Genomic DNA, 57,198 nt, shown 5'->3' on the forward strand with positions numbered 1-57,198 from the left:
CCACCCAGCTCCGGAAGCGGGCGTACACGGTGCTCCAGGCCCCGTAGCGCTCGGGGACGTCCCGCCAGCCGCTGCCGGTACGAAAACGCCACAACGCCCCGTTGAACTGCTCCCGTACCCGCCGCGGCAAGGGCCCGGTGGCAGCCACCGGCACATGCGGTTCGATCAAGGCCCACTCGGCATCCGTCACGTCAAATCGCGCCACGACCCCGAGTTCTACCAGAGACACCAACCCGGAACTGAGTCACTGCAAGATCCGAACCTTGAACAGCTCCTAGGCGTCGCATTTGCGCGACACCTGCCGCCGAGATCCACTCGGCTTGGCTGTGGGTGCGCATTTCTCCACTGATCGGAGCCCGCCCCGCTGGGCGGCTTGCCAGGGGCCGAAGTGCTTGCACGCTGCGGATGAGCTGGGCGTGGGCGCTTCGCGGTAACCGTTTGACGACTCCCCGTCATGGGGAGGTCCTTGCCGGTCGGCAGTGAGCCGCCCAGCGAGGAGACAGTCAGGCCTGACACCACGCCCAACTCGAAGGGCCCGACCCCGGTCCAGTCGACGGGCGACGACGCCACAGTCCGCACGCCGATCAGTCTGGACATTCGTCCGCCCATCAGCATGGACGTCGAGAACATCCAGTTCACGGCCTCGGAGCACTCCCAGCGGCCCGTCGACCCACCGCGCGCAGTCGCCAAGATCTCCGGTGGGAGCGGCGTGATCACCGTGAGGGTCCTCAGCGAGGACGGAAAGCAGCCAGCACAGCTGCCCGAGGGTCTGCGGTTCAACGAGGTCACCAGGCAGTTGGAGGGGTACATCCCAACGATCAGGGACGTTGGCGAGAAGAGGTACCTGCTCAGGGCGACTGACCAGGGCGGTGGCTCTGTCGAGAGGATCATCCGCATCACGATCAACCCGCCGCTTTCGGTCCGCTAGGACCGTGCCCGCCCCGCCGTCCCTCCTCCATCACCACCCAAGTCCGGCGCAGTGCAGAGGGCCGTGGGGTTGGAGCCTTCGGTGGTCAGCCGGCCTTCGACGGTTCCCCGGCTCGCACCTGGTGTCGTGGTAGGGATAGCCACAGGACGGATACGCCCGCTGGCCGGGCTGTGGCACGAGGGTGACCGTACGTAGCGTCGGCGACATGAAATCCACCTACTCAGCAGGCAAACCACGGTCCGGGTGGCTGCGTAGGTGAGACCTGGCAGCGTATGTCGGCGGGTTTCAGCGTCAGTCGGAGCCCGAAGCCGGTGAAATGTCAGCGCGAAGTAGCAGCAGCGCGCGTCGGCCTCAGGTGTGAACGGCGCGGACGTGGTCGGCTGACAGGTGAAGTTCGTACGGCAGGCAGCAGTCGGAGCAAAGGGTCGCCACAAGGGTTCCACAGGCGCACCGCTGGTTCATGCCGCCGTTCGGGGTCGCTCCGCAGCAGGCGGCGGACGCGTGCCGCAATTCGAGGCCGCGGGCGTCGTCCGGGTTGATGACGAAGTTGCCTCGGGGGCCCTGCGACACCAGCGGCTTGCCGTCCGCGTTGTAGTGGACGCCGTGGCGCGGCATTACTGGGCCGGGCACCTCAGCGACGACCAGGGGCGCGCCGTACGGCTCGGTCTCGACCGCATAGTGGCCTGACGGCACGGTCGCCGGCGATGGACCGGGTTCGTCGGCGTCCCACCACGCGTAGAACGGTGCCTCGGGAACCGCCAGCAGCCGCGTGAGCGGCCCCGTCAGTGGGACACCACACGTTGCGCAGGCGAATACCACCGCTTCGGCCTTGGCGCTCGCGTCGGTGACATCGGCAGGCGTGGTGGTGTGCCCGCGGTTCTCCTCGCCGTCGACCTGCCCCTGGTCTCGCTGTTCGTGCATGAGCTGACCGTACGCGGCACGCACCCGGACGCGGCGTCCACCCCCGCGCGGGCAGTACCCGACAACCGTCCAGAGTCAAGCATCCAGGTGCTGCTGAAACTCGGCGACACCGTCTTCCCACGTAGCGGGGCGCTCTCGCCGCTGAGCAACAAGCGCTCTCGGTGCTCGCCTACAACGCCAGTCCGTGCTTCGCCGGCTGAACGTCGGAACAGTCCTGGCGGTCCTGGCCGCTGCGACCGTGACGACGGGAGCCGCCTCGGCGGACACGGTGCACCGAAGCGATCGCGGACGGTTGGTTTCCGTTCAGCAGATCACCACCCTGGCCGCGAAGGAGGATGTCGCGGCGGCATTGACCGCCGCCAGGTACGACGCGAGTACTGTCCGGTTCGGAGTGGACGCCTACCGGCTGGTGTACCGCACCGTGGACCCCAGCGGCCGACAGATCACCGCCAGCGGACTGCTGGTGCTGCCCCGCGGCGGCGAACACGAGTTGCGGACGGTGTCATTCACCCACGGCACGGTCAGTTACCGCTCCGACGCCCCGTCCTCCATGGTCAAGGCCGGGTTCGTGTCCTCACCTGCCATCACGTACGCGTCCGCCGGGTTCGCCGCTGCCGCCCCGGACTACATCGGTCTGGGCACCGGCCCGGGACTCCATCCCTGGATGGATGTGCCGTCGGAGACGACGGCCTCCCTGGACATGCTCCGGGCAGCCCGCGCTTTTGTTCCGCGTACGGGTCGGGCGCTGGGACACGACGTGCTGGTCACCGGGTTCTCCCAGGGCGCCTCGGCGGCGATGGGACTCGCACGGGCACTCCAGGCCGGCGACGACCGGTGGTTCCGGCTCGAAGCCGTCGCGCCGGTCAGCGGCGCCTACGACTTCCAGCACTCCGAGCTGCCGGCACTGCTCGACGGCTCTCTCGACCCGAAATCAAGTGTGCTGTACTCGGCGTACCTTCTCGTCGCCTGGAACCGGCTGCACCATTTGTACGACTCCCCGCACGAGGTCTTCCAGGAGCCGTACAGCAGCACGGTCGAGGCACTGTTCGACGGTTCGCACACCGGCCCGCAACTCTTCGCCAGCACGCCCGACACCATCGACGCACTGCTCACCCCACGCGGCTTCGAGATGCTGCGCCACCCGACCGGCCGCCTGGCCGGGGCACTCCGGGTGGCCGACAGCACCTGCGACTGGGCACCACGCGTCCCGGTCCGCTTGTACGTGGCCGACGCCGACGAGCAGGCGGCCAACGCCAACACCGACCGCTGCGAGGCCACGTTGCGATCGCACGGCGTGAAAGCGGCGGTCGTCGACCTCGCTGCCCCGGACTTCGCGGGCTCCAGGCACCTCGGCTCCAACGTCGCCGGCACGGCGGCCATCGTGCGCTGGTTCAGCCAACTGCGCTGAGAACCCGCTGGCCCGTCCCCGCTCGCGGGACGGGCCGGCGACCGGCGTGTCGGCCACGATGCGGGGGCGCGTCCACCGGGCGCACCTCGTCGTGGAGCCCAGGTCAGCCTGACTGCAGAACTCGTGAGCATCACCGACTGCGGTGCGGGACGCCTCCCGGACTCGTGCACAGCCGACGCCACGACTCGTGAACAAGGCCAGGGGCAGGCCTCCAGTTGCGAGGACGGACGGTCGTGGCCACCCGACCGGCCGAGGAACTCCTCATCACGTCGCCACGGAGCGTGGAGCGGCGGCTGCGTCCCCGTGGTGAGAGGCCTCTCGGCGCGTTGCCCTCCAGGGGAGGCAACCACGTCTCGGCGACGGCCGAACGCTTTTCACGCGCCGCCGACACCACGCCCGCCCTCCGACGGAGGCGTCCCGGGCCGTAGCACCGGGTTCACCGCGCCTCGGACGTCCGCTCCGTTGACGGCCTGTCACTCGAAGCGGCGATTTCCGCGCGGCGACGCCACGCCTGTGCCCGACCGATGGCCGGGCCGACGGGCGGCCGACCGGCACGGCCAGAACGACGTAGGAGCTCCCCGGACCGGTCGGGGACGGTTCACCCGATGGGATGACGGCGGACCGGCCCGGGCGGCTGCGACCGGTATACGTGACGTGATCCACCGTTCGGAGAATCCACCTGCGAGGGGCCCATGACCGATAAGGCCGACACGTCGCCGAGGACGGCCGGCGAGACGCTGCCGACCGCCTACGCCCCCCGGGTGGCCCTGATCCGGGGCGCCATGGAAGCCGGGGACACGGTCCTCGCGGCCCGCCTGGCCGAGGAGCTCCACCAGCACGTCGCCCTGGAACGCGGTGCCCTGCATCCCGAGGCGCTGCGCGCGCAGGAGGTGCGGGCGTACGTCGCGGCGGTCGGCGGCGACCCCCGGCGGGCGGCCGAACTGTTCAGCGTGGCCGCCACCGCGTGGGCCGGCCTGGGCGCGTCGGAGCAGTGGGCGGCGTCGCGCAACGCGGAGGTGTGCCGGCGTCGGGCGGAGTCGGCGGCGTCCGCCCCCTCGGCGGTCCCCGTCGCCCGGCGCCCGCCCGGCTGCCCGTCCCCGGCCCGGGCGTTCGGACGCGGCACCGTCGTGGCGGTCGTCCTGGCGACGGCACTGCTCTCGGGGGCGGCGGACGCCGGCCCGCGGGCCTACCTCGGGACGGGCCCGCGACCGGTACCCGACGACCAGCCGGTCGCCCCCGCCGTCCTGGGAGCCCTGGAGCGCTCCGCCCCGTCGGCCTCCCTGGCACCGGGCCCCGTGCCGCCCCCGCCGGATCCCGCGGGCGCGGAGCCCGTCCCCGCGCCGGACGCCGGGCCCGCGGGCGAACAGGAGGACCCGGCCGCAGACCCGGACGGAGGCGGGCCCCGGGCGGGGCGCACACCGCTGCCGGGCCCCGGACGGCGACCGGGCCTCCCGGCCGGCGGTCCCCGACCGCGGCCCGCTCCCGACGCCGGGCGGCCGTCCGGCGGCCAGGCCGGCGGCACCGGCTCGGACCCCTGTGCCGCCGCCCGCGTGTACGGCGGCCGACTCCTCGGTTCCCTCGTCGAGCTGTGCCACCGAGCCGCCGAAGCATCGGGCAAGCGGCCACCCGCACCCTGACCCGTGCTCGGGAGGGAAACGACCTGCGGATGCCCGGTGCGGTCCGGACTCCCGGCATGGCCGGCTGACCGCCTCATTCTCCGGCCAACGGCCCTGACGCTTTTACGAACAGCCCCGGCGAGAGCCCTCTTGCGACAGCTGGAATCCCGCTCGGCGGCCGGCCGCGAGGCTCGGCTGCGGATGCTTCACCATGCGGGCCGCGCGGAGCAGTTCGTGAGGTGGGCGTAGGACGTCGACCGGGCCGCGGCCGACAAGCTCGCACGGGACCTGGCCGACCTCGCCTCCGGCGAACCCGGCGAACCCGGCGCAGGCCCGCGCCCGCCCGGCGATCGTCACCGGGCCACGGACTGCCGGCCACCGAAGCGACCCGCCCACAGTCCCACGCCCGCTACCGCCGAACCCGTGGCCCGCCACCACGGCGGCCGCCACCGAGAAGGAGGCCCTGATGGCCACCCGGCCCGGCCACCGGGACACGGCCGCGCCGAGGCCGGCCACCTTCCACGAGTTGCGTACTGCCCCCGGCAGGTACGGTCTGCCCGGCGACCGGGAAGCCTTCGAGCAGGCCCCGACGGCCGCCCGCTGGCGCCTCCTCGCCGGCCGGCGTCGGCACTCGCCTGCCCTGCCGGCGGTCGCGGGACACCTGGGACGACCTGGCCCTGCGCCTGAGGTCGACCGCCGCGTCTTTGTTCAGCTGCTACGTCGTCGCGCCGGGACCGGCGGCCGCCCGGGGTGCGGTGGCTTCCCCGCAGGCTGCCCCGTGATCGTTGTGCAGGCACGTGAGGACGGTTCCGTTGCCGCGATCGCCGCAGTGACAGCGAGATCCTTCCGGGGCGGATCACGCTCCGTCCGATCGCCCGGCCAGCGAGGTGCTGACCCGGGCCAAGCGGTCGCCCGGTAGGGCGAAGTCATTGGTGGGGTTGCGGAACGAGTACCTGCCGTCGTTGACCCGTGCGCCGTCCTCCGTTGTTGTCCAGCGCACCGGACCAGCAAGCCCTTGCCCTTCGAGCAGGGCGGCAGCGAGTGGTTCCGCTGCCTGCATCCTCAGGCGGGCGCGCAACGCCGCAGCCAGGCGGTCGACGGCCTGCGGCGGTGTGGCCGCGTCCCCGAAAGCGGGCAGCAGGAGCAGCAGACGGGCGTGGGGGTCCGCAACGGTCCCGCCGGCGGGCGGCCCGTGGTCCGCGGCGGCGATCAGCTCCGGCCAGGACAGACCGGGGCTCATGAAGTGTCCGTCGATGCGCGCGAGTACCTCGGCTCGTTCCCAATCGGGATGGTGGACCAGGTAGTCGATCCCTGCCTCGTCGGGAACGGTGCGGTGGACGACATGGAGGCGGTGGCCGGCAGGGAGCGCAATCGTGAATGCGGGCCAGTCGGCCCGCTGCCACAGGCGCTGTCGGTAGGACCGGTGCTTCGCCCAGTCGTAGCCGTGCCCGAACAGCAGCCCCCCGGCTCCTCCCGTGGCACAGGAGTAGAGGTGCCCCATCCAGAACAGCTCTTCTTCCAGCAACTCGGGGCGCAGGCCGAAGGGGCCGTCGTGGTAGCCGGGTATCCGTACGGGATGCATATCCGCGTCGTTGGTCACTCGGTCCATCATGCCGCGTTGCCGGATGGAGTCCACGTGGTGACCGGTGCCGCGCGACCAGCGCAGTGAGGGAGTCGCGGGGCCACCCGCAGAACGATTTCCAGCCCAGCCCAGCCCAACGGAAGCGGCACGGACAGTCCGTCCGTCGACGGCCCCATGAGTCTTGGGCAGGTGTTCTGGGTTCAGGCACAGATTCCGTGAAGGTGATCAGCAGGGCTGTCACGGTCTGGGTGCGACTGGGAGCGGGAGTCCTGCAGACCCTCCCGGTTCCCGCTCGAACGGGGGCGCTACCTTGCCACCATGTGCATCTCGACCAGTGAGGCCGCGTTCTCCGGCACGATCGTGTATTGCGGTCGGCAGCACCACCCCGTGCACGGCCTCATTCATGTCCTGGGCTACCAGAACACCGCCGTCAACCTCGCCGGTGGTCCGAACGCGCTGCTGCTGCACCTGCCCACCAAGCAGCTCACCCCGGGGCACTTCCTCTCCGTCGGACACAGTGGCGACGTCCTGGAGCGCATGGTTGCCGCCGTTCGACCCGTCTCCGTCGCAGCCGACGAGATCGCGTGGATGAGCGCGGAGCCGGAGGCCGTCCAGGTCTTCGAGCACGACGTCTACACGGTGCTCCTGGCCGCTGACCCCACCGCGATCCCAGCCGCACTGCAGCAGGTGCCCGCACACCGGCGTCCGTCCCTCGACCCGGACCTCCTGCGCTTCTACACCGATCACTTCCCCGACCACACCATCGCCCTCTGCTGCTTCGACAACGCAGACGCACAGCGCGCCAAACCCGTGCTGCTGTGGTACTCGCCCCTCGACCCCGACCGGCTGACCGTGCCCGCGCTGGACAGCCACACCGGAGCAGTACCCGACCTCGACGCTGTCGTCTCTGTCGATCACTGGGTCCTGCTGTCCACCGACCAGGCTCCCTCCGACTGGGGCGATACCGTTGACTACCCCGAGGGCATGCGCCACAGCCTGCGCTCCTTCCTCCCCGCCGCTGTCGTGGGCCAGTACTACGGCGGAGCAGACGCCCTGCTCAACGGAGACTTCACCATCAGCCACCGCGACCTACTCGCCGGCGACCTCGACCGCATCGAGCGCTGCCGGCCGACCCGCCGCTGATCTCGGGCACGGCAGCGCTCTCGGTCCGCACATCAGCGCGTGCTGAGCAGCCGCCGCAGGACGGGCGTCCGGCGGCCGTAGCGGCAGGTCAGCCCGTCGACTTCACGAAATCCGTGCCTGAACCCGATCAAGCTGTCGAAAACACCCCATGCATCGATTCTGCCTTCCCACCACGACACGGCGATGTCGGTGATGCCTGCTACGAAGGCCCCGTGATGGATGACGAGATCATCGAGAGGCTCCGGGAGCACACGCCGGAGAGCTGCCACCGCCCGCGCCTCCCGAGGCCGTGTCCGAACTCGAGGCGGTCGTGGGGCATCCGATGCCGTCCTTGCTCAAGCGGGCCTATCTCGAAGTCGGCAATGGCGGGTTCGGCCGATGGGGCGGTGCCCTGTCCCTGACCGAGGAGACCGACGACCCGCCGGTTCTGGAGGCGTATTCGGAGTGGGCCAAGGGCTATGGAGTCGGATATCCGACATCGGTCGTCCCCCTGCTCACCTGGGGCTGTGCAATCTGGTCCCTCGTCGACTTCAGCACCGCGGAAGGCCGCATGTGGGGCTGGGACCCGAACGTACGGTGTCTACGACATGCGCTGTTCCCGGAGGACTTCACCCTGGCCGATCGTCTCACCCACTGGCTCGACGGTCGGGAGGACTTCCCTCAGGCGCCGGCCCGCACCGACTGCCCGGACTGCTGACGGGACGCGGTGATGGCGGGTGCCACGCCGCGTCACGTCGATGACAGCGAGGCTCGCCACAGCGGCACCCGGAGGACCTGAGGACGGTGTGCTTCCCTACGCGGGGCCTGGATCGAGGGTGGCCACAAGGCGTTCCCGGAGTTCCGGAGGGCAGATCGGGTTGGTGGCGACCCTGTAGCGGATGCCGTGCGACGGGTCCGTGGCGAGCGCCGTGAGCACGTCGAGCGGGAGGTTCGGGTTGCCGGCCAGCCAGCTCCGGTTCTCCGTGTCGGCGGACGCCGCCGCGCCTCTCATCAGCTTCTGGCTGGTCGTCCGCTGCAGGGCCCACCAGCGGACGTGGTCCAGCTTGCTGCCGACCGCGGCGTCGACCAGCCGGCGAGGCGTGGAGGGGTTGAGGACGACTGCGACCCGTACGTGCTGGTCCCGGTCGCGGGAGAGCGCTTCCAGGAGGTCGGCCGGGGTGTTCGGGTTCGAGGCCACGGCATGGCGGATCGTCCACTCGTCGCGTGCCGCCGACCTCAACGCCACGACGTCGGTGGTCCGGCCGACAGCGCTTCGCCGGACATCCGAGGCCCGATCGTCGAGCATCCGGTCGACCAGGTCGACGGGTGTATCGGGGTGGGCGAGCACCGCGACGCGGATGTCGGAGGCGGGGCTGGCCGCCAGGGTGCGCAGGAAGTGTTCCGGCAGGTCCTTCCGGAGGCTCGGCCCGGTTCGCCGACCGTAGTCGACGATCCACTCGTCCGGGTGGCACCACGTGGGTGCCCGGAGCATCCGTTCGCAGCCCGGCGCGAAGACGCTGCTGCAGATCCGCTGCTCGTCCATGCTTTCCTCCTGGAAGTCGGCACCCCACAGGCTTAATGTCAGTTGGACGATAACAGTTTTTCGTCCATCGGACGATAAGGTCCGCCGATGCCACCCGAAGGCATCACCCGCCCCGGACTGCACGCCCTCGCCCCGCTGCCGCACCGGCCCGCCGAGTGTCGGAGCCGGCTGGAACACTGCGGGCGTGGCCGGCGTCCTTCGTCGTGGGCCCGGCCGTACCCGACGTGTACTACCGGCGCAGCGACGGCGGCCGTATGACGACCCTGTGGCTGTTCGACACGGGCGTCTCCTCCTGGGCGACGGTGGACTTCGTGGACGGCGCGAGCCGGTTCGAGGTCCGCCAGTCGGGGCCCCGCCGGATGTGGTCGGAGGTCGAGGAGTCCTTCCAGTGGTGGGTGGGGGAAGGTCGTCCGGGGTTCGAGAGCTTCGGGCTGACCGTGGACGGGGGCGAGCACCGGGCGTGGCTGCACGAGCCGGCCAACCCGCTGCCGTCCCCACGGGGGCGGGGCTGAACCGCGCAGACCGCGTGCGGCATCGGCGGAACCGGTTGCGGCGACCCGTGGAAGTACCACGAGAACGCGTAGGAGTCGGGCACGGCGAGGCCGTGACCACGGTGGTCATGTCGGTCCACCAGGCTGTCCCTTGTCCGCTCGGCGAACCTGTCAACCGATCTGCTACGGCAGTCGGCGGTCCTCGAAGGGGTCGTCGGAGACGTGGGGCTCGTACGGCTCGAAGTCGGGGCGGGCGATGAGCTCGGCGACCGAGAAGGGATGCCGGTGGTCGGTGAGGAGCCGGTGGACGAACTCGGCGGTGGAACCGTCGAACCGCGCACAGCTGTCGCCGTCCTCGTTGCGGGCGATGACCGGCCACCGGTTCGGGTCCGTGCCCTCCGTCAGCCAGTAGAACTGGTCGGCCTGGACTGAGTCGGCCCACTGCAGGAGCCCGCCCGGGGCGGGGTGGAGCCGGTGGGGGTGGTAGAGGTCGGCGATACCGGGGTCGGCGGCGAGTTCGGCAAGGCGGAGGGCCTGCTCGACGAGGCACAGGAACTGTGGGAACGGGTCGTCGCGGCCGGGTGGGGGACCGGGCAGGGAGAGGCCGAGGAAGCCGGCGAACGTGCCGGGGCCGAAGTGCTCCGCCAGACGCCGGTAGTCGGCGGGCAGGGCGGTGCCGAGCCGGGCTTCGGCCGACGACCAGTCGACGGGCCACTGCCGCGAGTGCGGCCGGCCCGTCGCAGCGGCGAGCCGCCGCACCCAGCGGTCGTCCGGCACGTCGGCCGCTTCCTCCGTGTCCCCGGCGGGCAGGAAGGCCGCCGCCGGGTCGGCCCGGTGGGCCGTCACCGCGACCAGGTGCGACGCGCCGTCGTCGCTGTCCCGGACGATCCCGCAGCCGATCCAGCGTTCGCCCACCGCCCACCCGCACAGCTCGGCCAGGCGCCCGGAGAACGGGGCGGCCAGCGGCAGCCCGCTGTCGTCGTCGAGGGTGGGGTCGACGAAACCGCCGGTCGCGAGGATGCGCGACGACCCCCAGCGCGGGCGCAGCGCCTCGACGAGGCGGTGGTGGGCGGTGGTGAGGTCGCCGTCGGCCGGCAGGCGGGCGATGTCCGGGGCCGGGCGGGCCAGCAGGGCGTCGATGCGGTGCAGGTGGTCGGTGGTGCTGTCCATGACGTCAGCCAACCGCGGGCCGCTGACAGGGCTTCCGATAGTTCTCGCCATCCTCACGGGGATCGTGTTCGCGTTCTGCATCGGCATGTGGATCTGCATCGGTCCTGCCGGCTGAACAGCGCAGTGCGCGGTTCGGGTGGTCGACGGCGTACGGCGGCGGATCCGCTCGGTCAGGTCCGGCTTGCGCCGGCTGCGGCTCTCCGTACGCCGTTGCGAATCCAGTGCCGGTTGCCGGCGCATGCCAGGGCCGGACCGGCGAGCATGGACAGCATCCACAGGGCGACGCTGGCGGGCGAGTAGATGTAGTACTGCCATCGATTCGGCAGGCGACTTCCGTGCGAGCCTGCTCGTCGGAGATGTGTTCAACGTGATCCGGACGCCGCCGGGGCGTGAAGCCGCAGGCACTTTCGCGGGGCCCGGACGCCGTGCTCCGCGCTACCGGGCCCCGCGGTCGGGGGTCGGGGTGCGCGGTCGCAGGCGCTCTCCCTGCGGCCCGAACATGATCAGGTATTCGACCGGTCCGCCGGGTCCGGCGTTCGCGACTCCGTGGGCGGTGCGGGTGTCGAACTCGGCCACGTCGCCGGCGCTCAGCACGAGGTCCTGCTCGCCGAGCGCCAGCCACAGCCGCCCGTACAGGACGCACAGCCATTCGTACCCGTCGTGGGAGACCTGCCGCGGCCGCGCCGGCGGCGCGTCGACGGCGGGCAGGACGTGCTTGTGGGCGTGCAGGCCCCCGACGTACCGGGTCAGCGGTAGCACCGTCTTGTCGGTGCCGGAACGCTGCGGCACCGGGGTGCGCGGTCCGGCCGCCGCGGCGGGTGCGGTGCCGGCCAGCTCGTCCAGGGAGACGTCGTACGCCTTCGCGAGCTGCAGCAGCACCTCCAGGGTCGGCTTGCGCCGGCCGGTCTCGATCCGCGACAGCGTGCTCAGCGAGATGCCGGTCGCGCGGCTGACGCCGGTGAGTGTGGCGCCGTGCCGCTCGCGCGCGGTCCGCAGCCGGGGGCCCATGGCCGCCAGCGTGTCGGCTGTGCTGTCGTCCGTCACCGTCACCGTCACCGTTGCCCCGCTCCCTCCGGCCGTGCTGCCGCCTCCATCGTTCTGTCCTGCCAGTTTGCCACGATGGCAAGGGTGTTCGCGTCGCGCGGACGCCGCGCCGCATGATCGGTGGGTAACCGCGCCCGCCCGTGAACCGAGGAGAAGCGATGCACCAGCTCGCACCGTCCGCCGACCTGCGCCACCGCACCATCGAGGCACCCGCCGGGCGCCTGCACCTGGTCGAGCAGGGCACCGGACCACTGGTCCTGCTCGTCCACGGCTTCCCAGAGTCCTGGTACTCCTGGCGCCGCCAGCTCCCGGCCCTCGCGGCGGCGGGGTACCGGGCCGTGGCGCTCGACGTGCGCGGCTACGGCCGCTCCTCCAAACCGGCCGCGACGGACGCCTACCGGATGCTCGACCTGGTGGAGGACAACGTCGCCCTGGTGCGCGCCCTGGGCGAGGAGACGGCGGTGGTCGTCGGGCACGACTGGGGCTCCAGCATCGCGGCGGCCTCCGCCCTGCTCCACCCCGAGGTCTTCCGCGCCGTCGGGCTGCTGAGCGTCCCCTACGAGCCGCCCGGCGGCCCCCGGCCCACCGACGTCTTCGCGCAGATGGGCGGCGACCAGGAGTTCTACGTCTCGTACTTCCAGGAGCCCGGCCGGGCCGAAGCAGAGATGGAGCCCGACCTCCGGGGCTGGCTCGCGGGCTTCTACGCGGCCATGTCCGCCGACACCATGCCCGCCCGGGGTGAGCCCGACCCGCACTTCGTGACCCGCACCGGCGGCCGGCTGCGCGACCGCTTCCCCAACGGCAAGCTGCCCGCCTGGCTGACCGAGGACGACCTCGACGTGTACGCCGGGGAGTTCGAGCGCACCGGCATGACCGGGGCCCTCAACCGCTACCGCAACATGGACCGCGACTGGGAGGACCTCGCCCAGTACGGCGGAGCTCCGATCGAGCAGCCGTCCCTGTTCATCGGCGGCGCCCTGGACGCCTCCACGACCTGGATGGCCGACGCGATCGACGCCTACCCGACCACCCTCCCCGCCCTGGCCTCCGCCCATATCCTGGACGGCTGCGGGCACTGGATCCAGCAGGAGCGTCCCGAGGACGTCAACCGCCTGCTGACCGCCTGGCTCGCCTCCCTCAGGGGCTGAACCGGCGGGCGCATGCCTGGGTGATGCACGCCCGCCGGCACGCCCGCGACTACGAACGTCTTGTCCAGCACTCCGCGCTGATCACCCGGGGCGCGATCACACTGATGACCAGGTGCATCGCCCGGCGGCAGTCCAAACGCTCCGGACAGCCGGCCTCCCGCGAAGCCCAGCGGGACTGATCCATCTCACGGTTACCGTCACCACCCGGGCCCGAGCCCGCCCGCGGCGACGTCCGGCCACCACTCTGCCGTTGCCGTCGCCGCCGCCCTGACAGGCCTGAGTACCGGCCCGGTGCACAGCGGGTCGGGCCGGGCCGGCGACGAGGGGAGCACCTCGGCGACCTCGGTGAACAACGGCAGTCCACCCCGGACGGGGGCTCGCCACCCGCTCGGCCTGGATCGACCACGACGGTGAACTCCCCATCAATGAGGGGATAATGATGTGCCTTCAGGTCGACCGTCTGCCCGGCGACGGCGATCCACTACCGCTGTGGCTGTGGTCCTCCGCCACCGGCCTGAGGCGGCGGTTCAGGAACATCCGCACGACCTTGCCTTGCCCGGCCCGAGCTCCCAAACCCGCCCGTCCCGGCCCCGGCAGACCGATCGGCTCGAAGAACCGGCAGCCCGCCACCCGCTACGAGGTGGGCAAAACCGTCCGGCGCCCCGAGTCCATCGCCGAACGGGATTGGATCGGGCCATGCGGGACAAGCTCAGACAACTCTCACGACATCCGACAAGGGGACGTCGATCCTGGTCGCGTCACCGAAGATGTCCACCGTCAACTCGACACGGCCCCGGGCATGGTCAACGGCCACGACAGGGCTCGTGAAGTCTGTGAACGGTCCCCCGGTAATCCGCACGTCAGTCCCGATCTGGATGTCCATCTCGTGCGTCACACCAGCCCCCTTTGCCTGCTGCTTCGGTCGGCCATCGCTGACGGAAGCGAACCTACCCGATGGCGGAACGGGGCCGAACGGCCCGAGCCGGGCTGGGGGTGCGACCGTTGGTTGAACCACAAGCTGAGGGCCTGGGCGAGAGGGCGCCGACCACCTGCCCGGCCCGGCCACCGGCATCGCAGAGGACGAACTCCGTACGGTGATCCGGGGGTCGCTGCCTCTGCGCCCCGGCAGGCGGCGAGGCCGGGCCGCGGACACGGACTCGAGGGCCGGAACTGGACCACCCGGTACACCTATGGGTGGATCACTCGGCTCGGGGTCTACCGCCTGACCGGGACCGTACGCGGGGCGACGGACGCATGCCAGCTGGTGAACGATGTCGGAAAGTCGGGTGCGGGAGAACGGCGTGCACGGTGTGAAGCGGCGGGGACTGGAAACGGTGCATCGGCCACCGCGCCAGCCCCCGGCCCTGCTCAGGCGTCCCGGACGGCGAAGTTCCCGAGGGGGCTCTCCAGGCGGTCGTAGGCCCGGAGGGCCGAGGGGCGGACCGCGGCGGCGATCGCCGCCCGCTCCTCGCCGGCCAGGGTGCGGCGGAACACCTCGGCGAACACCGCACGCTCCACGGCGGCGAGCAGGGCGGCGGCGACCCGGCACTCGAAGCCGACGGGTCTCTCGTGCACCGCCTCGGCCAGCGTCTCGGCGAGTGCCGTCTCGCTCTGCTCGTGCAGCTCGCGCAGCCGGGCGCCCAGGGCGGGGCTGTCGAACACGGTGCGGGCGAACTCCGGGCCGGAGAAGCCGAGCCGGGCGTCGTGCCGGTCGAGCCCGGCGAGGCAGTCGCGGCGCAGCGCGGCGAGCGCCGACTCGCCCGGTGCGCGCTCGGAGACCGTTGCGGCGAGCCGGACGACGAGCTCCTCGTGCAGGTCGAAGAAGAGGTCCTCCTTGCGCGGGAAGTGGTTGGTGACGGTCATCTTGGCGACGCCCGCGGCGGCCGCGACCTCGGCGATGGTCGTGCGGTCGAAGCCCCGCTCGATGAAGAGCCTGGTCGCGGCGTGCGAGATCGCCTCACGGGTGCGGCGCTTGTTGAGCTCGCGCAGGTTCGGAGTCGTCCCGGTCTCGGTCATGCCGGGAGCCTAGCGCAGGAAGCTGGGTCGAGTACAGAAATTAGATTTGACCTCATCGATGGGTCCGTCCTAAGTTCTTTCCGGGGCGGCCGGAGCGGCTGCCCGGGTGGGCGTCCGAGAGTGTGCCGGGTGAGCGTCGAAGCGGCGGCACGCGGTCTCGGGGGCGACTCGCCCAAGGGCGACCAGGGGAGGGCGCATGACCGCATCCGTTGCTGCGAAGGGCCGGCCGGGAGGAGTTCGGGAGGGGGAGCCGGAGCCGATTCCGCCGGGCCTGTGGAAGATGGGCGGGGTGCTCGCGCTGGGGCCGGTGCTCGCGCTGCTGGACAGCACGATCGTCAACGTCGGCATCGACTCCGTCGGGCGCGATCTGCACGGCTCGATCGCGGAGATGCAGTGGGTGGCCACGGGGTACCTGCTGGCGATCTCGCTGACCATGCCGCTCTCGGGTTGGGCCGCCGGCCGCTTCGGGGGGCGGCGGGCGTGGCTCGCCTCGGTCGTCCTGTTCGTGCTCGGGTCGGCGTTGTGCGGCCTGGCCTGGTCGACGGGGAGTCTGATCGCCTTCCGGGTGCTGCAGGGGATCGGCGGCGGGATGATTCAACCGCTCGGCCAGGCGATCATCATACAAGCGGCCGGGCCGTCCAGGGTCGGGCGGGTGATGGGCACGCTGATGCTTCCGATCAGCCTTGCCCCGGTCCTGGGGCCGATCCTCGGCGGGCTGGTGCTGGAGCACTTCGACTGGCGCTGGATGTTCCTGCTGAACGTGCCGGTCGGGCTGGTGATCCTGCTGCTCGCCGCCCGCTGGCTGCCGTCCGACGAGACGTCGGACGCACCGAAGCCCCGGCTGGACGTGACCGGTCTGGTGCTGCTCTCGCCCGGCCTGACCGGGCTGGTCTACGGGCTCGCGACGATCGGTGACGGCGCAACGGCCGGCTGGGTCGCTCTCGTGGCGGGCGCGGTGCTGGTGGCGGCCTACGGCTGGTACGCGCTGAGGGTGGGGCGCGGGGGCGTCCGGACACCGCTGATCGACCTGCGGCTGTTCGCCCGGCGCGGCTTCAGCGTGGCGACGGCGAACAGCTTCCTGCAGGGCGCCGCGCTCTACAGCTCGATGTTCCTGGTGCCGCTCTACTACCAGCAGGTGAAGCACGTCGGTGCGGTGGAGGCCGGTCTGCTGCTGGCGCCGCAGGCCCTCGGCACGGCGGTCACCGCCATGCTGGCCGCCCGGATGACCGACCGCATCGCGCCGCGTCCGCTGATCATGATCGGCATCGGCTGCTCCCTGGTCGGCACGATCGCGTTCACCCAGCTGGGCAGTGGCTCCGAACCGGCCGCCTGGCTGATCGCCGGCTCGCTGGCACTGCGCGGCGCGGGCATGGGGATGATCGCGATCCCCGGCCTGGCAGTGGTGTACGGGAGCGTCGAGAAGGACCAGGTGCCGGCGGCGGCGGGTGCGGTCAACGTGCTGAACCGGGTGGGCGGGGCGCTCGGCACGGCGGTGCTGACGCTGGCGCTCCAGCAGGCGCAGGACGGGCACCCGGGCCGGCCGGGTGCGGCCTTCGGCGAGACCTTCTGGTGGGTGCTGGCCCTGTCCGCGCTCGCCATCGCTCCGGCGCTGCTCTACCCGAACACCCGCCGGTCCGGCTGACCACCGGCCGGTTCCCGACCACCCAGACCTGGAGGCACCCGTGTCCATCCGTCACCCCGACGGCCTTCGCCTGCTCAGCGTCCACGCGCACCCCGACGACGAGTCCAGCAAGGGCGCGGCCACCCTCGCCCGGTACGCGGCCGAGGGCGTGGACGTCCTGGTCGCCACCTGCACCGGCGGCGAGCGCGGGTCGGTGCTCAACCCGGCCATGGACCGGCCCGAGGTCCGGGCCGACATCGCCCGCGTCCGGCGCGAGGAGATGGTGGCTGCCCGGGAGATCCTCGGTGTGCGCCAGCAATTCCTCGGCTTCGTCGACTCGGGGATGCCCGGCCCGGACGAACCCCTTCCCGAGGGCTGCTTCGCCGCCCGGCCGGTGGAGCTCGCGGCGGCGCCGCTGGTCGCACTGATCCGGGAGTTCCGCCCGCAGGTGGTGATCACCTACGACGAGACCGGCGGCTACCCGCACCCGGACCACGTGATGACCCACCGGGTCACGGTGGCGGCCGTCGAAGCCGCCGCCGACCCGAGGCACGATCCCGGGTCGGGCGAGCCCTGGCAGGTGCCCAAGCTCTACTACCACCTGGCGCTCTCCCGGGCCTGGTTCCGGGCCCTGCACGAGGCCATGACGGAACGGGGCGTCCCCTCGGGGATGGGCGAGCTGCTTGCCGGCTGGCCCGACACCCCGCCGGCCCTGGCCACCACCACCCGGGTGGCGTGCGCCGAGCAGTTCGCCGTACGGGACGCGGCGATGCTGGCGCACGCCACCCAGGTCCAGCCGGGCGTGGCCTTCATGGCCCACCCGCGGGACATCGAGCACGAGGTCTGGCCGACCGAGGACTACCACCTGGCCCGGAGCCTGGTGCCGGTGGTGGGTTCGGCGGCCGGGGAGGGCGTGATCGAGACCGACCTGTTCGCCGGGCTACGGGCGGAGGCAGGGGTGGAGGTGGAGGCGGGATGAACCGGACGACGGGCGCGGCGGACACGGCGGACACGGCGGATTCGACGGGCGCGGCGGCGCGGGCGTTCGCGGCGTCACCCGGTGGCGCGGTGGCCGCCGTCCGCTCAGCACTGGCCGTCGGCGAGCACGTAGTAGCCCGGGCCGGTCTGCTTCAGGGTGTGGGTGACAAAGGTGTTCCAGAGCCCCATGCTCTGGCCCGAGCCGAGCGCATAGGTCTGGCCGCCGGTCTGGGTCGCACGGCCGGCCGAGACGTGCGCGTAGTTGCTGGCGGTGAAGCACTGGGGGGTGCCCCCGCCCGGAGTGGTCGCCGTCACCGCCGCCGACCGGGGGCCGGCGGCGCCCGACCCGTCGACCGCCGCCACGGTGTAGCGGTACGTGGTGCCGGCCGCGAGTCCGGTGTCGGTGAAGGCCGTGCCGGTCGTGCTGCCCACCTGGGTGTCATCGCGGAAGACCTGGTACGAGGAGGCGCCGCTGACGGACTGCCAGCCGAGGGCGATCGACCCGGCGGCCGCGGTCGCGGTCAGCCCGGTCGGGGCGGGCAACCCGGGGTCGGTGGGGCCGGAGCCGCCGTCCAGCCCCCAGAACTGCGCGGTGTAGTAGCCGGAGCAGATCGTGTCGAGGAAGTAGGCGCCGGTCGCCCCGCACTGGTCGGCCCCGGAGCCCGGGTCGACGGCCAGGCCGTGGCCCATCCCGCTGATCGTGAACACGGCCACCGCGGGCCTTCCGTTCGCATCGGCGTAGAGCTCCTGGGTGGTGCCGCCGGGCAGGCTCCGGGTGCCGGTCGGCTGACGGCCAAGACCCTGGACGTTCGTCCACTGGTCCCGCAGCTCGGCCGCGTTCACCGGCCTGACCACGGTGTCGGCGGTGCCCTGCCAGACCGCCACCCTGGGCCACGGCCCGGTGTAACCCGGGTACGCGGCCCGGACCTTGTCGCCCCACTGGGCCGGAGTGAGCCCCTGATCGGAGTTCTGGCAGCCGGAAGCGGCGGCCTGGGTGGTGGCGCAGTGCGCGGGCAGCCCGGAGTCGATCGCCCCGCCGGCGAACACGTCGGGGTAGTCCGCCAACAGGTCGGCGGCCATCCCGCCGCCCGCCGAGAGACCGGTGACGAACACCCGGTGGGTGTCCGAGCCGTACAGGGACTCGGCCTTGGCGACCATCTCGACCACCGACCTGGCCTCGCCGACGCCCCGGGCGGCCCTGCTCGCGTCGAACCAGCTGAAGCAGGAGAGGCTGTTGTTGACACTGCTGGTCTGCGGGAACACCACCGCGAAGCCGTACTGGTCGGCGAACTTGGTCCAGCCCGAGTTGCGGTAGTAGTCGGTGGCGCTCTGGACGCAGCCGTGCAGCGCGACTACCAGGGGAGCGTTGCCGGGCAAGCCGGCGGGGGTGTAGGTGTACATCGCGAGGTTGCCCGGGTTGGTGCCGAACCCGGTGACCTGCTGGAAGCTGCCGCTGGCGGCCGCCGCCACGGAGGATGCGGCGGAGGCTGTGACGGGGGAAACCGTGGTGGGTGGGGTGGGTGCGGTGGGGGAGGCGACGGCTGCGGAGGGCGCGGCGGTGCCGAGCGCGAGGGCGACGGCGGTGAGCAGCGCCGCGGCGGTGGGGCGCAGTGGCATGGGGACTCCAACGTGAGGGAGGAGTGGGGGCCGGTCCCGTGCAGCGTGGCGCGCCCGCAGGCCCGGTGCCATGTGACGGTCATCCGGGGTCCACTGCCCGGGCATGGCGCAGGCCGCCATGGTCCTGCGGTTCGCGGTTCGCGGTTCGCGGTTCGCGGCTCGCGCCCTGCGCCCCGCGCCCCGCGCCGTGGTCCTGCGACCCGGCCGCGCGTCCTGCGGAGCGCTGAAGGCCGTACCTGCCCGCACCGGAACGCACTTGAGGCGAGGTGACGTCGGGGACGGCGGTGTGCCAGGGCGAACCCGGGGACCACCTCCACAACCCGATGGCGGATGGGAAAGGACCGGCCCCGGCCGCCCGAGCGACCGGGGCCCGCCCGGGTGGGAGTCCCGGGGCGGCTCACAGGGCCGCGAGCACTCCGCAGAGGGCGATGAAGCCGCAGATCCCGAAGTTGACCAGCTTGTGGGACAGGAAGATCGCGGCGAACTCGCGGATGGTGGCGCTCGGCCAGTAGTACCGGGCGGTGGGAGAGCCGAAGACGTGGCCGTTGACGCCGGTCTGGCGGGCGAGCAGTGCCGCCCGGAAGGCGTGGAAGTTGTTGGTGACCACGACGCAGCGGTAGTCGGGCTTGGCCTGCTCCATGATGGCCCTGCTGAACAGCAGGTTCTCCTCGGTGGTGCGCGAGCGGTCCTCCCGCTCGATGTGCTCCTCGGGGAAGCCGCGTTCGACCAGGTAGTCGGCCATCGCGTGGGACTCCGGCAGCTTCTCGTCCGGTCCCTGGCCGCCCGAGGTGATGAGCACCGGCGGGTTGCCGCGGGCGGCCTGCTTCTCGTACACCTCGCGGCCCCGGTTCAGCCGGCTGGCGAGCAGCGGCGGGACGCGCTCGCCGCCGATCAGCCCGGAGCCGAGCACGATCACGAAGTCCACGTCCCGGCGCGGCCGGTGGCGGCTGTACAGGAAGGCGTAGCCGACGAAGCAGGTGAACAGGAAGGAGACGTAGCCGACCACGAGCACCGCGGTGCCCGCGAGCGCGGCCAGCGGCCGCGAGTGGACGATGAGGGCGGCGATCAGCAGTCCGATGACGCCGAGGATGCCCAGCCCGGCGAGCAGCGACAGCAGGTTGGCCGGCCGTCTGCCCTCCTTGCGGATCATGGTCAGGCCGTTGGCGAGCAGGAACCAGACCAGGGCCGCTGTGCCGAGGGCCGGGAGGAGGACGATGACCGCCGCCGCGAGTGTGATCACCATGCTGGGTGCCTTGCGGAGCTCGGCGAGCAGGGCGAGGGACAGGAGGGAGACGGCGATGCCGAGCAGGACGGCGTTGCTGAACTGGCGACGGTCGCGTACTACCCCGATTCCGAACAACAGGAAGAACAGGGCGGCTGGGGCATAGGCGAGCATGCGTCGTATCGTAGGGGAATCCCACCTGCACGAACCGGCCGGGCGTTCGGAGGAACCGAGGGCCCCGGTGAGCGCCCGGCGGGTGCCCCGGACGCCCGGCCGGGGTTCAGGCGAAGCGCTCGATCGCGGCCAGGATCGCGTCCCGCATCCGCGGGCTGCCGGTGTGCCCGGAGTCGTCGATGACCGTCAGCCGGGCGTCCGGCCAGGCCTTGACCAGCTGCCAGGCCGTGTCGACCGGTCCGCCGAGGTCCAGTCGGCCGTGGATCAGTTCGCCGGGGATTCCGGACAGCCGCCCGGCGTCGCGCAGCAGTTGGCCGTCCGGCAGGAAGGCCCGGTTCGAGAAGTAGTGCGCGGTGATCCGGGCGAAGGCCATCAGCGCGTCGGAGGGCCGGTCGGTGTACGCGTTCGGCTTGCCCAGCGTCTCGTGCGAGATGACCGCATCCTCCCAGGTGGCCCAGGCGTTGGCGGCGGCCCGCCGGACCGGCTCGTCGGTGCTGTTGAGCAGCTGGCTGTAGGCGGCGAGCAGTTCGAAGGTGTCCCCGTCGCGGTCGGCGGGCGGAAGGAAGTCCCGGAACGCCTCCCAAGCCGCGGGCAGGAAGCGGCTCACGCCGCGGTACAGCCAGTCGGTCTCCTCGGGACGGGTCATGGTGACCCCGCAGATCACGATCGCGGAGACCCGTTCCGGGTGGGCCTGCGCGTAGGCGAGGATCAGCGTGGAGCCCCAGGAGCCGCCGTAGAGCAGCCACTTGTCGATGCCGAGGTGCTCGCGCAGCCGCTCCATGTCGGCGATCAGGTGCGCGGTGGTGTTGTGCTCCAGGCTGGTCGAGGGGTCGGCGGCGGCCGGGCGGCTGAGCCCGCAGCCGCGCTGGTCGAACTGGACGAGGTGGTAGCGCTCCGGGTCGAAGTACCGCCGGGTGCCCGGGCTGTGGCCGGAGCCGGGCCCGCCGTGCACCACCACGGCCGGCCTGCCCGCCGGGTCACCGGAGGCGTTCCAGTGGATCAGCTGCCCGTCGCCGACGTCCAACAGGCCTTGTGCGTACGGTTCGTAGAGGGGGTACGGCTCGGGCATCGGTGACTCCTCCGTGGTCGTACGGGGTGGGCCCGGCGAGCCTACCCCGGTGTCGAATCCCGAGGAGGGGCTCAGCGGCGCTCCGGCGGGAGCAGGGCGGCCAGGCCGTCGAGGACCCGCTGGAGGCCGAACTCGAAGCGGGCGTCCATGTCCGGCGCGGTGAGGTCGTCGGCGAGGGCGACCAGGTTGGGGAAGGTCTCGGCGGGCAGGGCGCGGAACAGGTCGCCGGCGGCGTCGGCGATGTCCCGGCGGCTGGTGCCGAGCACCTCGGCGGCCGAGATCGGCGACTGTTCCTGGAGCACGAAGCCCTGGACGAAGGCGCCCAGCAGGTAGCTGGCCATGGCGGCGTCGGCGTCGGAGAAGCCGGCCGCGCGGAGCCGGTCCAGCTGGTCCTCCATCAGCCCGAGCAGGTGGGGCCCGGGGGCGAGCCGGCCGGCGACGACCTTGGCCGCGTCCCGGGTGTCGAGCAGCAGGCGGCGGTAGCGCCAGCAGTACGCGTGGAACTGCTCGCGCCAGCCGCCGGTGCGCGGCGGGGGCTCGGCGGAGCCCAACAGCGCGTCGGTGAGCAGGTCGAGGAGCTCCTGCTTGTTGCGGACGTGCCAGTACAGCGAGGCCGCCTTGACGCCGACCTCGGCGGCGACCTTGCGCATGGACAGCCCGCCCAGTCCGTCCCGTTGCAGGACGTGCAGGGCGGCCTGGGCGAGGGCGTCCCTGGTCAGGGCGGGTGTCGTGTCGTCGGTCCCGGGCGTGTCGGGGTGGTTCTGCGGCATGGGTGTGCGGACGCCTCCGGCCGTGTGGTGGATTCCCGCTTGCAATCTAACACCGTTAGGTGCAATCTGTGGCTGTCGCGCCGACCCCTAACGGTGTTAGGGGCTCATGACCGGGAGGGAACCCCATGGAGGAATCGAGCGCCCGCCGCCGACGGCTCGCGCTGCTCACGCTCTGCGTCACCATGTTCATGTCCATGCTGGACAACGTCATCGTCAACAACGCCCTGCCCCGCATCGGCCAGGAACTGGACGCCGGAATCAGCGGCCTGCAATGGGTCGCCGAGGGGTACAGCCTGGTCTACGCGGCCTTCGTGCTGACCGGTGGCGCACTCGGCGACCGCTACGGCCGCACCCGGGTGTTCCGGCTCGGCCTCGCTCTCTTCACGGTCGGATCGGCCCTGGCCGCGCTCGCCGACACGATCGGCGTGCTGGTCGGCGCCCGGATGCTCCAGGGCGTCGGCGCCGCGCTGCTCACCCCCGGCAGCCTCGCCCTGCTGCGGCACGTCTTCACCGACGAGCAGGAGCGGGCCAAGGCCATCGCCACCTGGTCCGGGGTCTCCGCGCTCGGCCTCTCGGTCGGACCGGTGGTCGGCGGCCCGATGGTCGAACACCTCGGCTGGGCCAGCGTGTTCTGGATCAACGTGCCGATCGGCGTCGCCGGACTGCTGCTCGCCGCCCGGGTGCTCCCGGACATCCCGCCGCGCGCCCGCCGGATCGACCTCGGCGGCCTCGCCCTGTCCACCACCGGACTCGGCCTGCTGGTCTACGCGCTGATCGAGGGCCCGTCCCGGGGCTGGACCGACGCCCGGGTGCTCGGCTGCGGCGCCGCGGCCGCCGTGCTGCTGATCGCCTTCCTGCTGCTCGAACTGCGGCTCGCCGAACCGATGCTGGAGCTGCGGCTGTTCCGCGACGGCATGCTGGGCGGCGCGCTGCTCAGCGGGTTCATGGTCAGCTTCGGGATGTTCGGCGCGCTGTTCTTCCTGCCGCTGATGATGCAGGGCACCCTCGGCTGGTCCCCGGCCGCCGCGGGCTACGCGGGGCTGCCGATGACCGCGATGCTGGTGCTCGCCGCGCCGCTCTCCGGCCGGCTGACCGCCCGCCACGGGCCCCGGCCGCCGCTGGTGCTCGGCCTCGTCCTCTGCGCGGCGGGCCTCGGCGGCCTGTCACTGTACGGAGACCACGCGCACTACCTCGAATACCTGTGGACGCTGTTCGCGATGGGCCTCGGGATGGGGCTCACCTTCACCCCGGTGTCGATCGGGGTGATGCAGCGGGTCGCCCCGGCCCAGACCGGGATGGCCTCGGCGGCCATCAACACCCTGCGCGAGCTCGGCGGGGTGCTCGGGATCGCCGTGCTGGGCGCCGTCCTGACCGGACGGCTGACCGACTCCCTGACGGGCGCGCTGCACCGGCTCGGCGTCCCGCCGGACGCCGTCGGTCCGATCGCGGACGCGCCCACCGGCGCGGTGCACGGCGGTGGCGCAGCCGCGGCGGCACTGCCCGGTCCGCTCCAGGAGGCGGTGGACGGCGCCTTCATCGACGGAATCCACCTCGCCGTGCGCTGCGGGGCGGTCGCGCTCGCGGTCACCGCCGTCCTGGTCGCCGTCCTGCTCGGCCGGGCCCGTCCGATCGCCCCGCCGGAGGCCGTCCGTCCGCTGCCGGCGGAGCCGGCCGAGGCCCGCTCCGCCTGATCGGCGATCCGGTCGGCGATCCGGGTCGGCGGCCCGGCCGGGCGCACGGTACGCCCGGACGCGCCCGCCGAACGGGCGCCGCACCGGCGGCCCGTCAGTGGATGCCCTCGATCGCCGCCTGCGCCCTGCGGGCCAGCTCGCGCCGGGCGCCCGCCCGGGCGGGCTGCGGGCCGGGCGGCGCGATCGGCGGCAGGAAGGTCACGTCGGCGACCAGCCCGCGGGCCGCGACCACCCGGGCGAGCGAGGTGAGCAGCCCGTCGTCCCCGATGAAGGCGGGCACGCTGGTCGGCCGTCCGTCCGCCAGCCGGTAGCGGATCGTCACCGGCTGGACGTCGGCGCCCGCCTCCACCGCCGCCTGGAACAGGGCGGGCCGGAACCGGCCGCTCTCCCGCCCGCACCAGGTCGACCCCTCCGGGAAGACGATCACCGGTTGCCCGGAGCGCAGCACCCCGGCCACCGCGGCGACGGTGTCCGGCAGCGTCCGCAGCCGGTCGCGGTCCAGGAAGACGGTGCCGCAGCAGGCGATCAGCGGGCCGAGCACCGGCCACTGCCGGACCTCCGTCTTGGCCAGTGACCGGCCCGGCCGACCGGCGGCGAGCAGTGGTATGTCCAGCCAGGAAACGTGGTTGGCCACCACCAGCACCCCGCCGTCAGCGCCGGGACCCGGTCCGTCGGGCCCGGCGAGGTGGACGGTCACCCCGAGGGCGCGCAGCACCGTCCGCGCCCAGAGCCGGACCAGCGGGATCCGGGCGCGGTACGGGAACAGCCGGACCGGCAGGCCGAGCAAGACCCCCGCCAGTACGGCGGCCAGACAGGCCGCCAGCCGCAGCGCCCGCCGGGGGTGGGAGACCTCCGGCGAGGCCTCGGCCAGGCAGGTCTCGGGCCGGCAGGTCGCCGTGGGCAGCCAGACGCTCATGACGAGGCGCCCGAGGCGGGTACGCCGGACAGGAAGTGCCGCAGGTAGCGCGGGTCGGTGCGCTCCAGCGACAGCAGCACGTACAGGTCGGCGCAGTCGAAGTCCGGGTCGTACGCGGGCTCGCCGCAGACCCAGGCGCCCAGCCGCAGGTAGCCGCGGAGCAGGGCCGGCAGCGCGCCCCGCTCGGCGCGCGCCACCCCGGTGGCGTCCCAGCGGCGGTGCGGGGTGACCCGGTACTCCTCGGGCGCCAGGTGCTTGGCACTGACGGTGTCCCAGACCCGGGCCGCGGTGGCGCCACCGTCCGCCAGCTCGATCGAGCAGCAGCCGCCGACCCAGGTGTTGCCGGTGTCGGCCAGGTAGCGCGCGATGCCGCCCCACATCAGGTTGATGACGGCGCCGTTGCCCCGGTGGTCCGGGCGGATGCAGGAGCGCCCGAGCTCGACCAGGCCGGGGCGCACCGGCGCGAGCGCGGAGAGGTCGAACTCCCCGTCGGAGTACAGCCGGCCGGCCCGGCGGGCGGCCTCGGGGCGCAGCAGCCGGTAGGTGCCGACGACGGCGCCCTGCTCGCCCTCGCGGACCAGCAGGTGGTCGCAGTACTCGTCGAACGGGTCGACGTCCAGGCCCTCGACCGGGCTGTGCAGCACCGCGCCCAGCTCGGCGCCGAAGACCTGGTGACGCAGCCGCTGGGCGGCGCGCACGTCGTCCTCGTCGCGGGCGAGGGAGACGGTGTACGCGGCCGGGGCGGCGGGCCGGGGGCGGGGCGCGGGGACCGCCCGGGCGTCGTGGGTGGGGGCGACTGCGGACGGAGCGTACGTGGGGACGGTGGTCATGGCGGACCCTCCAGGGCAGCACGATCGGCGGTGCCGTGGATCACCAGGGCACCGTCCCGGTCCGCAGGCGGTTGGGCATGGACGCGAACCGGTCCCCGTATGTCTCTCCGAGCCGGTTGGCATTTATGTTGCGGCCCGGCGGAGCGCAGATGTGCACCTGTTGAATGGGAACACCCGTGGCCCGGCGGTCACTTGTCCGGCACCCGGCGCTCGCCCGCCGGGGGTGGACAACTCCCGCCGCAGGGGCGTACGGCCGCACCGCACGCCCCTGCGGCCCGATCGCTACGCGCGGCTCAGAACGTCCGCCAGCCTTCCGGGTCGACCCCGCCCGGGACGGCGCCGGCCGGGCCGTACGGCTCGCGGGTGTACACGAAGGAGCCGATGTCGAGGTGGCTGACCGTGCCGTCGGGGTGGCGGACCACCCGCAGGGTCTCGCCCGCGAAGTAGTTCTCCATGCCGGTCCAGGTGCCGTCCGGTTCGGGCCGGAAGCGCGAGCCCCGGCCGGTGCCGGTGAGCGGGGTGAGCTCCAGCACCCGCCCGGGCCGCAGCCGCAGGGCGGCCGGCGCGGCGCCCCAGTACCAGGGGCCGGTGAGCTCCACCAGCTCCGCGTCCACCGCGGGCAGCGGGCGCCACGGTTCGGGCAGCCGGGGCTCCAGTTCGGCGGTGAGCGCGATCAGCTGCGCCGCCAGGGTCGAGGCGCTGGCGGCTCCGCTGGTGGCGTTGGAGAGGGCGTAGGCGGCCAGGCCGTCGGCCTCGCTGATCCACAGGCCCGCCGTGAAGCCGGGCATCGAGCCGGTGTGTCCGTACAGCAACCGGCCCTCGTGGCGGCGCAGTTGCAGGCCGAGGCCGTAGCCGCTGGTCCACTCGGCGTCGTCCGGGGCGACGGCCGGGCAGCGCATCTCGGCGAGGGATTCGGCGGACAGCACCTTGTCGTCGCCGGCCGTCAGGAAGGCCGCCCAGCGGGCCAGGTCGGCGACGGTGGACCAGAGTTGACCGGCCGGGCCCATCAGGCCGGTGTCGGTGAGCGGCTCGGGCAGCAGGACGTCGGCCCAGGGATGGACGGCGAAGCCCCCGGCGTGCGGGTGCTCGGGCAGCAGCGTGGTGCGGTCCATGCCGAGCGGGGCCAGCACCTCGCGGCGCAGCACCTCGCCCCAGGGCTCGCCGCGCAGCTTCGTCACCAGCGCGCCGAGCAGCGCGTAGCCGGGGTTGGAGTAGTGGTGCACCCGCCCGGCCGGGTGCTTCAGCGGCCGTTCGGCCTCCAGGAGGTTGTCGAGGCCCGGCCGCAGCGAGCCCTCGGTCCGCTCCCACCAGGGGCCGGGGGTCTCGGCGGTCAGGCCGGAGGAGTGCGCGAGCAACTGGACGACGGTCGCCTCGTCGGCGGGGGTGCCGGGCAGGTGGCGGGAGAGCGGGTCGGCGAGGTCGAGCAGGCCCTCGTCGCGCAGCCGCAGCACCAGCACGGCGACGAAGGTCTTGGTGAGCGAACCGATGCGGTACTGGACGTCCGGGGTGGGGGCGTGCCCGTCGACCATGCTGCGGGCTCCGCTCCACACCGGCTGCCCGTCGCGCAGCACCCCGGCGACCATGGAGGGCGTGCGACCCTCGGCCTGGGCGACGGCGAGCCGGTGCAGCAGCGCGCGGCGGGTGGCGGGCAGCAGCTCGGCGGGCAGGTCGGTCATGTGGGCTTCTGGACTCATCGACATATGCACGGACAGTAGCCCAGCCCGGGCCCGGGGCCGACCGATTAACCAGGCCCACACCCAGGCCCCGGCCCAGGCCCACGCCCCGGCTGCGGGCGAACCGCGCGGCGCCGGGCCGGGTGGAGCGCTCAGTCCGGCAGCGGCGGCAGTTCCGGCCGCTCCAGCCAGGCCTCGAAGAGCGGGCCGAGCGGAGCGGTGGTGTACCGGGCGGCGTGGGCGCGCAGGTCGGAGGTGGCGACCACGCCGTGCCGGTTGGCGCCCGTCCAGTCCCGCAGCATCGCGAAGAACGCGTCCTCGCCGAGCGTCCGCCGCAGCGCGTGCACCACCAGTCCGCCGCGCTGGTAGAGCCGGTCGTCGAACATCAGCTTCCGGCCCGGGTCGTCGAGCCGGAGGTCCTGCGGCAGCCCGGCCAGCAGCCGGTGCGCGGCGGCGGCGTGCACGGCCGCGCCCGGGCCGCCGGCGTGCTCGGACCAGAGCCACTCCGCGTACTTGGCGAAGCCCTCGTTGAGCCAGATGTGCCGCCAGTCGGCGATCGTGACGCTGTTGCCGAACCACTGGTGGGCCAGCTCGTGCGCGATCAGCCGTTCGTGCTCCCAGCCGGCGCCGAGGTGGTTGGTGCCGAAGGTGGCGACGCCCTGCGCCTCCACCGGGACGTCCAGTTCCTCGTCCGCGATCACCACCGCGTACTCGCCGAACGGGTACGGGCCGAAGACCTCGCCGAAGTACGCCGTCATCTCCGGCTGCCGGGCGAAGTCCCGGGCGAACGCGGCGGCCAGCCGCTCCGGGACGTAGCCGGTCTGCGGAACCGCCGGTCGCACCGCCAGCGGCACCGGCCGGTAGTGCCCGATCGACACCGTCACCAGGTACGTCGGGGTGGGCGCGCTCTGCTCGTACACCCAGGTGGTGCTGGACGCCCTGGTGGTGCGGGTCAGCAGCCGGCCGCTCGCCACCACCGTGAACGGGGACGGCGTGGTGACGGCCAGCTGGTAGGTGGCCTTGTCGGCGGGCCGGTCGTTGCACGGGAACCAGGACGGTGCGCCGACCGGCTGGCTCGCCACCAGCGCGCCCTCGGTCAGCTCCTCCCAGCCCAGGCCGCCCCACGGGCTGCGCACCGGGCGCGGGTTGCCGGTGTAGTGCACCTCGACGGTGAACGCGGCGCCCGGTGCGAGCGCCCTGGCCGGGCGGATCCGCAGCTTGCCGCCGCGGTGGGTGTAGCGGGCGGCCCGGCCGTCGACCAGCACCCGGCCGATCCGGAACTCGGCGAGGTCGAGTGCGAACTCCGCCAGCGCCGCGTCCGCCACCGCGCTCAGCCGGGCCGAGCCGGCCAGCCGGTTGGGGCCGGGCCGGTAGTCCAGCGCCAGCTCGTAGCGGTGCACCCGGTAGCGGTGGTCGCCGCTGTTCGGGAAGTACGGGTCCGGGGCACCGGCGGCCGCGGGGACGTGCTTGGGCTTCACGGGGGCGTGCGCTTCCTGCGGGCCGGGACGGGGGGACGGGGAGGTGGTCACGACGTGGTCTGCCACGCCTCGATCGGGTTGCCCAGCCACCGCGTGTCGGCGGGGACGGACTCGGCGCGCATCACCAGCGAGGCCGGGCCCAGCGTGCTGCGCGCGCCCACCGTGCTGCCGGGCAGCACGATGCCGCCCGGGCCCAGGGTGGCGCCCTCGCGGAGGACCACAGTATCCATCCGCATGATCCGGTCGTGGAAGAGGTGCGTCTGCACCACGCAGCCGCGGTTGATGGTGACCCCGTCGCCGAGGGTGACCAGGTCCGCCTCCGGCAGCCAGTAGCTCTCGCACCAGACGCCGTGCCCGACGTGCGCGCCGAGCGAGCGCAGCCACAGGTTCAGCACCGGGGTGCCGGGCACCGCGCCGACCAGCCACGGCACGGCCAGCATCTCCACGAAGGTGTCCGCCAGCTCGTTGCGCCACACGAAACCGCTCCACAGCGGGTGCTCCACCGCGCGGAACCGCCCGACCAGCAGCCACTTGGCCGCCACCGCGACCGCGCAGGCCACCGCGCCGGCCGCCAGCAGGACCAAGCCGGACAGCAGCGCGGCGGTCAGCGGCGAGCCGGCCGCCAGCCAGGACAGTGCCGCCACGGTCAGCAGACCCAGCGCCGCCGAGGCCAGCACCGGCACCAGCCGGCCCACCTCGACCAGCCCGCGGGCCCACAGCAGCCGGGCCGGCGGCTCGTAGGTCAGGCTCTGGTCGGCCTGGTCCGCCGAGCGCGGCAGCCGCATCGGCGGCATGCCCAGGTACGACCCGCCCTTCTTCGCCTTCGCCGGCGTCGCCGACAGCACGCCCACCAGGCCGCGCTTGGGCACCGAGCGGCCCGGCGCGGTCATCCCCGAGTTGCCGAGGAACGCCCGCTCGCCGACCTTCGCCTCGCCGAGCCGCACCCAGCCGCCGCCCAGCTCGTACGGGGCCATCAGGGTGTCGTCGGCCAGGAACGCGCCGTCGCCGACCGTGGTCAGGCTGGGCAGCGCCAGCACCGTGGACACCTCCGCGCCCCGGCCGACCCGCATCCCGAGGGCGCGCAGCCACAGCGGCGTGACCAGTCCGGCGTAGAGCGGGAACAGCACCTCACGGGCCCGGTCCATCAGCTGGGTGACGGTCCACGCCTGCCAGCCCACCCGGCCGTGCAGCGGGTGCGTCCCGGGCACCAGGCCGGTGCTCAGCAGCCGGACCAGCACCACCAGCTGCGCCGCGTACACCGCGCCGAACGCGAGTGTGGCGGGCAGCAGCCCGAGCAGTGCGCCACCGAGCGCCGGACCGAGGGCCGCGCCCTGGTCGACGAAGCGGGAGAGCACGGCCAGCGCGGCGAGCGCGGGCAGCACCGGGAGCAGGCCGAGCACGGCACCGCTGGCGCCGTACAGCGAGGCCCAGCGGGCCCGGCGGACCGGGCGGTCCTTGGGCCAGGTGCGCTCGGCCCGGCCCAGCTTGACGGCGGGCGCGCCGCCCCAGCGCTGGCCGGTCGGCACCTGGCCGGTGACGCTGGAGCCGGCCGCCACCTGGGCGCGCTTGCCGACCCGGGCGCCGGGCAGCAGGGTCGAGCGGGTGCCGACCACGGCACCGGAACCGATCTTGACCTGGCCGATCAGCAGCCGGTCGCCGTCCAGCCAGTAGCCGCACAGGTCCACCTCGGCCTCGACCGCGCAGCCGCGGCCCAGCTTCAGCATCCCGGTGACCGGCGGCAGCGAGTGCAGGTCCACCTCGGGTGCCACCTTGGCGCCCAGCACCCGGGCGTAGCGCACCAGCCAGGCGCCGGACAGCGAGTCCGCGCCGCTCAGCTCGGTGAGCCGCTCGGCGGTCCACAGCCGCAGGTGGACCGAGCCGCCGCGCGGGTGGCTGCCCGGGCGCACGCCGCGCAGCAGCAGCCGTGCGCCGCCCGCCGCGAGGGCCAGCCGCCCCGGCGGGGTGTACAGCGCGAGCGCGCCCGCGCCGACCCACCACCAGGAGGCGGTGGGGGCCCACGGGAAGTCGCCGAGGTGGGTGAGGAGGTTCCCGGCGGCCAGCAGGGCGACCGTCCAGCGCAGGCCGACCACGGTGAACAGCGGGACCAGCAGGAACAGCTGGAGCAGCTTGGCCCTGGTCGGCACCAGGGCGACGGTGCGGGCCTCGGTGCTCTCGCCGGCGGTGCGCTCCAGGTGCCGGGCGAGCTTGCGCAGCGTCGGGTGCTGGTAGATGTCCAGTACGGCCGCGCTCGGGTAGCGGGTGCGCAGCAGGGTGGTCAGCCGGGCGGCGGCCAGGCTGCCGCCGCCGATCGCGAAGAAGTCGTCGCGCGGGCCGCCGACCCGGACGCCGAGGATCTCCGACCACTGCTCGGCCAGCCAGGCCTCGGTGCCGTACAGCTCCTCGCCCGGGCCGGCGCTCTCCAGCTCGGGCAGCGGCCAGGGCAGGGCGTTGCGGTCGACCTTGCCGGAGGTCCGGGTGGGCAGGGTTTCGACGGTCGCCAGCAGCGGCACGAGGGCGGCCGGCAGCTCGGCGCGCAGCCGCTCGACGGCCTGCTCGCGGTCGAAGCCGTCCTGGACCACCAGGTAGCCGACCAGCAGCTGGTTGCCGCCGCGCGCGGTCCGCACGGCGGCCGCCGCGCCTGCCACACCGGGCAGGGCCTGCAGGGCCGCGTCGACCTCGCCGAGCTCGATCCGGCGGCCGCCCAGCTTGATCTGCTCGTCGGTGCGGCCGAGGAAGAGCAGGCCGGCCGGGTCGGCCTGGACCAGGTCACCGCTGCGGTAGGCGCGCTCCCAGCCCAGCGAGGGCAGCGGCGCGTACTTCTCGGCGTCCTTCTCCGGGTCGAGGTAGCGGGCCAGGCCCACGCCGCCGATCACCAGCTGCCCGGTGCCGCCGGGGGCGACCGGCACACCGGCCTCGTCCACCACGGCGAGGTCCCAGCCGTCCAGCGGCAGGCCGATCCGCACCGGGCCCTCGCCGGTCAGCAGGGCGGCGCAGGCGACCACGGTGGCCTCGGTGGGGCCGTAGGTGTTCCACACCTCGCGGCCCTCGGTGACCAGGCGCTGCACCAGCTCGGGCGGGCAGGCCTCGCCGCCGAAGATCAGCAGTCGCACCTCGTTGAGTGCCTCGGCCGGCCACAGTGCGGCCAGGGTCGGGACGGTGGAGACCACGGTGATCTCCTGCTCGGCCAGCCAGGGGCCGAGATCGGCGCCGCTGCGCACCTGGGAGCGGGGGACCGGCACCAGGCAGGCGCCGTGCCGCCAGGCCAGCCACATCTCCTCGCAGGAGGCGTCGAAGGCGACCGAGAGGCCGGCCATCACCCGGTCTCCGGGGCCGATCGGCTCCTCCTGGAGGAAGAGCGCGGCCTCGGCGTCCACGAAGGCGGCGGCGTTGTGGTGGGTGACGGCCACGCCCTTGGGCTTGCCGGTCGACCCGGAGGTGAAGATGATCCAGGCGTCGTCGGCCGGGGTGGGGCGGCGTTCCAGGGCGGGAGCGCGCTCGCCGGTGGTCGCCAGGCCGCGCTCGGCGCCGAGCACGGCGGCGACGGCGGCCTCGCCGAAGACCAGCTCGGCGCGCTCGTCCGGGTCCTCGGCGTCCACCGGGACGTAGGCGGCGCCGGCGGCGAGCACCGCGAGGATCGAGACGTAGAGGTCGTTGGTGCCGGAGGGCACGCGCACGCCCACCCGGTCGCCCGGGCCGATCCCGGCGGCGCCCAGCCGGCGGCGCAGCTGCTCGACCTCGGCGGCCAGCGCGCGGTAGCTGAGCACGGTGTGCCCGTCGTCCAGGGCGGGCTCGTCGGGGTGGGCGCGCACGGTGGCGTCCAGCACGTCGACCAGGGTGCGCGGGGCGGCGGCCGGGCGGCCGGGGAACAGGGCGCGTGCCTGCTGCGGCTGCGGCTCTGGTTCCGGCTGCGGCTCTGGTTCCGGGTCCGGCTGCGGTGGCGCGGGCGGTGCGGCCTGGGTGGGCTGCTGCGGTGGCGTGGCGTACTGCTCAGGGTGGCTCGGTTCAGCTGTCATGGCAGCCGTGCGCTCCTCGTCCTCGCCCCGTTCCGACCGATGCCCGGCCCCTGGGGCGGTGGGAGCACCGCCTGATCGGGTGACCCCACTCCGGGGCCGGAGCGGACAACCTGACCGATGGTAGCCCCGGGGCGGCGAGCGGAAAGGAGCGGACACTCGGCCCAACTGGCGCCCAAATAGCCGAATCTGACAGAACGTCAGTCAAGAACTGACGCTTCTTGATGTAGAAGTGATGGGGCGTCAGGGGAATTGACGGATCGTCAGGTCGATTTTCCGACCGTGATCCATGCCACAGCGATTCCTGCTCCCTTCGGGTGGCGGGAGGTGGCGGGCCGGGTTTCCCGGGCCGATTTCTCCGGTCCGGGCCCGGCCCGCCGTCCTGCCCGGTGGTCAGCGGAACCGGTGCAGGTTCTCACCGAGGAAGGCCTCCAGGGTACGCGGGGCGCGTCCGGTGAGGCCGAGGAAGGAGCCGTCCGGGGTCTCCTTGCGGACCACCGCGAGCTGCTGGATCTCCACCACGTGGGTGGCGAGCCAGGGCGGCATCCCGGCCCGGCCGACCAGGTGGGCGTGCAGGTCGGACGGGCTCAGGTCGAGGTAGCGGACCGGCCGGCCGAGCAGCTCGCCCAGCAGTGCGGTGAGCTCCGGGTAGCTGTAGGCCCGCCCGCCGGTGAGCGGGTAGGTGCCGCCGGCCAGCTCGGGACGGGTGAGCACCTCGGCCGCGGCGTCCCCGATGTCCCGGGCGTCCACGTAGTTGCACCGTGCCTGGCCCATCGCGCCGTGCACCACCCCGGCGGCGGCGATGCCGGGCGCCAGGAGCAGCAGCTTCTGCATGAACGCGTACGGCCGCAGGACGGTGGTGGTGATGCCGCAGGAGCGCAGCCGCTCCTCGATCAGGTGGTGGCCGCGCGAGACGGCGACGGGGGAGTCCGGCTCGGCGGCGGGCGCGGAGACCTTGACGATGTGCTCCACGCCGCAGTCCACCGCGGCCTCGATCGCGTTCAGCTCGTACCGGACCTGCTGCGGGCCGTTGGCCATGGTGAGGAAGAGCTGGTGCGCACCGCGGAACGCCGTACGCAGGGAGGCCGGGTCGGCGGCGTCGGCCGGGAGGGTGGCGGTCCGGGCGAGCGTGTGCTCGTCGAGGGCGGCGGCCAACCGGGCGGGGTCGCGGCTGAGGGCGCGGCTCGGTGCGCCGAGGGCGGCGAGGCTGCGCAGGGTGGCGCCGCCGGTGGCGCCACCGGCGCCCATGATGACGATCATGACGTCTGCCTTTCGGGATGGGGTGCGATTCCGGGGTGGAGCGCGGTTTCGGGGTGGAGCGCGGTTTCGGGCTGGGACGCGACTCCGGGCTGGGACACGGCTCCGGGTCGGGGCGCGTTTCCGGCTTGGGGTACGGCGGGGAGCCGGTGCTGCGCCGTGCGGGCCGGGCGGCTGCCGCGCCAGTGCCAGGTGGTGATGGTGGCGGCGATCGCCGAGGAGACCGGCAGGTCGATCGGCAGCCGGCGCGGCCAGGGGCTGTCGGCGAGGGCCGGGACGTGCGGCAGCCAGCGGGCGGCGGCGAGGCCGACCGCGAGGCCGAGGGCGGCGGCGACCAGGCCGAGGGCGGCGGCCGCGAGCGGGCGAGGGGTCCGGGCGGGCCGGGTGCGGACGGGGCGGCGGCGCAGAACGGCGCCGAGTGCGGCGGCCACCAGGGCGGAGGTGCCGCCGATGGTGGTGAGCGCGGCGGTCACCAGCTGCGGCTGGCCGGTCACGGCTCCGCCTGTCCCGGCCATGGCGGCGGGCATGACGTAGGCGACCAGGACCTCGCGCCACAGGACGAAGGGCGGGGGAGCGCCCGGGGCCTTCTTGCTCATGGGGTCGGTTCTTCCTCTCGCTTATGGTTAGGTGCCTAAGTATTTGTGCTTAGGTGCCTAACTATTGGGGCTGAAGGGAGGCGGGCCGTCATTCGGCGGCCCGCCGGGGGGTGGATCAGTCCTCGGTGAGTGCGTCCATGCCCGCGACCACCCGGGCCAGCAGGTCCAGGAAGGTGGCGCGCTCCTCGACGGAGAGGCCCCCGACCAGTGCCTGCATCCGGGCGAAGTGCGCGGGGGCCAGCTCCCGCAGCTTGTCGGCGCCCCGCGCGGTGAGGATCACCACGTTGCCGCGGCCGTCCTCGGTGGACGGCCGGCGGGCCACCAGGCCCTCCCGCTCCAGGCCGTCGACCAGGCCGGTCACGGTCGCCCGGGAGACGCCGAGACTCGCCGCGAGCTGGGAGGGCGACTTCTCGCCGCCGTGGTCCTCCAGGTCCGCCAGCAGCCGGTAGCGGCCGGTGGAGAGGCCGAATCGGCCGAAGTGCACCTCGCCGGCCTGGCCGATCCTGGCGCCCGCCGCCATCAGCCGGGCCGCGACCAGGATCGCCTGCGGGTCGGCCGCGAGGCCGTAGCGGGCGATCTGGCGGCGGGCCTGATCGAGGCTGGGGGCCGTGGGGCCACCCTCGGGTTGCTGGGTCACAAGAAGTAATATGGTGCCTAACCTGATTCCCGGTCAAGTCGAACCATGGACTGATGCCTAGGCGGCACGGGGAGCGATCCTGGGCGGCGTCCAGTCGGCGTGCCGCAGGACGGTCCGGACCATCGCGCCGGGCGGGGTGAGCCGGATCGCGGCGTTGCGCAGGCCGACCGCCAGCGGGTGGGCGAGCTGCTGGCCCAGCCGGCCGGCCCGGCGGGCATCGCGGGCCACGGCCTGGCTGCGCGGGCGGCGGGCCGCGTCGTAACGCGCGAGCGCGCCCTCGACCGTCCGGGTCCCGGTGAGCAACGCCGCCAGGGTCACCGCGTCCTCCAGTGCCTGGCAGGCGCCCTGGCCGAGGTGGGGCGTCATGGCGTGCGCCGCGTCGCCGAGCAGTGCGATCCGGCCCGACACGTAGGACGGCAGCGGCGCGGCCAGCTCGTTGACGTCATGGTGCAGCACCGCCTCCGGCCGGGTCGCGGCCAGCAGCGAGGGGATCGGCTCGTGCCAGCGCGCGAAGCGGCGGCGGACCTCGGTCAGCGGGTCCCGGTAGCGGACCCCGGCCGGGGCGTTCAGGACCGCGTGCCACTCGGCGGTGCCGTCCGGGAACGCGATGTGGCCGAACTCGGCGCCGTGGCCCCAGGTCAGCTCGAAGTCGGCCTTCAGGCCGTCGACCGGACGCTCGGTGATCGCCCGCAGCACCGTCGAACCGCTGTGGGTGGCGCCGGGGTGGCCGGGGAAGAGGCGGCGCCGGAGACGGCTGTTGACGCCGTCGGCCGCCACCAGGAGGTCGGCCTCCAGTGTCGTGCCGCCGAAGCCGGCCCGGACCCGGAACGGCCGGGTCGTGTCCACCTCCGTCACCTCGGAGCCGACGACCAGTGAGGCGGCGGGCAGCGCCTCGCGCAGGACGCGGTGCAGGGCCGCGCGACGGATCCCGACGATCGGGGCGCCCAGTTCGCGCTCCAGCGCCGCGCCGTCCATCGCGGCGAGCCGGCGGCCGTCCGGGGTCCGGGTGCCGCCGGTGTACTGGCGGCGGGCGGCCGCCTCGACCGCCTCGCCGACCCCCAGGGCCGCGAGCGCGCGCATCCCGTTGGCGGCCAGGGAGATGCCGGCACCCGCATCCTCCAGGACATCCGCCCGCTCGACCACGATCACGTCCCACCCCGCCAGTCGGAGCCCGATGGCGGCCGCCAATCCGCCGATGCCGCCCCCGACCACCACCGCGCTGTTGCCGCTCATGCCCGGTCCCTCCCGTGTCGCCGTGCTCCTTCTACAGCTGTAGAAGGAGCGTACTACGGGGCTGTCGGTCGACGGAGGCGGGCCGGAGTGGCGGGGGCTGTGGGTGGCGAGGGGCCGGAGGCCGGTGGGTGACGGCCGGCCCGGACCGAGGCGGTGCGCGGCGGGTGACCCGGCCCCGGTAGAAAGGAGGGATGCGGCGAAACGAGGACCAGAAGCGGGACGATGCGGGGCGGCCGGACCGGCGCACGGTACTGGCGGACGCCGCGATCGGCGTGCTGGCGGACCTCGGCGTGCGCGGACTGACCCACCGGGCGGTGGACGCGGCGGCCGGGCTGCCGCTCGGGACCACCTCGGCCTACCTGCGGACCCGGCAGGCCCTGCTCACCGCGCTGGTGCGACGGCTGGTGGAGCTGGATCAGGGCGAACTGCACGCCATGGGGGAGCAGGTGCCGGTCCGTTCGGCGGCGGAGCTGTCCAACGGGATCGCGGAGTTGGCGCGGCGCCGCCTGTCCGGGGACGGGCGGCGGCGTTCGCTCGCCCGGTACGCCTGCGCGGTGGAGAGCGTCCGCGATCCCGAGCTGCGCGAGATCCTCGTCCCGCGGGAGAACGCCGGGCGCGCCGCCGTCCGTGACTTCCTCGCCGCTCAGGGCGTGGCCGACCCCGATGGGCGGACGGCCGTGCTGCTGGCCTGCATCGACGGCCTGGTCTTCGAGCACCTGGTGGGCGGCGGCGAGCCCGGGGTGGACGCGATCCAGGGGCTGGTGGCAGCCGCCCTGCGGGGAGCGGTCGCGAGCTGAGCCTCGCCGGCTTTCGCCGGCCCTCGTCGCCTGGTCGCGCCTCGTCGCGCCTCATCGACGCGACCGGGCCCGGCCCATGCGGCTCGCCCTGGCCGCCCGGTCCGCGTCAGCCGGGCGAGCCGGGCGACCAGGGCGGGGCTGCCGGGAGTGCGTCCGGCGGTCCGTCGCCCGATCAGGAATCGGGTCCGTGCGGGTGCCTCAGCTCGGAGGCGTAGCCGGCGAGCAGGATGCGCAGCGTGCGGTGGAAGCACTGCTCGGAGTCGAGCCCCTCTCCGGTGGCGAAGGCCTGCGCGAGGTGGGGGTAGGCCTCCTGGTCCAGGGCGGCGAACTGTTCGGGCCGGGGTTCGGTGCACTCGTGATGGGGCGTCTCGCCGGCCTCGCCCAGCGTGTGCCCGATGGTCCACCGGACGACGGAGTTGAGTACGTCGAGCGCGTCGCCGAGTGGGACGCCGTCCGCGTGGAGCACGGCGATGCCGCGCTCCAGTAGGGCGAGGGCGACCGGCGTGGCGACCGGGCGGGTGGCCAGCACGGTGAGTATGGCCGGATGGTCGAGCAGCAGTCGGCGCAGCTCGACGGCGAAGTCCCGGACCGCCTCCGTCCACGGGCCGTCGGGCTCGCCGAACAGGCTTCCCGCCGACAGCTCCAGCAGGCGCTCCACCATGCCGTCGAGCAGGGCGGCCCTGCTGGGGATGTAGTAGTAGAGCGTCATCCCCTCGACACCGAGCGCCGCACCGAGCTTGCGGTTGGAGAGCGCGGCGAGGCCGTGTTCGTCCACGTAGGCGAGTGCGGCGTCGATGACCTTCTCGCGGGTCAGCCCTGTCCGTGGGCGGGTACGCCGGGTCGGCATCGGTTCCTCCTTCACCCCAATGGGCTCCAGCGGGGCTGTGCGGCCCGCGCCCTGGCGAGTCTTGCAGTGCAAGAGAACCACACTCGACGTCAGCTTCTTGCGCTGCAAGAAGTCTCTGGGGAGGGTGTCGTGCAGCTTGTCGCCGTGATGGTCCGCAGGCTCAACGAGGACGTGGAGTACGGAGGGTTCCGCAGGGCGTGGATCCCGGAGGGCCCGTCGCGGTCGGTCGCACAATAGCGGCGCTCCGAGGGAGGTGGTCGCCCGGGGTATCCGAGCCTCTGCCCGGTCCCGCCGAACCCAGGCCGACCGACGACTTCGAGTGACAAGGCATCAGGTCAATCAACCGTCAAGTTGGTTCATTCACAGAATATTTCGCGAGGCGTTCTGCGTCGGGTGGATGATTTACGCCGCTCTAAGGTCTTCCCACGGAGATCTCCGGCTGACAGGCTGGGGCCGCCCTTTCAGTACGGAGGAGGTTCCTTGTCCCGCATATCCACGCTGGCCGGAGCGGTCACCTGCGCTCTCGCACTTGTCACCGGCACCGCCGTCGCCGCGTCGGCGGCGCCCATCGACCAGGCCCCGGGTCTGGCCGAGGCGAAGGTCGACCCTGTCGCCTGGACGCCGTGCAACCCCGACCCGACCAAGCCGGACCCCGGCATCTACGACTGCGCCGTTTACCCCGTGCCGCTGGACTACGACAACCCGAAGGGTGAGAAGGTCGGCATCGCCATGATGCGGCGGCGGGCGAGCGACCCGTCGAAGCGGATCGGCTCGCTGTTCCTCAACCCCGGCGGCCCGGGCGGCAGTGGTTACCTGTGGGCGACGACCGCCCGCTTCGGTGCCGAGGTGCAGTCGAAGTTCGACCTGGTCGGCTTCGACCCGCGCGGTGTGGCCCGGAGCAACCCGCTCAAGTGCTTCAAGACCCAGGAGGACGCCGACGCGGTCACCAACCGCATGGTCGGCGTGCCGGTCACCAAGGCCGAGATCAACGAGACGCTCGACGCGGATCAGGACTACACCGACGCCTGCAGCAAGAACGCCGGCCCCCTGATCGAGCACATGTCGACCATCAACGTGGTGCGCGACCTGGACCGGATGCGCCGCGCCGTCGGTGACTCCCAGCTCACCTTCGCCGGGTTCTCCTACGGCACCCTGATCGGTTCGACGTACGCCAACATGTACCCGAACAAGGTGCGCGCGATCATCGTCGACGGCAACGTCGACCCGGACCTGCGCCTGCACAACGGCCTGGAGTACGACCGCCAGCGGGCGAACGGCTTCGAGATCGCCCTGGACGAGTTCCTCAAGCGCTGCCAGGCCGCCGGCGCCCCGCGCTGCGCCTTCGGCGACGGCGACACCCGGGCCAAGTTCGACCAGCTCCGCGACCACCTGCGGACCAGCCCGATCACGCTGCCGAACGGCTCCAAGGTGACCCTGAGCACCTTCACCGGGGAGGTGGCCAGCGCCCTGTACTCGCAGGCCAAGCTCGCCCCGCTGGCCAAGTCGCTCCAGGCGACCTACCAGGTGTTCCAGAAGCCGGCCGCGACCGCCCTGCTGGCCCCGCAGGCGAATGTCTCGGACGAGGACGCCAACCTGCTCTCGGTGGAGGTCCCGCGGGCGGCCCTGCGGGAGGCCCCGGTCGACTCCGAGTACACCGCGGACGACTCCTACCTGGCCGTCAACTGCCAGGACAAGCCGTACCCCTCCAACGACCGGGTGTTCGCGAACGCGGCGAAGGCCTGGGAGAAGGACATGCCGACCTTCGGTCGCTACCAGGCCTTCGACGCGCCGGCGTGCGCGAGCTGGCCGGCCCCGGCCCGGGACGCCGAGCGCTTCACCGGCCCGTGGAACAAGAAGACCTCCAACACCGTGATGGTGATCGGCAACCTCTACGACCCGGCCACCCAGTACAAGTTCGCCCAGCGGATGCAGCAGGAGCTGAGCAACGCGGTGCTGGTCAGCGTCGACTCGATCGAGCACTGCGCCGTGGGCCGCAGCCAGGCGCTGAACAAGCTGGTCACCCGCTACCTGGTGGACGGCACCGCGCCGGCCGCCGGCCAGCTGCTCAAGCCGGACGCGGAGATCTTCCCGGCGGTCTGACGGAACGGCCCCCGGTGACCCGGGGGAGGAGTTGACGGTCGTGGTGGTCGGCGGTGCTGCCGGCCACCACGACCGTGCTTTACGGGCGATTTCCCGGAGCGCCCGGAAGGCCCGGGGAATGCGGCAGTGGATCGTCATCGAACCTCCGGTGGAGCGGATTCCTGCGAGTCGTCGGCGACCGTAGCCCATGCCACTGACAATCGCGTTCCGGTGCGACCGCGAAGGTCACGGCCGGTAAGGGGTACGGGAAATGACGTACTGTCACACTATTCAATAACCAATTCCCGCGCCCGGGCATCCGTGTTAGCGTGCGGGCCGCCGGCTTCTCTCGAACTCGGGAAAGTGAGGGCGGGCCATGCAGGACGAATTCTCCCGGCGGGGTTTCCTGGGCGGTGCCGGTGCGGCGGCCGCCGGGATCACCGCCGGTTCCACGGGCGCGGCGGCAGGCGCGGCAGCGGCCGGGGGCGCGCACCGGGAGCTGTCGCGGGGGCGGTCGGTGCTGCCGGGCGATCCCCGGTACCGGACCCTCGCCCAGGGCTTCAACCAGCGGTGGAGCAGCACCCCCGCGTACATCCGGCTGGTGGGCAACGAGGCGGACGCGGTCGCCGAGCTGAACCGCGCGCTGGACGCCGGGCTACGGCCGACGGTCCGCGGCGGCGGGCACTGCTACGAGGGTTTCGTCGACAACGACGGGGGCGTCATCCTCGACCTCAGCACGATGCGCGGCGTCGCCGCCTCGACCGACAAGTTCGGTCGGCCCACGTACGGCGTCGAGGGCGGCGCCACCAACTGGGACGTCTGCACCACGCTTTTCCGCGAGTACGCCGTCGCCCTGCCCGCCGGGTCCTGCTACTCGGTCGGCGCGGGCGGGCACGTCTGCGGTGGCGGGTACGGCCTGCTCTCCCGACGGCACGGGCTCACCGTCGACCACCTCGTCCAGGTCGACGTGGTCACCGTCCGGGGCGGCCGCGCGGTGGTGACGCAGGCGCACCGCGAGGACGCGCAGGGCTCGCCCGAGCAGGACCTCTTCTGGGCCCACACCGGCGGCGGGGGCGGAAACTTCGGGGTGGTGCTCCGGTACCACTTCGCCTCGGACGTGCCCCGGCCGCCGCCCCGGGTCTGGCTGAGCAGCGTGGCCTGGCCCTGGGCCGAACTGCTCGCCCGGCCAGAGGACTTCGAGACTCTGGTGGCCAACTTCGGCGCCTTCATGGCCGAGCACAGCGGCCCGCGGGAGCCGGTGTACCAGGGGCTGTTCGCGATCCTCAAACTCACCCACCACTCCAACGGGAACGTCGTTCTGTTCAGTCAGTGGGACGGGGAGGACCCGGGCCCGCTCGACGCGTTCGTGGCGGCGGTCGAACGGGGGATGACGACGCGATCGACGGTGCAGACCCGGGCGGCCGGCGGGCTGTTCCTGCCCTACCCGGACAAGCGGCGCCAGATGCCCTGGTTCCAGGCGACCATGACGCTCAACCCCTCGGGCGACAACCAGCGCGGCAAGTACAAGTCGGCCTACCACCGGGAGCCGTTCGCGCCGGAGCAGATCGCCGCCTTCCGGGACTGGCTGGTGCGCGACGTCGAGGGGGCGGACCTCTCGAACACGCTGGTCCAGATCGACTCCTACGGCTGCCGGATCAACACCCGCCGTCCCGAGGAGACGGCCGTCCCGCAGCGCGACTCGATCATGAAGCTGCAGTACCAGACGTATTGGACGGACCCGGCCGAGGACGAGAAACACCTGGCCTATCTGAGCGGGCTGTACCGCGACGTCTACCGGGGGGCGGGCGGGGTCCCGGAGGTCGACACCGCGACGGACGGCGCCTACGTCAACTACCCGGACAACGACCTGGGCACCGCCGACCAGCCCGACCCTGCCTACCCGCGCCTCTATTACAAGGGCAACTATCCACGGCTGCAGCGCACCAAGGCCCACTGGGACGGGGAGGAGGTGTTCCACCACGCCCAATCCATCATCCCGGCCGAGTCCTGAGCAGTGAGCCCAGAGCAGTGAGCCCTGAGCCCGAACTCCGGTGCCCGAACCCCGGTGCCCCGGAGGCGTGGGGAGGCGCCCCGCATCCCCACACCCGTGACACGACCCCGGGTCCGCTCCGCTAGGCAGCCCGCTCCGTCTCCTCCTCGACGATCCGTCCGTCCCGGACCTCGATCACCCGGTCGGCGAGCCCCATCAGCGTCGGGTCGTGGGTGGCGACCAGCACCGTGACGCCCTCGCTGCGCACCACCGCGCGCAGCAGCTCCATGATCGAGCGGCCGGTCTCGGAGTCCAGCTGACCGGTGGGCTCGTCGGCGATGATCAGGCTGGGCTCGTTGGCCAGCGCACGGGCGATGGCGACGCGCTGCTGCTGGCCGCCGGAGAGCTCGCCGGGGCGCTGGTTGGCGTGGTCGGCCAGCCCGACCAGGGCGAGCAGGGTGTGGGCGCGCTCCTCGCGTTCGGCGGCCGGGGCCTTGCGCAGTCGCATGGGCACGCCGACGTTCTCGGCGGCGGTGAGCATCGGGATCAGCCCGAAGGACTGGAAGACGAAGCCGATCCGCTCCCGCCGCAGGGCGAGCCGACCGTCCTCGTCCAGCCCGGCGAGGTCGATGCCGTCCAGCGCGATGCTGCCGCCGGTCGGCGTGTCCAGGCCGCCGACCAGGTTGAGCAGGGTGGTCTTGCCGGAGCCGGACCGGCCCTTGAGTGCGGCCAGTTCTCCGCGGCCGACGGTGAACGACACGCCGCGCAGGGCGTGCACGGTCCGCTCGCCGGTGCCGAAGCTGCGGCGGAGATCGGTCACGGCCACCATCGGCTGGGCGGTGGTGGTGGCGGTGTCGGCGGTGGCGGCCTGATGCTGCGTCATGCGGCGTCCCCCCTGTGGGCGTGGCGGCCCGGTTGTAGCCGGGTCCCGTCCGGGTCTACGGATATGTCTGCTCCGGTGGTTCACCTTCCCGGGCGGGAATCCGAGAAGAGGGCGTCCCGGGTCAAAAGGGCGCGCCGAAGCCGGAGTTGTGAAGTGTTCATGGCATTCAAGTGGGGGCATCCCCGGCCGGGATGCTATCAATGAAAGGAATTTGCTCACTGGTTACTTGATTCGCGCAAGTCCCTTCCGTTCCTGGATCGAATCTGACAGCATCGTCCGCTATCCGGCGACCGATTGCCGGTGGTCAATGCGCCGGTGTGCTCGCGATGTGTCCGTCTGTGGCCGATTTGTACTCGGGCCGGATCGATGAGCGGGGCCCGGGGATGCAACCGGGGACGTAAATCCGGGGGAGGAACTTGATGCTCGGCTTCGTCGTGCGCCGACTGCGCGGGCGAGTGCCGCTGGCTGCCGCTGTCCTGTTTGCGGTGCTGATCACCACGTCTGTGCTGACCGCCTTGGTGGCCTTCAACAGCAGCGTCGGTGAGGCCGGCCTGCGGCAGGCGCTCCAAGGGTCCGGTCACGCCCGGACCACGGTGGCGGTGACCGGTGAGCACGGGCTCGACCAGCGGTCCAAGGACGAGGCGGCGCTCGCCGCCTACCGGCAGAAGCTCTTCGGAGACCTGCCCGTCCACACCGACAGCCTGACGCGCAGCCGTTCCTACAGCCTGCCGGTCTCCGGCGCCGCTGCTGACGGCACGCCCGCGACCGGCACGCCTGCGACCGGCACGCCCGCGACCGGCAGCGGCGCGGGCAGCGCCCCCGGCGCCCCGCTCGACCTCACGGTCCTCGCCGACCTGGACCGCGGCCGGGTCCAACTGGTGGCCGGCGCTTGGCCGGGTGCCGCCACCGGACCGGTGCAGTCCGCCGCCCCGGAGGCCGCCGTCCCGCAGAGCCTGCTGCGCCGGCTCGGGCTGACCGAGTCGGCCCTGCCCGCCGAGGTCAGGCTCGTCGACCGGAACGACGGCAAGCCGCTGACCGTCCGGATCACCGGCGTCTACCGGGCCACCGACCCGACCGCCCCGTACTGGCGGATCGACCCGGTCGGCGGCCACGAGATCGAGGTCGGCGGCTTCACCACCTTCGGCCCGATGATGGTCGACCGGAGCGCCTTCGCCACGGCCGGCCTGGTCCAGGGCGGCGTCGGCTGGTCGCTGGACGCCGACTTCTCCGGCGCCGACCGGGCCACCGCGCAGGCCGTCGGCAACCGCGCCCAGCACCTCTCCGAGGAACTGCGGGGCACCGCCTCGCTCGGCGCGACCACCGACCTGCCGGACATCATGCACGAGCTGTCCGACAGCATGGTGGTCGCCCGGTCCACCCTGCTGATCGGCGCCCTCCAGCTGGCGGTGCTCGCCGCGGCGGCCCTGCTGCTGGTCGTCCACCTGATCGCCGCGCGGCAGGAGTCCGAGAACGAGATCCTCGCCGCGCGCGGCGCCTCGGCCTTCAGGCTCGGTTCCTTCACCGCCCTGGAGTCGCTGCTGCTGGCCCTGCCCGCAGCGGTCTTCGCTCCACTGCTGACCCCGTTCCTGGTCCGCGCGCTGGCCGGCCTCGGCAGTTCCCGCCAGGTCGCCCTGGACACCGGCATCAGCTGGTCGCTCTGGCCGGTGGCCGTGATCTGCGCGTTCGCCTGCATCCTGCTGGCCACCGTGCCCAGCGTGGTGCGCGGCGTCGGTGCCGCGCTGCGCCGCCGGGCCGGACGCCGTCAGGCCGTGGTCTCCGGCGTCGCCCGCAACGGCGGCGACCTCGCCGTACTCGCCCTGGCCGTGCTCGCCTACCAGCAGCTCGACCAGTACGGCGGCGGGCTGTCCCCCGACTCCACCGGCCGGCTCGACGTGGACCTGCTGCTGGTCGCCACCCCGACCCTGGCACTGTGCGCCGGGACCCTGGTGGTGCTGCGGCTGCTCCCGCTCGTCGCCCGGCTCGGCGCCCGCGCGGCGGCCCGCGGCCGCGGCCTCGGGCCCGCCATGGTCGGCTGGCAGCTGGCCCGCCGGCCCGGCCGCGCCACCGGACCCGTCCTGCTGCTCGTCATGGCCGTGGCCACCGGTGTCCTGGCGCTCGGTCAGCACGCCACCTGGACCTCCTCCCAGCGCGACCAGGCCGCCTTCGCCACCGGCGGAGGCCTGCGCATCTCCGGTTCGCACAACGCGCCGATGGGCCAGGGCGGCCGCTACGGCAGCCTGCCCGGCGGCGACCGGCTGGTCGCGGTGGTGCGCGACGAGCAGCCGCTGCCGGGCGGCGCCGGCCAGTTGCTGGCCGTGGACGCCGCCGCCTTCGCCGACCGTGTCCCGGTCCGCTCCGACCTGCTCGACGGCCACACCGGCAACGAGGTCTTCGGCACGCTCACGGCCCCCGCCCCCGTCGGCATCCCGCTGCCCGGCTCCCCGCTGCGGATCGACGCCGACATCGCGGTGAGCCAGCAGGACCAGGCCAAGTGGATCAGCAGTGCGGTCCACCCCGAGGTCCGGCTGCTGCTGCGCGATCGCTTCGGCCTGGTCCACAAGGTCCCGTTCGGCGATCTCCCGCTGAAGGGCGATGTCCGTTCCTCGATCCGGCTCGACGCGCTGGTCGACGCCCCGGTGGGCTCGGTCGCCGCCCCGCTGACCGTGGTCGGCGCCACCGTCGCCTTCAGTGACCGCAGCGACGGAGATGTCGTGGTGCGGAACCTGGCCGTCGCGGAGACCGCCGACGGACCCTCCACGGCCGTCCCGGTGCCAGCCGGCACCGGCTGGAACCTCAAGCCCCCGGCCTCCCGCAACCCCTCGGACAGCACGCCGGTGGCCGCGCTCGACTCCGGAGCGGCCGCCGCCGACAACCTGTTCACGGTCCGTTACCACTCCGCCCGCGGCATCGGCGACTCCGTGCGCGCCGTGCTGCTCCCGACCGGGCCGGCCCACCCCGCCGCCGTCAACGGCGTCGCCACCCGCGACTACCTGAAGGCCGTCGGGGCCTCGGTCGGCGACACCCTCCAGGTGCCGCTCAGCGGGGTCGTCGTCCCGGTGAAGGTGACCGGCGCGATCGAGGCGATGCCGGTGGCCGGCCGGCGGGCGCTGGTGATGGACCTCGACTCGGCCGCCCGGATGCTGTCCGCCCAGGACCGCAACCTGCCGACCCGCACCGAGTGGTGGCTGCCCGCCACCGGGCCGGGCGACCGCGCCCCGGCCGAGGCCGCCGCCGCCCTGCGCGCCGCCCCCGGAAGCCAGGACCTCGCGCTCTACGACGAGGTCGCCGACGGGCTCCTCGGCGACCCGGTCGGCGCCGCCCCGCAGAGCGCGCTGATGGCCATCGCGATCGTCACCGCCGTGCTCGCCGCGATCGGCTTCGCCGCCGCGGTGGCCGGCTCCGCCCACGAGCGCTCCCGGGACTCCGCGCTGCTGCTCGCCCTGGGCGCCCCGCGCAAGCAGGTCACCCGCACCGTCGCCGCCGAGAACGCGGTGCTGGTCGGCCTCGGCGGGATCGTGGGCCTCGCCCTGGGCGCCCTGCTCGTCCGGCTGATCGTGCCCTTCGTGGTGCTGACCCCGGCCGCCCGCCGCCCGGTGCCCGAGGCCCTGGTCGAGCTGCCGTACGGTCAGGCGCTGCTGTTCGCGGCCGCGATCGCCGCCGTTCCGCTGCTGTCGGCCTTCCTGCTCGGGCGCCGGCGTCGAGACGTGGCTTCCCGGCTGCGCCACGTGGAGGAGATGTGACCACCAAGGCCGGCACCACCGTGCCCACCCCCGCGCCGGGGCCCGCGTCCGGGCCCGGGCGCGCCCACCGGCCCGCGCCCTGGGTCCGCACCCGGCTGCGCGCGATGCCGCTGGCCGCGCTGCTCACGGCGGCCCTCGCCTTCGTCACCGTGTTCCTGGCGGCGGCCTTCCCGCGCGTCGCGGACCGGAGCGCGGACACCGCGCTCCAGGAGTTCACCCGAAGCCTGGGCACCGGCGTCACCAACCTGGAGTTCACCGCCGAAACGGGCCGCGCGGACACCGGGGCGGACCTGGACGCCATCCAGGGGAAGCTGGGCGAGCGGATCGGACGGGACCTCCCGCTGGGCTCGTCGGCCCAGGCGTACGGCACCCGGGTCAAGACCGGGCGTCAGATGTTCAACCCGGGGTTCACCCGGCTCTCCGAGAACGCCACCCCGGCGCTCGGCCTGTACTACCTGCACGGACTCGCCGACCGGGCGACCCTGACCGCGGGTACCTGGCCGGGCCCCGCCCCGGCCGACGGCCCGCTGCCGATCGTGCTGAGCCAGCAGGCCGCCGAGGCCGTCAACATCAAGGTCGGCGACGTCATCGAGAGCGGCACCGACGGACCCGTCGTGCTGCGCAGCACCGTGGTCGGCCTCTACCGGGTCAACGATCCCCAGGACCCGTTCTGGGAGGGGCTCGGCTGTCCGGCCAGGGCCTGCCTGGGCCTCAAGGGCGATGACGCCTGGTACTGGACCAGCGGCTTCGTCGACGGCGGCAGCCTGACCGCGCTGGCCCGCTGGGGTTCGAGCGGCCAGAACTTCTGGCGGCTGCCCGTCGACCCCGACGCACTGCACGCCGACCAGCTCGACCGGACCCGCGCGACACTCGCCTCGTACATGGCCGGCCCCGGCATGACCGCACTGGTCGACTCGACCCTCCGGGCCGACCTGCACGCCACCTCGCTGATGCCGGACGTCCTCGCCCGGGCCGCCGACCGCTACCAGGCCGCCGGCCCGCTGGGCGCCATCGGGCCCGCCGGGGTCGCCGGCGTCGCGGTCGTGGTGCTCTGTCTGGCCGCGGCGCTCAGCACGGACCGGCGCACCGCCGAGATCCGCTTGCTCCAGGCCCGCGGCGGCTCGCGCGGCGCAGTGCTGCTGCGGCTGCTCGCCGAGGGCGTGGTGACGGTGCTGCCCGCCGCCGTGCTCGGCACGGCCCTCGCGCTGGTGTTGCTGCCCACCTCGCGCTGGGGCAACTCGGTGGTGCTCGCACTCGCCGTGACCCTGTTCGCGATCCTGGCCTTCCCGGCCCGGGCCGCGCTGCTCTGGGCGCGTCCGCGGGCGGCCGGCGGCTGGCGCCGGGTGATCGGCGAGCTCGCCGTGCTGGCCGTCACCGCCGCCGCCGTGGCCGAGGTCCGCCGTCGCGGCGTCGGCCACCCGGGCAGTGCGGTGGACCCGCTGCTGGTGGCCGCCCCGCTGCTGCTCGCCGTTTCCGGCGGGCTGCTGCTGGCCCGGATCGAGCCGGTCGTGGTCGGCTGGCTGGCGGCACTGGCCGGCCGCGGCCGCGGACTCGTCGGCTTCCTCGGTCTGGTCCGGGCGGCCCGCGACAACTCGGGGCGCCGCCGGCCCTCCGCACTGCCGCTGCTGGCCCTGCTGATCGCCGTCACGGCCACCGGCTTCGGCGCCACCGTGCTCACCGCGGTGGACCAGTCCCGCACCCGTGCCGCGCGGATCACCACCGGTGGCGACGTGTCCGTCAGCGTCCCGGTCTACGCGACCCTGCCGGAGGCCTTCACCAAGGCGGCCGGCGAACTGCCCGGCGTCCGGGCCGCCACCGGCGCCTGGATCGAGGAGCGGGCCACCTTCATCGGCGGCGACCGGGGTACCACCGACGCCATCCTGGTGGTGGTCGAGCCCGAGGCCTACGCGGAGATCTCCCGTACGGCCGGGGTCGGCCAGTACGACCCGGCCGGGCTGGCCGCCGCTCCGGGCGGCAAGGACAGCCCGGTGCCCGCGCTGTTCAGCCGGGACCTGGCCGAGCGACTGGCCACGGGCGCGCCGCAGGTGCGCACGCCCGGCGGCAGCCAGATGGCCACCACCGTCGCCGGGGTCGTCACCGCCACGCCCGCCCTGCCGGACCCCGGCAAGCCGTTCGTCGTGGTGCCGGTCGGCCCCGCTACGGAGCACCTGCCGGAGCTCAAGCGGGCGACCAAGGTGAACAAGTGGTTCGCGGTCGGCGACGTCGACCCGGTCCGGGTCCGCGCCCTGCTGATCGAGAGCGGCATCGGCGGCGGCGCGAATCTGGGGAAGCACGCCAAACTGGTCAACGAAGAGGCCAAGGCGGCGGGAAAGACCTCCGGTGGCCTGCCCCCCGGCTACGCGGTGCACAGCAGCCGCGACAAGATCGCCGAGCTGGCCGCCGACCCGGTGCAGCACGCGGCCGGACGGCTGTTCTGGTACTCGGGCTTCGCGGCCGCCGGGTTCGCCCTGCTGGCCGTGCTGCTGACGCTGCTGCGGGCCGCGCCGGACCGCACGGCGGTGCTGGCCCGGCTGCGCACCATGGGTCTGCGGCCCAGGCAGGGCCTGGCACTGATCGTCGCCGAGTCGCTGCCGCAGACCCTGGCGGCGGCCGTCGGCGGCGGCCTGGTCGCCCTGGCCGCGGTCGCCCTGCTCGGGGGCGCCTTCGACCTCTCGGCCCTGGTCGGAGCCAAGGTCGCCGACACCCTGGCCCCGGCGGTGATGCCGGTGCTGCTGCCCACCGTCGGTCTGACCCTGGTGGTCTGCCTCGGTGTGGTGGTGGAGACGCTGGTCGCCGGCCGGCGCCAGATCGCCACCGAACTGCGCGCGGGGGAGCGGCAATGAGGCCGGGAACGGCGGCGGCCGCGAGCGCGGCCGTGCGGCCGGAGACAGTGGCGGCCGGCGGCGCGGCGGGAAGGCCGCGACCGGCGGCCGGGAGCGGTGAACGGGCCGTGACAGCGGCGCGGGTCGCCGGGACAGTGGAGAGCGGTGCGATGAAGCAGACAGTCGAGACAGGAGACGAGCGGTGATGAGCACTCCCCAGGAGCGGACGGTCGTCGAGGCCCCCAGCCTCCAGGAGCTCCAGCAGCGGGCCCTCGCCGCCGCCTCGCCCAAGGCGTACGGCGAGGGATCGGCCATCGTCTGCGACCGGCTGGTCCGGATCTTCAGCGCGGAGGGGGTCGAGGTCCAGGCGCTCCAGGGCCTGGAACTGACCATCCGCCAGGGCGATCTGGTCGCCCTGGTCGGCGCCTCGGGCAGTGGCAAGTCCACCCTGCTCACCATCCTCGCCGGGCTGGACGTGCCGACCGCCGGCACCGCCACCGTGGCCGGCTGCGACCTGCTGGAGATGTCGGTCAAGGAGCGGCTGCGCTACCGGCGCGAGGTGGTCGGATTCATCTGGCAGCAGACCGCCCGCAACCTGCTGCCCTTCCTCACCGCCGCCGAGAACATCGCGCTGCCGATGCAGCTGCGCGGCCGCCGTTCCGGCGCCGGCGGGGCGAAGCAGCAGGCGGTCCGGGTGGCCGAGCTGATGGAGGCCCTGGAGATCGGCGAGCTCGCCCACCGCAAGCCCAACGAGCTCTCCGGCGGCCAGCAGCAGCGGGTGGCGATCGCGGTGGCGATGGCCAACAACCCGCCGGTGCTGCTCGCCGACGAGCCCACCGGCGAGCTGGACTCGGAGACGGCCGGGATCATCTTCGAGTCCTTCCGCACCGTCAACCGCGAACTGGGCGCCACCGTCGTGATCGTCACCCACGACCCGATGGTCGCGGGCGAGGTCCGCCGCACGGTCGCGATCCGGGACGGGCGGACCGCCAGCGAGGTGCTGCGCCGCACCGTGACGGACGAGCACGGCGAGGAGTCGGTGAACGAGCGCGAGTACGTGATGCTGGACCGCAGCGGCCGGGTGCAGCTGCCGGTCAAGTTCCTGGAGTCGCTCGGCATGGAGCACCGGGTGGCGGTCGACCTCGCGGCCGACCACATCGAGGTCCGGCCGGACGACATCGCCGGGCACTGACCCGGGAGCGCGTTGCCGACCGGGGGCGCGCACTGATCGGAGCGCGCCCACCCGTAGCGCGTTGCTGACCGGAGCGCGTTGCCGCCCGGAACACATCCGCCCGGAGCGCGCCGGTCCCGGGAGGCGGTCGCCGCCTCCCGGGACGGTCAGCCGTCGCCGCCCATCCGCTGGAAGAGGCCGCTGCCCTCGGCCCCGGTACGGAGGTCGGGCGGCGCTTCCTCCGCGGCGCGATCGCCGCGTGAGGTGGCGGTGCAGAGGGCGAAGACGATCAGGGCACTGGCCGCCACGGCGAGGATGCCCAGCGCGGTCAGGACGCGTAGCCAGGTCAAGGTAGTGCCTCCTGGGGGACGGTGCGGCCCGCACTGACCTGCACGACGCCGCCGGGGATGTATCGGCAGGCCGGGCCGCACGGTCGAGTGCCCACGGACGGTTCTTCCCGCCGGATGGTGCACAAGAAGTCGCCCACGTGGGCGCTCGAAGCACTTTCAGGGCGCGTCAGACCCCGTCGCGCGCCCCCACGGTGGCGGCCGCCCGTCCGGTGCCGCCGTCTATCTGGGCCCGCAGGGCGAGGAGGTCCGGCTTCCCGAGCCCGTTCAGCGGGATCGCGGGCAGCAGCAGGAGTGTGTCGGGGGCGCATCGGCCGAGGCCGCGCGCCCGGCACCACCGGTGCAGCTGCTCGGCCGTCAGCCGCGAGCCGGGGGCGAGGGCGACGGCGGCGTGCACCCGCTCCAGGCGGTCCGGGTCGGTGGTCGTGAACATCACGGCCTCCCGGACCTCAGGGTGGGTGCGCAGCGGCTCCTCGATCTCGCGGGGGAACACATTGTGCCCCTCGATGATCGCCATCGGGTTCCGCCTCCCCGCCACCGTCAGATAGCCGGCCGTGTCCAGGCTGCCCAGGTCGCCGGTGTGCAGCCAGCCGTCCCTGAACACCCGCTCGGTCAGCTCCGGGTCGCGCCAGTAGCCCGCCATGGCGGTCGGCGTGCGGACGCAGATCTCCCCGGTCCGGTCCGGCGGCAGCTCGGCGCCGTCCTCGTCCAGGACGCGCAGCCCGGTGTCCGGGTACGGCCGGCCGGCGGTAACCAGCAGCCGCGGTGCCAGGTGCTCGTCCGGGCCCAGCCGGGCGACCGGCCCGCACTCCGTCAGACTGTAGGTCTGGTGTAGCACCCGGCCCAGTCGCCGGGTCGCCTCGGCGAGGCGCCGCGGCGAGGCCGCGCAGCCGGTGTAGCCGACCCGGCGCAGGCTGCCGGTGTCGGTGCTGGGCAGCAGCGGGTGGTCCAGCAGCCGGTACAACAGGTGCGGCGGCAGGTACATCCGGGACACCCGGTCCCGCTCGACCGCCGCCAGCACGGCCCCCGCGTCGAAGCCGTCCTGCATCACCACCGTGCCGCCCGCGGCCAGCGCCAGATCCGCCGTGGTGCCGCCGCCGTGGCAGAGCGGAGTGCACAGCAGGAACACCGACCCGGACAGCAGCCGTGGGCGCGGCGGACGGGCGAAGCGGCGCAGCACCCCCTTCGGACGCCCGGTGGTGCCGCCGGTGAACCGCACCGCCATCACGTCCTCGGGCCGGTAACGGGGTTCGAACGGGGCGGGGGAGCAGGCCGCGGCGAGGTCCAGCAGGTCCGTGCCGAGCCCGAGCGGCGCCGGGCCCAGGGAGAGCAGAGCGGCCGAGGGCACGGCCCGGGCGATCCCTTCGGCCGCCGCCGCGCACCGGACCGGGTCGAAGACCAGCGCGGAGGTCCCGGCGAACTCCGCCAGCGCCACCTGCTCCGCGACCGGCCCGTCCGGGAACGGCATCGCGACCCGGCAGCCCAGCAGGTTCGCGGCCAGCCGCACCAGCAGCGCCTCCGGCCGGTTCCCGGCCAGCACCGTCACCCCGTCCCCGCGCCCGAGCCCGGCCCGCTCCAGCGCCCGGGCCGCGCGGTGGACCAGGTCCAGGCACTGCTGCGCGCTCCACGCCCCGTCCCCGGACCGGATCGCCACCCGGCCGGGATCGCGCGCCAGCCCGTCCAGCACCAGCGCGGTGTACGTCGGAGCCGCCTCCGCCATGGCCCGCCCTCCTGTCTGACGGCGTGTCAGCCTAGTGGATGTCCGGCCCCACGGATGCACTGCGGTCGACCGGGGCCCCACCGGCACCGGCGCGCGGGCGGGGGTGGGCCGTGGCCGGGAGCGGGGTTGTTGTTAGGGTTCCCGCTCGGACGTGAACGGGGGCTCGGGCTGGTGGGCGGCAGGGTGGACGCGGTCGTGGCGCCGTACGGAGTGGTCGATCTGCGGGGCGAGGCCGGGGCGGGCTTCGTCACCGCCTACCCGGCCGACGCCGTCGTGGTGGTGTCCGGGCTGCCCGGGGCCGGGAAGAGCACGCTGCTGCGCCGCTGGTCCGGGGCGGCGGTCCGGGTGGTGGACCCGCGGACGGTGCACGAGGCCTGCGAGGCGGTGATGCCCGCCGCCCTGCCCTACGCGGTGTACCGGCCGTGGGCCCGGCTGGAGCACTTCCGGCTGCTGCGCTCCTCGGTGCGCGGCGGGGGTCCGCTGCTGGTGCACGACTGCGGCAGCCGGGCCTGGATGCGGCGCTGGCTCGCCCGGGAGGCGGGCCGGCAGGGCCGCGAACTGCACCTGGTGCTGCTCGACGTCGGAGCCGCCACCGCGCTGGACGGTCAGCGGGCCCGCGGCCGGCATGCCTCCGCCAGGGTCTTCGCCCGCCACCGCCGCGGCCTGGAGGGGCTGTTGGCCGCCTTCACCCGGCACGTGCGCTCCGGCGGCCCGATGCCGACGCCGGAGGCCTCGTCCGTGCTGCTGCTGGACGCCGTCTCCCGCGCCCGCGCCGAGACGGTGCGCTTCGGAGCGGGCTGACCGTCGGCCGCGGACGGGCCCGGCCGGCCGGGTGCCGCAGGCGGGGCCGCCCGGCCACCGGCCGCGAGCGGGCCCGCGACGGGCGAGAATCGGCCTACTCGGGGACCATGATCGCCGGATCGGCCCGGGGCCGCCCCCGGCACTGCCAGACTGAGGCCGGCAGAGTCCGTCACGGAGAGAGGTCGCACCCCGCATGTCCAGCAGCGCCGTCGTCGAGAATCCGTGGTTCCGCAGGTTCAACCCGTCCGACTCCGCGCCCGCCCGGATCGTGATCTTCCCGCACGCCGGCGGCTCGGCCAGCTACTACCTGGAGTACGCCAACGCGCTGGCGCCGCACGCCGATGTGCTCGCCGTCCAGTACCCCGGCCGGCAGAACCGCATCGGCGAGCCGACGATCGGCTCGGTGACCGGGCTCGCCGAGCAGCTCGCCCGGGAACTGCGGGAGTGGGCGGACCGGCCGCTGACCTTCTTCGGGCACAGCATGGGCGCGGCCGTCGCCTTCGAGACGGTCCGGTGCTTCGAGCGCGACGGCGTGAAGGGGCCCGAGCGGCTGTTCGTCTCGGCCGGCCGCGCGCCCTCGCTGCCCCGCACGACCAGGATCCACCAGCTGCCGGACGACGAACTGCTCGCCGAGATCTCCGCACTCGGCGGCACGGACGAGCGGGTCCTCGCCCTCTCCGCCCTGCGCGAGCTGATCCTGCCGAGCCTGCGGGCCGACTACACGGCCGTCGAGACCTACCGCAGCGCCCCGGACGCGACCGTGTCGCTGCCGATCACCGCCCTGGCGGGGGAGTCCGACGCGCACGCCACCGTCGACCAGGTCGGCCAGTGGGAGCGGCACACCACCGGCGCCTTCGACCTGCGGGTCTTCCGGGGCGGGCACTTCTACCTGGCCGACCGGACCGCGGACGTGGTGGAGGTGATCACCGCGCACCTGCGCGGCTGAGCCGGTCCGGGCGGGCACCCGGAGCGGCGGCCCGACCGCGGCGACCCCGCGGGTCCTGTGGTGGCCCGGTGGCGCCCTGCGGCGGCCCGGCGGCGGCCCGGCGGCGGCGCGAACGGGCGCCGCGAACCGGACACCCGGCCGGCCCTCGAACCGACCGTGCCCGAACCGGTGACCGGAGCGCTCCCGCTCGACTACTGTGCCTGGTTGACGGCCCATCAGCAGATCATCGGGAGGCAGCCGTGCGCCGGATCGCCGTTGTCGGAGCGGGCCAGGCCGGCCTCCAGCTCGCGCTCGGGCTGGTGGCGGACGGGTACCGGGTGACGCTGGTCGCCGAGCGCACCCCGGAGCAGCTGCGCGCCGGCCGGGTGCTGTCCACCCAGGCGATGTTCGGCCCCGCGCTGCGGATCGAGGCGGCCGCCGGGCTGGACCTCTGGGCGGACCGGGCGCCGTCCGTCTCCTCGGTGGAGGCGGTGCTGGCGGCGCCCCCGGGCGTGCGCGCGCTGGAGTACACCATGACGCTGGACGAGCCCGCCCAGTCGGTGGACCAGCGGCTCAAGCTGGCCGGCTGGCTGGAGCTGCTGGCCGAGCGCGGCGGCGAGATCGAGTACCGCACCCTGGACCGCGCCGGACTGCACGAGCTGGCCCGACGGCACGAGCTGACCGTGGTCGCCGCCGGGCGCGGCGACCTGTCCGGGATCTTCGAGCGCAACGCCGTCCGCTCGCCCTTCGACCGGCCGCAGCGGGCCCTGTCCTGCCTGTACGCGCACGGCGTCGGCTCGCCGGACCCGGCCGCCGGCCCGAGGGCCCGGATGAACGCCCTGCCGGGCCTCGGCGAGCTGTACCTGCAACCGGCGCTCACCCTCTCCGGCCCCTGCGACATCCTGCTCTGGGAGGCGATCCCCGGCGGCCCGCTCGACGCGTTCGGCGACGCCCCGCCGCCGGACGTCCAACTGGCCCGGATCCGCGAGCTGTTGGGCGAGTACCTGCCCTGGGAGGCTGAGCTCTGGACGCAGGCCGAGCCGACCGACGCCGGGGCCGGGCTGTTCGGTGCCGTCACCCCGGTGGTCCGGCGTCCGGTGGCCGAACTCGGCTCGGGCGTGGAGGCCGTCCACGTGCTGGGCCTCGGCGACGCGGTGGTGGTGACCGACCCGATCACGGGCCAGGGCGCCAACAACGCCGCCCGGGCGGCCGAGGCCTGCCGCCGGGCGGTCGTCGAGCACGGCGACGCCCCGTACACGGCCGACTGGATGTGCCGCAGCGCGGAACGGTTCTGGCAGCAGCAGTCCCGCCACAGCGTGGAGTTCACGGCCGCGATGCTGACCGTCCCGGAGCACCTCCAGGCCGTGTTCGCGGCCGCCGCCGAGCACCCGGAGGTCGGCCGCCGGCTGGCCAACACCTACGCCGAGCCGAGCGACCACGCCGCCTGGCTGGCCACCCCCGAGCTCACCGCCGCCTACCTGGCCTCGGTCGGGGCGTAACCGAGGCCGGGTCGCAGCCGAGGTCGGGGCGCAGCCGCACTCGGGCGCAGCGGCCCGCACTTGCCGCCAGGCGGTCCGCGGGACGACGCTGGAAGGGAACGGCAACGAGCGCGGGAGGCGTCGCCCGTGGACGGACACGAGCCCGCGGGCCGGTCCGCCGTCGGCCACCGGAGCGTGCCGCACACGGCCGACCTGCAGGTCGAGGCCTGGGCACCGACGGCCGAGGGCTGCATCGGCGAACTGGTGCGCGCCGTCGTCGCCGGCTTCGCCGACCTCGGCGGCGCGCGGATCGTCGGCGAGCGGGACTGCACCGTCCTCGCGGTGAGCGACCCGGACCTGCTCGCGGGCGTCCTGGAGGAGGTCGTCTACCGGATGGACGCCGACGGCGAACTGCCGGTGGCGGTGGCGATCGGGCCGATCGAGGGCCTGGACGGCGCCCGCCGGGTGACGGTCCGCTTCCGGATGGCCGACGCCGCCACGGCCACCCTCGTCGGCGCCGTGCCGAAGGCCGTCACACTGCACGACCTGGACCTGAGCGCCGGACCGGACGGCTGGACCTGCCGGGTCACCGTGGACGTCTGAGCCCGGCCCCGAGCGAAGCGGACCGGACCTGCGGGAGCGGGGTGAGCGAGGTGGAGATCGCACTGGTCGAGGCGGGCCGGAACCGCTGGCGGATCGAGCCGCGCCCGCCGATGCGGGTGCCCGGCGTGGTGTTCGCGACCGCCGCGCTGCTGCCGCAGGCTGCCGGGGACAAGGCCCTGGAGCAGGTGGCGAACGTCGCGACGCTGCCCGGGATCGTCCGCGCCTCCTACGCGA

Annotated in this window: 47 protein-coding genes and 2 pseudogenes (1 of these 49 only partly in view); 23 read left to right on the plus strand and 26 right to left on the minus strand. The window is 73.7% G+C overall.

Annotated elements, in window-relative coordinates; all coding sequences use genetic code 11:
• Positions 1-205, minus strand: a 205-nt coding sequence (locus ACFVUY_RS39480; RefSeq protein WP_387736870.1) for a transposase, incomplete at its 3' end; no start/stop codon positions are given.
• A gap of 408 nt (positions 206-613) precedes the next feature.
• Here ACFVUY_RS39480 and ACFVUY_RS39485 point away from each other — a divergent pair.
• Positions 614-928, plus strand: a complete 315-nt coding sequence (locus tag ACFVUY_RS39485; RefSeq protein WP_387736871.1) for a putative Ig domain-containing protein — start codon at positions 614-616, stop codon at positions 926-928.
• Between the two features lie 351 nt (positions 929-1,279).
• Here the strand turns inward: ACFVUY_RS39485 and ACFVUY_RS39490 are convergent, their stop codons facing one another.
• Entirely contained in the window at positions 1,280-1,849 is a 570-nt protein-coding gene (locus ACFVUY_RS39490; protein WP_387736872.1) for a hypothetical protein, read from the minus strand.
• 292 nt (positions 1,850-2,141) lie between these two features.
• On the opposite strand from ACFVUY_RS39490, the gene ACFVUY_RS39495 reads away from it, so the two are divergent.
• Together ACFVUY_RS39495 and ACFVUY_RS39500 are read left to right on the plus strand one after the other, a co-directional pair.
• On the plus strand, positions 2,142-3,257 hold the full coding sequence (locus ACFVUY_RS39495; RefSeq protein ID WP_387736873.1) for a lipase: 1,116 nt from the start codon (positions 2,142-2,144) through the stop codon (positions 3,255-3,257).
• 692 nt (positions 3,258-3,949) lie between these two features.
• On the plus strand, positions 3,950-4,894 hold the full coding sequence (locus ACFVUY_RS39500) for a hypothetical protein (protein ID WP_387736874.1): 945 nt from the start codon (positions 3,950-3,952) through the stop codon (positions 4,892-4,894).
• An 835-nt stretch (positions 4,895-5,729) separates the two neighbouring features.
• Here ACFVUY_RS39500 and ACFVUY_RS39505 read toward each other — a convergent pair.
• Positions 5,730-6,473, minus strand: a complete 744-nt coding sequence (locus tag ACFVUY_RS39505; protein WP_387736875.1) for a hypothetical protein — start codon at positions 6,471-6,473, stop codon at positions 5,730-5,732.
• Between the two features lie 300 nt (positions 6,474-6,773).
• Here ACFVUY_RS39505 and ACFVUY_RS39510 point away from each other — a divergent pair, with 300 nt between their 5' ends.
• Positions 6,774-7,598 (plus strand): hypothetical protein, encoded by an 825-nt coding sequence (locus tag ACFVUY_RS39510; RefSeq protein ID WP_387736876.1) that lies wholly within the window; start codon positions 6,774-6,776, stop codon positions 7,596-7,598.
• A gap of 32 nt (positions 7,599-7,630) precedes the next feature.
• Here the strand turns inward: ACFVUY_RS39510 and ACFVUY_RS39515 are convergent, their stop codons facing one another.
• Positions 7,631-7,867 carry a hypothetical protein gene (locus ACFVUY_RS39515; protein WP_387736877.1) on the minus strand — a complete coding sequence of 79 codons (237 nt, stop codon included), beginning with the start codon at positions 7,865-7,867 and terminating at the stop codon, positions 7,631-7,633.
• Between the two features lie 20 nt (positions 7,868-7,887).
• Between ACFVUY_RS39515 and ACFVUY_RS39520 the strand changes: the two genes are divergently transcribed.
• Positions 7,888-8,295, plus strand: coding sequence for a hypothetical protein (locus ACFVUY_RS39520; protein WP_387736878.1), 408 nt, complete (start codon positions 7,888-7,890; stop codon positions 8,293-8,295).
• Positions 8,296-8,391: 96 nt separating this feature from the next.
• Here ACFVUY_RS39520 and ACFVUY_RS39525 read toward each other — a convergent pair whose 3' ends face one another.
• Positions 8,392-9,120: a hypothetical protein gene (locus ACFVUY_RS39525; protein ID WP_387736879.1), complete on the minus strand. Its 729-nt coding sequence runs from the start codon at positions 9,118-9,120 to the stop codon at positions 8,392-8,394.
• 254 nt (positions 9,121-9,374) lie between these two features.
• Between ACFVUY_RS39525 and ACFVUY_RS39530 the strand changes: the two genes are divergently transcribed.
• Positions 9,375-9,632 carry a hypothetical protein gene (locus tag ACFVUY_RS39530; RefSeq protein ID WP_387736880.1) on the plus strand — a complete coding sequence of 86 codons (258 nt, stop codon included), beginning with the start codon at positions 9,375-9,377 and terminating at the stop codon, positions 9,630-9,632.
• A gap of 162 nt (positions 9,633-9,794) precedes the next feature.
• Here the strand turns inward: ACFVUY_RS39530 and ACFVUY_RS39535 are convergent, their stop codons facing one another.
• Positions 9,795-10,781 (minus strand): hypothetical protein, encoded by a 987-nt coding sequence (locus ACFVUY_RS39535; protein ID WP_387736881.1) that lies wholly within the window; start codon positions 10,779-10,781, stop codon positions 9,795-9,797.
• 435 nt (positions 10,782-11,216) lie between these two features.
• Entirely contained in the window at positions 11,217-11,789 is a 573-nt protein-coding gene (locus tag ACFVUY_RS39540; protein ID WP_387736911.1) for a helix-turn-helix domain-containing protein, read from the minus strand.
• A 194-nt stretch (positions 11,790-11,983) separates the two neighbouring features.
• On the opposite strand from ACFVUY_RS39540, the gene ACFVUY_RS39545 reads away from it, so the two are divergent.
• From ACFVUY_RS39545 to ACFVUY_RS39555, 3 genes and pseudogenes are all read left to right on the plus strand, one after another.
• Positions 11,984-12,973: an alpha/beta fold hydrolase gene (locus ACFVUY_RS39545; protein ID WP_387736882.1), complete on the plus strand. Its 990-nt coding sequence runs from the start codon at positions 11,984-11,986 to the stop codon at positions 12,971-12,973.
• 5 nt (positions 12,974-12,978) lie between these two features.
• Positions 12,979-13,098: pseudogene (locus tag ACFVUY_RS39550) on the plus strand (IS5/IS1182 family transposase); the annotation flags it as partial.
• Positions 13,099-13,331: 233 nt separating this feature from the next.
• A pseudogene (locus tag ACFVUY_RS39555) lies at positions 13,332-13,670 on the plus strand (transposase); the annotation flags it as partial.
• A 12-nt stretch (positions 13,671-13,682) separates the two neighbouring features.
• Here the strand turns inward: ACFVUY_RS39555 and ACFVUY_RS39560 are convergent.
• Together ACFVUY_RS39560 and ACFVUY_RS39565 are read right to left on the minus strand one after the other, a co-directional pair.
• Positions 13,683-13,868 (minus strand): hypothetical protein, encoded by a 186-nt coding sequence (locus tag ACFVUY_RS39560; protein ID WP_387736883.1) that lies wholly within the window; start codon positions 13,866-13,868, stop codon positions 13,683-13,685.
• 473 nt (positions 13,869-14,341) lie between these two features.
• A complete protein-coding gene (locus ACFVUY_RS39565) occupies positions 14,342-14,989 on the minus strand; it encodes a TetR/AcrR family transcriptional regulator (RefSeq protein WP_387736884.1) in 648 nt (215 codons plus the stop codon).
• A gap of 196 nt (positions 14,990-15,185) precedes the next feature.
• Here ACFVUY_RS39565 and ACFVUY_RS39570 point away from each other — a divergent pair, with 196 nt between their 5' ends.
• Together ACFVUY_RS39570 and mca are read left to right on the plus strand one after the other, a co-directional pair.
• Complete coding sequence (locus ACFVUY_RS39570; protein ID WP_387736885.1) at positions 15,186-16,631, plus strand: MDR family MFS transporter; 1,446 nt, start codon at positions 15,186-15,188, stop codon at positions 16,629-16,631.
• A 40-nt stretch (positions 16,632-16,671) separates the two neighbouring features.
• Entirely contained in the window at positions 16,672-17,589 is a 918-nt protein-coding gene (gene mca, locus ACFVUY_RS39575) for a mycothiol conjugate amidase Mca (protein WP_387736886.1), read from the plus strand.
• Positions 17,590-17,693: 104 nt separating this feature from the next.
• Here the strand turns inward: mca and ACFVUY_RS39580 are convergent, their stop codons facing one another.
• From ACFVUY_RS39580 to ACFVUY_RS39595, 4 genes are all read right to left on the minus strand, one after another.
• Positions 17,694-19,205 (minus strand): PHB depolymerase family esterase, encoded by a 1,512-nt coding sequence (locus ACFVUY_RS39580; protein WP_387736887.1) that lies wholly within the window; start codon positions 19,203-19,205, stop codon positions 17,694-17,696.
• A 397-nt stretch (positions 19,206-19,602) separates the two neighbouring features.
• Positions 19,603-20,601, minus strand: coding sequence for a YdcF family protein (locus ACFVUY_RS39585; protein ID WP_387736888.1), 999 nt, complete (start codon positions 20,599-20,601; stop codon positions 19,603-19,605).
• Positions 20,602-20,707: 106 nt separating this feature from the next.
• The gene (pip, locus tag ACFVUY_RS39590; protein ID WP_387736889.1) at positions 20,708-21,670 is read right to left on the minus strand and encodes a prolyl aminopeptidase; all 963 of its coding nucleotides are present in this window, start codon (positions 21,668-21,670) and stop codon (positions 20,708-20,710) included.
• 71 nt (positions 21,671-21,741) lie between these two features.
• The gene (locus tag ACFVUY_RS39595) at positions 21,742-22,440 is read right to left on the minus strand and encodes a TetR/AcrR family transcriptional regulator (protein WP_387694357.1); all 699 of its coding nucleotides are present in this window, start codon (positions 22,438-22,440) and stop codon (positions 21,742-21,744) included.
• Between the two features lie 125 nt (positions 22,441-22,565).
• Between ACFVUY_RS39595 and ACFVUY_RS39600 the strand changes: the two genes are divergently transcribed.
• Entirely contained in the window at positions 22,566-24,131 is a 1,566-nt protein-coding gene (locus ACFVUY_RS39600; protein ID WP_387736890.1) for an MFS transporter, read from the plus strand.
• A gap of 94 nt (positions 24,132-24,225) precedes the next feature.
• Here the strand turns inward: ACFVUY_RS39600 and ACFVUY_RS39605 are convergent, their stop codons facing one another.
• The 9 genes from ACFVUY_RS39605 to ACFVUY_RS39645 form a co-directional block, all read right to left on the minus strand.
• Positions 24,226-25,047: a lysophospholipid acyltransferase family protein gene (locus tag ACFVUY_RS39605; RefSeq protein ID WP_387736891.1), complete on the minus strand. Its 822-nt coding sequence runs from the start codon at positions 25,045-25,047 to the stop codon at positions 24,226-24,228.
• Positions 25,044-25,877, minus strand: coding sequence for a GNAT family N-acetyltransferase (locus tag ACFVUY_RS39610; RefSeq protein WP_380547933.1), 834 nt, complete (start codon positions 25,875-25,877; stop codon positions 25,044-25,046). Before ACFVUY_RS39610 ends, ACFVUY_RS39605 begins: the two co-directional genes overlap by 4 nt.
• A 293-nt stretch (positions 25,878-26,170) precedes the next feature.
• Positions 26,171-27,553 carry a serine hydrolase domain-containing protein gene (locus tag ACFVUY_RS39615; RefSeq protein ID WP_387736892.1) on the minus strand — a complete coding sequence of 461 codons (1,383 nt, stop codon included), beginning with the start codon at positions 27,551-27,553 and terminating at the stop codon, positions 26,171-26,173.
• A gap of 149 nt (positions 27,554-27,702) precedes the next feature.
• Complete coding sequence (locus ACFVUY_RS39620) at positions 27,703-29,028, minus strand: M1 family metallopeptidase (protein WP_387694353.1); 1,326 nt, start codon at positions 29,026-29,028, stop codon at positions 27,703-27,705.
• A gap of 47 nt (positions 29,029-29,075) precedes the next feature.
• Positions 29,076-33,041: a Pls/PosA family non-ribosomal peptide synthetase gene (locus ACFVUY_RS39625; protein WP_387736893.1), complete on the minus strand. Its 3,966-nt coding sequence runs from the start codon at positions 33,039-33,041 to the stop codon at positions 29,076-29,078.
• 390 nt (positions 33,042-33,431) lie between these two features.
• A complete protein-coding gene (locus ACFVUY_RS39630; protein ID WP_387694351.1) occupies positions 33,432-34,298 on the minus strand; it encodes an NmrA family NAD(P)-binding protein in 867 nt (288 codons plus the stop codon).
• Positions 34,295-34,891, minus strand: a complete 597-nt coding sequence (locus tag ACFVUY_RS39635; protein ID WP_387694350.1) for a hypothetical protein — start codon at positions 34,889-34,891, stop codon at positions 34,295-34,297. Before ACFVUY_RS39635 ends, ACFVUY_RS39630 begins: the two co-directional genes overlap by 4 nt.
• A 115-nt stretch (positions 34,892-35,006) precedes the next feature.
• Positions 35,007-35,528 carry a MarR family winged helix-turn-helix transcriptional regulator gene (locus ACFVUY_RS39640; protein WP_387694349.1) on the minus strand — a complete coding sequence of 174 codons (522 nt, stop codon included), beginning with the start codon at positions 35,526-35,528 and terminating at the stop codon, positions 35,007-35,009.
• Between the two features lie 57 nt (positions 35,529-35,585).
• Positions 35,586-36,761 carry an FAD-dependent monooxygenase gene (locus tag ACFVUY_RS39645; RefSeq protein ID WP_387736894.1) on the minus strand — a complete coding sequence of 392 codons (1,176 nt, stop codon included), beginning with the start codon at positions 36,759-36,761 and terminating at the stop codon, positions 35,586-35,588.
• Between the two features lie 191 nt (positions 36,762-36,952).
• Here ACFVUY_RS39645 and ACFVUY_RS39650 point away from each other — a divergent pair, with 191 nt between their 5' ends.
• A complete protein-coding gene (locus ACFVUY_RS39650) occupies positions 36,953-37,558 on the plus strand; it encodes a TetR/AcrR family transcriptional regulator (protein ID WP_387736895.1) in 606 nt (201 codons plus the stop codon).
• Between the two features lie 172 nt (positions 37,559-37,730).
• Here ACFVUY_RS39650 and ACFVUY_RS39655 read toward each other — a convergent pair whose 3' ends face one another.
• On the minus strand, positions 37,731-38,405 hold the full coding sequence (locus ACFVUY_RS39655; RefSeq protein ID WP_387736896.1) for a TetR/AcrR family transcriptional regulator C-terminal domain-containing protein: 675 nt from the start codon (positions 38,403-38,405) through the stop codon (positions 37,731-37,733).
• A 480-nt stretch (positions 38,406-38,885) separates the two neighbouring features.
• Here ACFVUY_RS39655 and ACFVUY_RS39660 point away from each other — a divergent pair, with 480 nt between their 5' ends.
• Together ACFVUY_RS39660 and ACFVUY_RS39665 are read left to right on the plus strand one after the other, a co-directional pair.
• Complete coding sequence (locus ACFVUY_RS39660; protein ID WP_387694344.1) at positions 38,886-40,505, plus strand: alpha/beta hydrolase; 1,620 nt, start codon at positions 38,886-38,888, stop codon at positions 40,503-40,505.
• Between the two features lie 355 nt (positions 40,506-40,860).
• Positions 40,861-42,495, plus strand: a complete 1,635-nt coding sequence (locus ACFVUY_RS39665; RefSeq protein WP_387736897.1) for an FAD-dependent oxidoreductase — start codon at positions 40,861-40,863, stop codon at positions 42,493-42,495.
• A gap of 121 nt (positions 42,496-42,616) precedes the next feature.
• On the opposite strand, the gene ACFVUY_RS39670 is transcribed toward ACFVUY_RS39665, so the two are convergent.
• A complete protein-coding gene (locus ACFVUY_RS39670; protein ID WP_387694342.1) occupies positions 42,617-43,357 on the minus strand; it encodes an ABC transporter ATP-binding protein in 741 nt (246 codons plus the stop codon).
• Between the two features lie 419 nt (positions 43,358-43,776).
• On the opposite strand from ACFVUY_RS39670, the gene ACFVUY_RS39675 reads away from it, so the two are divergent.
• The 3 genes from ACFVUY_RS39675 to ACFVUY_RS39685 all read left to right on the plus strand — a co-directional run bounded on the left by ACFVUY_RS39675 (position 43,777) and on the right by ACFVUY_RS39685 (position 51,111).
• Positions 43,777-47,097, plus strand: a complete 3,321-nt coding sequence (locus tag ACFVUY_RS39675) for an FtsX-like permease family protein (protein ID WP_387736898.1) — start codon at positions 43,777-43,779, stop codon at positions 47,095-47,097.
• The gene (locus ACFVUY_RS39680) at positions 47,094-49,940 is read left to right on the plus strand and encodes a hypothetical protein (RefSeq protein ID WP_387736899.1); all 2,847 of its coding nucleotides are present in this window, start codon (positions 47,094-47,096) and stop codon (positions 49,938-49,940) included. Before ACFVUY_RS39675 ends, ACFVUY_RS39680 begins: the two co-directional genes overlap by 4 nt.
• Positions 49,941-50,124: 184 nt before the next feature.
• A complete protein-coding gene (locus ACFVUY_RS39685) occupies positions 50,125-51,111 on the plus strand; it encodes an ABC transporter ATP-binding protein (RefSeq protein WP_359903773.1) in 987 nt (328 codons plus the stop codon).
• A 146-nt stretch (positions 51,112-51,257) separates the two neighbouring features.
• On the opposite strand, the gene ACFVUY_RS39690 is transcribed toward ACFVUY_RS39685, so the two are convergent.
• Positions 51,258-51,440, minus strand: coding sequence for a hypothetical protein (locus ACFVUY_RS39690; RefSeq protein ID WP_387736900.1), 183 nt, complete (start codon positions 51,438-51,440; stop codon positions 51,258-51,260).
• Positions 51,441-51,606: 166 nt separating this feature from the next.
• Positions 51,607-53,157, minus strand: coding sequence for an AMP-binding protein (locus ACFVUY_RS39695; RefSeq protein WP_387736901.1), 1,551 nt, complete (start codon positions 53,155-53,157; stop codon positions 51,607-51,609).
• A gap of 195 nt (positions 53,158-53,352) precedes the next feature.
• Here ACFVUY_RS39695 and ACFVUY_RS39700 point away from each other — a divergent pair, with 195 nt between their 5' ends.
• The 5 genes from ACFVUY_RS39700 to ACFVUY_RS39720 form a co-directional block, all read left to right on the plus strand.
• The gene (locus tag ACFVUY_RS39700; protein WP_387694337.1) at positions 53,353-53,958 is read left to right on the plus strand and encodes an AAA family ATPase; all 606 of its coding nucleotides are present in this window, start codon (positions 53,353-53,355) and stop codon (positions 53,956-53,958) included.
• Positions 53,959-54,151: 193 nt separating this feature from the next.
• Positions 54,152-54,904, plus strand: a complete 753-nt coding sequence (locus ACFVUY_RS39705; protein ID WP_387694335.1) for a thioesterase II family protein — start codon at positions 54,152-54,154, stop codon at positions 54,902-54,904.
• 239 nt (positions 54,905-55,143) lie between these two features.
• Positions 55,144-56,382 (plus strand): styrene monooxygenase/indole monooxygenase family protein, encoded by a 1,239-nt coding sequence (locus ACFVUY_RS39710; RefSeq protein ID WP_387736902.1) that lies wholly within the window; start codon positions 55,144-55,146, stop codon positions 56,380-56,382.
• A 126-nt stretch (positions 56,383-56,508) separates the two neighbouring features.
• Positions 56,509-56,964: an archease gene (locus tag ACFVUY_RS39715; protein ID WP_387736903.1), complete on the plus strand. Its 456-nt coding sequence runs from the start codon at positions 56,509-56,511 to the stop codon at positions 56,962-56,964.
• Between the two features lie 50 nt (positions 56,965-57,014).
• A protein-coding gene (locus ACFVUY_RS39720) for an RtcB family protein (protein ID WP_387694332.1) crosses the window boundary here: on the plus strand, positions 57,015-57,198 show its beginning. The gene runs 1,244 nt beyond the window's last position; only the first 184 of its 1,428 coding nucleotides appear in the window; the start codon lies at positions 57,015-57,017; the stop codon falls past the right edge of the window.

Source organism: Kitasatospora sp. NPDC058063 (assembly GCF_042885395.1).
GTDB lineage: Bacteria > Actinomycetota > Actinomycetes > Streptomycetales > Streptomycetaceae > Kitasatospora > Kitasatospora lactacystinica.

Coding starts and splice junctions, on each gene's coding strand:
- ACFVUY_RS39485 (WP_387736871.1), top strand. CDS start 614: ATGGACGTCGAGAACATCCAGTTCACGGCCTCGGAGCACTCCCAGCGG.
- ACFVUY_RS39490 (WP_387736872.1), bottom strand. CDS start 1,849: ATGCACGAACAGCGAGACCAGGGGCAGGTCGACGGCGAGGAGAACCGC.
- ACFVUY_RS39500 (WP_387736874.1), top strand. CDS start 3,950: ATGACCGATAAGGCCGACACGTCGCCGAGGACGGCCGGCGAGACGCTG.
- ACFVUY_RS39510 (WP_387736876.1), top strand. CDS start 6,774: ATGTGCATCTCGACCAGTGAGGCCGCGTTCTCCGGCACGATCGTGTAT.
- ACFVUY_RS39525 (WP_387736879.1), bottom strand. CDS start 9,120: ATGGACGAGCAGCGGATCTGCAGCAGCGTCTTCGCGCCGGGCTGCGAA.
- ACFVUY_RS39530 (WP_387736880.1), top strand. CDS start 9,375: ATGACGACCCTGTGGCTGTTCGACACGGGCGTCTCCTCCTGGGCGACG.
- ACFVUY_RS39535 (WP_387736881.1), bottom strand. CDS start 10,781: ATGGACAGCACCACCGACCACCTGCACCGCATCGACGCCCTGCTGGCC.
- ACFVUY_RS39540 (WP_387736911.1), bottom strand. CDS start 11,789: ATGGGCCCCCGGCTGCGGACCGCGCGCGAGCGGCACGGCGCCACACTC.
- ACFVUY_RS39545 (WP_387736882.1), top strand. CDS start 11,984: ATGCACCAGCTCGCACCGTCCGCCGACCTGCGCCACCGCACCATCGAG.
- ACFVUY_RS39565 (WP_387736884.1), bottom strand. CDS start 14,989: ATGACCGAGACCGGGACGACTCCGAACCTGCGCGAGCTCAACAAGCGC.
- ACFVUY_RS39570 (WP_387736885.1), top strand. CDS start 15,186: ATGACCGCATCCGTTGCTGCGAAGGGCCGGCCGGGAGGAGTTCGGGAG.
- ACFVUY_RS39580 (WP_387736887.1), bottom strand. CDS start 19,205: ATGCCACTGCGCCCCACCGCCGCGGCGCTGCTCACCGCCGTCGCCCTC.
- ACFVUY_RS39585 (WP_387736888.1), bottom strand. CDS start 20,601: ATGCTCGCCTATGCCCCAGCCGCCCTGTTCTTCCTGTTGTTCGGAATC.
- pip (WP_387736889.1), bottom strand. CDS start 21,670: ATGCCCGAGCCGTACCCCCTCTACGAACCGTACGCACAAGGCCTGTTG.
- ACFVUY_RS39595 (WP_387694357.1), bottom strand. CDS start 22,440: ATGCCGCAGAACCACCCCGACACGCCCGGGACCGACGACACGACACCC.
- ACFVUY_RS39600 (WP_387736890.1), top strand. CDS start 22,566: ATGGAGGAATCGAGCGCCCGCCGCCGACGGCTCGCGCTGCTCACGCTC.
- ACFVUY_RS39605 (WP_387736891.1), bottom strand. CDS start 25,047: ATGAGCGTCTGGCTGCCCACGGCGACCTGCCGGCCCGAGACCTGCCTG.
- ACFVUY_RS39610 (WP_380547933.1), bottom strand. CDS start 25,877: ATGACCACCGTCCCCACGTACGCTCCGTCCGCAGTCGCCCCCACCCAC.
- ACFVUY_RS39615 (WP_387736892.1), bottom strand. CDS start 27,553: ATGACCGACCTGCCCGCCGAGCTGCTGCCCGCCACCCGCCGCGCGCTG.
- ACFVUY_RS39625 (WP_387736893.1), bottom strand. CDS start 33,041: ATGACAGCTGAACCGAGCCACCCTGAGCAGTACGCCACGCCACCGCAG.
- ACFVUY_RS39630 (WP_387694351.1), bottom strand. CDS start 34,298: ATGATCGTCATCATGGGCGCCGGTGGCGCCACCGGCGGCGCCACCCTG.
- ACFVUY_RS39635 (WP_387694350.1), bottom strand. CDS start 34,891: ATGAGCAAGAAGGCCCCGGGCGCTCCCCCGCCCTTCGTCCTGTGGCGC.
- ACFVUY_RS39645 (WP_387736894.1), bottom strand. CDS start 36,761: ATGAGCGGCAACAGCGCGGTGGTGGTCGGGGGCGGCATCGGCGGATTG.
- ACFVUY_RS39650 (WP_387736895.1), top strand. CDS start 36,953: ATGCGGCGAAACGAGGACCAGAAGCGGGACGATGCGGGGCGGCCGGAC.
- ACFVUY_RS39655 (WP_387736896.1), bottom strand. CDS start 38,405: ATGCCGACCCGGCGTACCCGCCCACGGACAGGGCTGACCCGCGAGAAG.
- ACFVUY_RS39665 (WP_387736897.1), top strand. CDS start 40,861: ATGCAGGACGAATTCTCCCGGCGGGGTTTCCTGGGCGGTGCCGGTGCG.
- ACFVUY_RS39670 (WP_387694342.1), bottom strand. CDS start 43,357: ATGACGCAGCATCAGGCCGCCACCGCCGACACCGCCACCACCACCGCC.
- ACFVUY_RS39675 (WP_387736898.1), top strand. CDS start 43,777: ATGCTCGGCTTCGTCGTGCGCCGACTGCGCGGGCGAGTGCCGCTGGCT.
- ACFVUY_RS39685 (WP_359903773.1), top strand. CDS start 50,125: ATGAGCACTCCCCAGGAGCGGACGGTCGTCGAGGCCCCCAGCCTCCAG.
- ACFVUY_RS39695 (WP_387736901.1), bottom strand. CDS start 53,157: ATGGCGGAGGCGGCTCCGACGTACACCGCGCTGGTGCTGGACGGGCTG.
- ACFVUY_RS39705 (WP_387694335.1), top strand. CDS start 54,152: ATGTCCAGCAGCGCCGTCGTCGAGAATCCGTGGTTCCGCAGGTTCAAC.